This window comes from Actinomadura meyerae, assembly GCF_900188445.1.
Taxonomy (GTDB): Bacteria; Actinomycetota; Actinomycetes; order Streptosporangiales; family Streptosporangiaceae; genus Spirillospora; species Spirillospora meyerae.
This window is the reverse complement of record NZ_FZOR01000001.1, coordinates 452,979-508,842: the sequence shown is the minus strand read 5'-3', so window position 1 is coordinate 508,842 and position 55,864 is coordinate 452,979. Positions and strand designations below refer to the sequence as shown.

Here is a 55,864-nt window from a genome sequence, read left to right as displayed (position 1 = left end):
AGGGCGGCCTTGACGATCCGGCGCTTGTAGTGGACCTGGGGGTTGGTCGAGCGAACCGCGTGAGCGAACTTCGGATCCTCGGCGTACAGAGCCGATTCGATCTGTTCGAGCATGCGCTGCTCGTGCTCAGAGAGCGGCACGGCACCTCCCAACGACAGCTCCGCGACGGGGTATCCGATGCGGGACGCGAACGTCAACGGTGATATGCCCAGAATACGAGCACTGTCGAGCGTACGAAAGCGAACGGCCCGCCGAGGGCCCGGTGCCGGTCACCCCACCGCCTTCTTTCATGGTCTTCCGTCCCGTCCGTCACCGTCCGCCGCGCGCCGCACCAGCGCGGCGGGGCGGACCGCGCCGCGGCCGAACCGGTGCGCGACCTGGTCCATGGCTCGCTCGGCCTCACGCCAACCGCGTTCCGGCTCGTCGAAGGCGAGCTGACGGGGGGCCTCGCCGGCCGGGCCCAGGTTCTCCACCCGGACGCCGACCAGACGGAGTCGTACCCGTTCCAGCCCGGCCGCCTCGTACAGCTCGCATGCTGTGACATAGATCACACGGGCGAGGTCGGTCGGCTCGCTGAGCGTCCGCGCCCGGGTGATGGTCTTGAAGCTCGCCATCCGGAGTTTGACGCTGACCGTCCGGCCCGCGTTCCCGCTCGCGCGCAGCCGCTCACCGGTCCGCTCCGCCAGCCGCAGCAGCGTCCGGCGGATGACCTCCGGGTCGTCGACGTCGGTGTCGAACGTCTCCTCCGCGCCGATGCTCTTGTCCGGCGTCTCCGGGACGACCTCGCGCGGGTCGCGGCCCCACGCCAGCTCGTGCAGGTGGGCGCCGAGCGCGGAGCCGAGCTCGCGCTGGAGCGTCGCGAGCGGCACCTGGGCGAGCTGCCCGACCGTCCGCAGGCCCAGCCGCACGAGCGCCTGCTCCGTCCGCTCGCCGACGCCCCACAGGGACGCGACGGGCAGCGGGTGCAGGAAGTCGACGGCGCCGTCCGCGGGGACGACGAGCAGCCCGTCCGGCTTGCACCGGGTCGAGGCGAGCTTGGCGACGAACTTGGTGCTCGCGACGCCGACCGAGCAGGTGATGCCCTGCTGGTCGCGCACCTGCTCGCGGATGAGCCGCGCGATCCGCGCGGGCCGGCCGAGCCGCCGCCGGGCGCCCGCCACGTCGAGGAACGCCTCGTCCAGCGAGAGCCCCTCGACCAGCGGGGTGACCGACCGGAAGATCTCGAACACCGCGGCGGAGACGCGGGAGTACTTCTCATGGCTCACCGGCAGCACCACCGCCTGCGGGCACAGCCGCCGCGCGCGCGTCATCGGCATCGCCGAGTGCACCCCGAAGGCGCGGGCCTCGTAGGACGCCGCGGACACCACGCCGCGCGGCCCGGCACCGCCCACGATCACCGGCCGCCCCCGCAGCTCCGGCCGCTCGAGCAGCTCGACGCTGACGAAGAACGCGTCCATGTCGACGTGCAGGATGTGGCAGCCGGTGTCGTCGGCGGGCGGCCCCGGCTGCGGCCCGGGGCGGTGCAGCTGCTGCTTGCGGCTCACGGCGCTAGCCGGCCGGCTTGTCGGCCACGAGGTGCAGCTGGGTGGCGAGGTCCCGCAGGACGGGGTGGACGGCCGCGACCGACTCCAGCGCGATCAGCGCCTCGGCGTCGTCGCCGTCCAGCAGGCCGCTCGGCACGAGGTCGGCGAAGATGCGGACGCCGTGCAGCTCGGCGACCCGCAGGCCGGCGCCGCGCACCAGCGCGGACAGGGTCTCCCGGGTGAAGCGCCGGGGCATCCGGTCGCCCTCGCCCCACCGCCCGGCGGGGTCGGTCAGCACCCGCCGCGCGTCGTCGAAATGCCCCGCCACCGCGCGGTGCAGCGCCGCGGCGACCTGCCCGGCGACGAGCACGCTGACCGAGCCGCCCGGCCGGACCGCGCCGGTGAGCGCCGCCATCGCCGCGCCGGGGTCGTCGACGTACTCCAGGACGCTGTGGCACAGCACGAGGTCGGCGGCGTCCGGCCCCAGCAGGTCGGGCAGGTCGACGGCGTCGCCCTGCACGGCGCGGACCCGGACCCCCGACTCGGCGGCGCGGCGCTCCAGCGCGGCGAGCGCGTCCGGATTGGCGTCGACCACCGTGACCCGGTGCCCGAGCTCCGCGAGCGGCACCGCGAACCCGCCGGTGCCGCCGCCGACGTCCACCACATCGCGCGACCCGGCCTCGGGAGTGATCCGGCCGAGGACGGTGCGCAGCGCCTCCCACAGGACCGCACTGCGCACCCGGCCGCCGCCCCGCACCCGCTTCTGCTGCCGGCCGGTCACGGCCACTCCCCTAACGTCACTCATCCCGCCCCAGCCTAGCCGGGTGTGGCCCCCGCAGGGGCGGCTGTTCACCCAGGGGGGCGACCCCCTGGAACCCCCGTCACGGGCGGGAGGCCGTTTCCCCGATCCGCTGGCGCGTCTCGGCGAAACAGCCTCCCGCCCGCCGGGTCGTGCGACCTCCGGGCGCAGAGCGCCCTCCGGCCACCCGACCCGTGCCCCACCTGAGCGCCCAGGGTCCGTAATAAAAAACCGACCAACAACCCCAGCCCGCATCACGGGCAGGCACGCGGAGCGAGCGCTAGCGAGCGCAGCGGGCATGCCCGCCGAGCCGGGCGACCGCAGCGACACGAACACAAACCCGCACGGTCACCGAAACCCGCACCGTGGCGTGAGGATCGACCGGCTCGCAACGGGGGTTCCAGGGGGTCGCCCCCCTGGGCCAACAACGGGCAGGCACGCGGAGCGAGCGCCAGCGAGCGCAGCGGGCATGCCCGCCGAGCCGGGCGACCGCAGCGACACGAACACAAACCCGCACGGTCACCGAAACCCGCACCGTGGCGTGAGGATCGACCGGCTCGCAACGGGGGTTCCAGGGGGTCGCCCCCCCTGGGCCAACAACGGGCAGGCACGCGGAGCGAGCGCCAGCGAGCGCAGCGGGCATGCCCGCCGAGCCGGGCGACCGCAGCGACACGCCACAAACCCGCACGGTCACAACACACCCGCACCGTGGCGCGAGGATCGACCGGCTCGCAACGGGGGTTCCAGGGGGTCGCCCCCCTGGACCAACAGACCTACAGCACCAGCGATGGCTTCAACTGCTGGAGGCGGGAGAGGAGGCCGTTGATGAAGCGGGGGGATTCGTCGGTGGAGAGTTCGGTGGCGAGGCGGACGGCTTCGCTGACGGCGACGCCGTCGGGGACGTCGTCGACCCACAGGAGCTCGTAGGCGCCCATGCGGAGGATGTTGCGGTCGACGGCGGGCATGCGTTCCAGCGTCCACCCGGTCGCGTAGGTGGCGATGAGCTCGTCGATGCGCTCGCGGTGCTCCTGGACGCCCTCGATGAGGCGGACGGCGTGCGGGTACTCGGCCAGTTCGTCCTGGTTGGGGCGGCCCCGGCCGGCGAGGACGGCCGTCGGCTCCTCCTCGCGCAGTTCCGCCGCGAACAGGATGTCCAGGGCGAGTTTGCGTGCCTTGGTGCGCGCCGCCATCTCAGGCGCGGCCGAGGTACTCGCCGGAGCGGGTGTCGACCTTGACCTTCTCGCCGGTGGTGATGAACAGCGGGACCTGGATCTGCGCGCCGGTCTCCACGGTGGCGGGCTTGCTGCCGCCGGTGGAGCGGTCGCCCTGCAGGCCGGGCTCGGTCTCGGTGATCTCCAGCACGACGGCGGCGGGCAGCTCGACGTAGAGCGGGTTCTCGTTGTTGAAGGCGATCACGGCGTTCTGCTCGGGGAGCAGGTAGTTCGCGGCGTCGCCGACGACGGTCGCCGGGATGTGCGGCTGGTCGTAGGTCTCGGTGTCCATGAAGACGAAGTCCTCGCCCTCGCGGTAGAGGTACTGCATCTCCCGCTTGTCGACGCTCGCCACCTCGACCTTGGTGCCGGCGTTGAAGGTCTTGTCGACGACCTTCCCGGACAGCACGTTCTTGAGCTTGGTGCGGACGAACGCGCCGCCCTTGCCTGGCTTGACGTGCTGGAACTCCAGGACGGTCCAGAGCTGGCCGTCGAGGTTCAGCGTCATGCCGTTCTTCAGGTCGTTCGTCGTCGCCACTGGCTGATTCTCCCGGTCGCGGACCCGCGCGCCTACAGGACGAGCAGGTCCTTCGTGGTTGTGGTGAGGAGCTCGGGACCGTCCGCGCGGACCACCAGCGTGTCCTCGATGCGGACCCCGCCCCGGCCCGCGAGGTAGACCCCCGGCTCCGCGGTGATCGGAACCCGGTCCAGCAGTTTACCGGTTTGGTCGTACCCCATGAGCGGGGCTTCGTGGATCTCCAGGCCGACGCCGTGCCCGAGGCCGTGGGAGAACGCCTCGCCGTGGCCCGCGCCGGCGATGACGGCGCGGGCGGCGGCGTCGACGTCCTTGGTGTCCGCGCCGGGGGCGGCGGCGGCGATCCCGGCCCGCTGCGCCCGGTGGACGAGGTCGTAGAGGTCGCGCTGCCAGGCGGCGGGCTCGCCGATGGCGACGGTGCGGGTCATGTCGGCGTGGTAGCCGCCGTACCGGGCGCCGAAGTCCATGGTGACGAGGTCGCCGGGCTGGAGTTCGCGGCCGCCGGGGTGGTGGTGGGGGACGGCGCCGTTCGGCCCGGACGCGATGATCGACTCGAACGCGGGGCCCTCCGCGCCGAGGTCGACCATGGCCCGTTCGAGGGCGATCGCGACGGCGCGCTCGGTGACGCCCGCGCGGATCTCGGGGAGGACGGCCTCGAACGCGCGGTCGGTGACGGCGCACGCCTCGCGCAGCAGGCCGATCTCCTCCTCGTCCTTGACCATGCGCAGTTCCTCGACGAGGCGGCCGAGCGGCGCCAGTTCGACCGGGGCGTCGAGCTTGGCGGCCTCCTCGCGGAGCGCGGTGTGCTGCTCGACGGTGATGTCGTGGGCCTCGAAGCCGAGCCGGCGGCGGCCGTCGTCCGCGGCCTTCCGCACCAGGGCCCAGGCGACCTGCCGGTCCACGACGACGGGCAGTTCCGGGCAGACCTCGGCGGCCATGCCGGCGTACCGGCCGTCGGTCGCGAGGACGGCCGGGCCGTCGGCCGGGACGAGCAGCGCCGCGCGGGAGCTGTCGAGGCCGGTCAGGTAGCGGACGTTGACCAGCCGGGTCACCAGTGCGGCGGCCAGGCCCCGGTCGGCGGCGAGCGCGGCGAGCCGGCGCCGCCGCGCGATGTGCGTCTCCCCCATGGCCAGGACTCTAGATGATCGCCGCGGCGGTGCGGGAGGCCGTCTCGACGCGGTCACGAAACATGAAGAACCCTCGACTTCGGCGCGCGGTCCGGCCTAGCGTGAGCTGCCGTGTGATCTTCCGTCCCCCGCTCTGGTCTTCCCCCCGGGAGGGATCCCCTTGACCCGAGTCAGCCGCCGAAGACTGCTCGGCACCGGCGCCCTCACCGCGGCCGGCGCCGTCGCCTCCGCCGCCGCGGCGCCGGCCGCCGCCGCCCGCACCGCCCCCCTCGGCGCCGACGTTGTGATCGTCGGGGCCGGGCTGTCCGGTCTCACCGCCGCGCGGGACCTCGCCGCCGCCGGCCGGTCCGTCATCGTCCTGGAGGCCCGGGAGCGCCCCGGCGGGCGCGTGTACGGGCTGCCGCTCGGCGACGGCACCACCAGCGAGGGCGGCGCCGAGTTCATCGGCCCGACGCAGGACCGCATCGCCGCGCTCGCCGGGGAGATGGGCGTCGAGACCTTCAAGACCTACAACGAGGGCAAGAACGTCTACTACCGCAACGGCAAGCGGTCGCTGTACGCCACCGACGGGCTCCTCGGCGCGGTCCCGCCGGACTGGGGCGTGATCGACCTGGAGCTGGCGCTGCTGAAGCTCGGCGCCATGATCAAGGAGATCCCGGTCGGTGAGCCGTGGAAGGCGGCGAAGGCCGAGGAGTGGGACGCGCAGACCTTCTACACCTGGTCGCGGTCCAACTCGCTGAGCGGCGGCGCCCGGTTCCTGATGGACGCGTTCGCCTCCTCGACGCTGTCGATGCGCTCGCAGGAGATCTCGCTGCTGTACCTGCTGAACTACGCGGCCGCGGCGGGCAACGAGAGCACCCCGGGCACGATCGACCGGCTGATCAACACCAAGGGCGGCGCGCAGGAGTCGCGGTTCGTCGGCGGGTCGCAGGAGGTGCCCGTCCGGCTGGCGGCGCGGCTCGGCGACATCGTCCGGTACAACGCGCCGGTGCGGTCGATCGCGAGCACCGCGGACGGCGTCACCGTCACCGCCGACGGGGTCACGGTGTCGGCGAAGCGGGTCGTCGTCGCGATGTCACCGGCGATCGCCGGGAAGATCGACTACTCGCCGGGGCTGCCCGCGAGCCGGGCGCAGCTCATGCAGCGCTACCCGATGGGGTCGATCGCCAAGTTCGTCGGCGTCTACGACACGCCGTTCTGGCGGGAGGACGGCCTCACCGGGCAGGCCGTCGCCGACAGCGGCGCCATCGACGCGACCTTCGACAACAGCCCGCCGGACGGGTCGCGCGGCATCCTGATGGGCTTCATCAACCAGGCGAACATCCGCAAGCTGGACGGCGCGTCCGCCGACGAGGTCCGGGCCGCCGGGCTCGCGTCGTTCACCAAGCTGTTCGGCGACAAGGCCGCCGCCCCGCGGATGACGGCGGTCCAGCGCTGGGACAACGAGATGTGGAGCGGCGGCGGGCCGGTGGGCATCGCCCCGCCCGGCGCCCTGACCGCGTTCGGCCCGGCGCTGCGCGAACCGTGCGGGCGGATCCACTGGGCGGGCACCGAGACGTCCGACTACTGGACGGGCTACATGGACGGCGCGGTCCGCTCCGGCGAGCGCGTCGCCCGGGAGGTCCACGCCGCACTGTGAGGGCGCGGGGGCGGGCCGGTCGCGCGGCCCGCCCCGCCGCTCGCGGCTCACACCTCGGCGGCCATCTCCTTGACCTTCTCGATCAGGGCGAGCCGGCCCTTGTGGTCGCCCGCGATCGGCGACACGTTCAGCGTCGTGATCCCGGACTCCTTCATCGCGGCGAGCCGCTCGCGCACGTGGCCCTCGGAGCCGATGAGGGACATCTTCTCCAGCAGCTCCTGCGGGACCTTCGCGGCGGCCTCGTCCTTCTTGCCGTCCAGGTAGAGGTCCTGGATCTCCTCGGCCTCCTTCTCGAAGCCGTACCGGCGGGCGAGGTCGTTGTAGAAGTTCTTGCCCTTGGCGCCCATGCCGCCGATGTAGAGCGCCGCCATCGGGCGGCCGAACTCCAGGTAGCCCTGCACGTCGTCGCCGATGGCGAGCGCGGCCTGGCCGACCACGTCCAGCTCGCCGAGCGCGGGGTCGCGGCGCGCCTTGCCCGCGGCGAGGGACGCGCCCCACACGTCCGCGGCCTTCTCCGGCATGTAGAAGATCGGCTCCCAGCCGTTGGCGATCTCGGCGGTCTGCTCGACGTTCTTCGGGCCGATGGCGGCGACCAGGATCGGGATGTCGGCCCGCACCGGGTGGTTGATCAGCTTCAGCGGCTTGCCGAGGCCGGTGCCCTGGTCGGCGGGCAGCGGCAGCTTGTAGTGCTTGCCCTCGTACTGGAGCCGCTCCCGCCGCCACACCTTGCGGCAGATCTCGATGACCTCGCGGGTGCGGCCGAGCGGCGCGGTGTAGGGGACGCCGTGGAAGCCTTCGATGACCTGGGGGCCGGACGCGCCGATGCCGAGCGTGAACCGGCCGTCGGACACGTAGTCCAGGCCGGCGGCGGTCTGCGCCATGGCCGTCGGCGTCCGGGAGTAGATGTTGAGGATGCCGGAGGCGATCTCCAGGCGCTCGGTCTTGGCGGCGATGTAGCCCATCTGGCTCACCGCGTCGAAGCTGTAGGCCTCCGCGATATAGACGATGTCGAGACCGGCCTTCTCGTAGTCGGCCAGCTCCTCGACGGTCTCCTTGAAACCGCCCGAGTAGCTGAGCGCCATCCCGATGCGCATCAGGCATCCTCCCTAACCGAATCCGATTCCAGTCGAACGTAACCTATCCCCCCGCCCCGGGCTCAGGGCAGGGCGGGACCGTGCAGCGCGTCCAGTACCGGACGGTAGAGGTCGGCGCGGATCCTGGCGACGGTACCGCCCCCGCGGCCCGCCGACGCCGCCGCCAGCTCCACGGCCGCGGGCAGGACCTCGTCCTCGGCGGCGGTCCGCTGGACGATCCCGGCCTCCCGCGCCTGCTCGGCGGTGTAGCGGCGGCCGGTGAGCATGGCCTCGTGCGCGGTGGCCCTCGGCAGCCGCTCCTTCAGCAGCGCGTTCATGCCGGGCGTGAAGCTCATGCCGAGGTCGACCTCGGGCAGGCAGAAGTAGCCGCGGTCGGTGCGCATGACCACGGTGTCGTGGCAGAGCGCCAGCATCGCGCCTCCGGCGAACGCGTGCCCGTTCACCGCCGCGAACGTCGGCATCGGCAGCTCCAGGACGCGGGCGAACATCCCGTGCACGCGCTTCAGGTACTCCTCGAACCTGTCCTGGTTGGCGCCGAGCCACTCCAGGTCGAGGCCGTTGGAGTAGAACTTGCCGGTGCCCACGGTCACCAGGGCGCCCGGCCCGTCGCTCTCGGCCACCGTGTCGAGCGCCTCTTCGACCGCCCCGAGGAAGCCGGGGCTGAACCGGTTCTCCCCCTCGTCGAACCGCAGGACGTACACGTCTCCGTCGCGCTGGAGGTCGATCACGTGGCTCTCCTTCATCCGTGCCTGAGCGAACCCTACTCGCGGGTAGTCGCGGGGAAGACCATGCAGGTCGTCGTCCCGTGCGCGACGAGCCTGCCGTTCGCGTCGGTGATGCGCCCCTCCGCCGTCGCGACCTTCCGCCCGACGTGGACGGTCGTCCCCTCGCACACGAGCCGGCCGCCCTCCAGCGGCACCGCCCGGACGAAGTTCACCTTGAGCTCCAGCGTCGTGTAGCTCGCTCCCTCCGGCAGCGACGTGTGCACCGCGCACGCCATCGCCGAGTCCAGCAGCGTCGACATGACGCCGCCGTGCACCGTGCCGAGGGGGTTGCTGAAGTCGGGGCGGGGCGTGAGGGCGCACACGACCCGGCCGGGCTCCAGGCTCTCGACGGTCATGCCCAGCAGCGCCCCGATGCCCTGCCCCTTCTCCGCGCCCGTGGCGAGCAGTTCCCTGAGCTGCTCCAGTCCCGCCGTACTCTCCATCACCGCTCCCTCGGTAGGACGTCCGTCATAGGAACGATGTTCTATGACGTCCGTCATGGGCAACGCGAGCACCATATGATGAATGTCATAATCGAGCCATGGGGACCGACAGCCGGGAACGCATGGTGCGCAGCGCCGCCTACCTCTTCCGCGAGCGTGGCTACAGCGGCACCGGGTTCCGCGACGTGATCGCGCACAGCGGTGCGCCGCGCGGGTCGATCTACCACCACTTCCCGGACGGCAAGGCGCAGCTCGCCGAGGAGGCCGTCCGCTACGCCGGGGAGTTCCTCAACGCGGGGATCCTCGCCGCCACCGAGGGCGGCGACGCCGCGTCCGCCGTGGACGCGTTCACCGGCTGGTGGCGGCAGGTGCTGATCAAGAGCGAGTTCCGCGCGGGCTGCCCCGTCGTCGCGGTCACCGTGGAGGCCCACGACGACGCCCCGCAGCTCGCCGAGGCCGCCGCCGCGGTGTTCGGCCGCTGGCAGGACACCCTCGCCACCGGCCTCGGCAACGCCGGCGTCCCCGACGACCGCGCCGCCCGGCTCGCCCGGCTGATCGTCGCCGCCGTCGAGGGCGCCACCATCCTCTGCCGCGCCCACCGCGACGTCGCCCCGCTGGACGACGTCGTCGCCGAGCTCAAGGACATGGCCAGGCAGGCCGTCCGGGAGGACTGACGGCGCCCCGCGCTCCGGCCGCCGAACGCGGCCGGGTCAGGGGTGCGGCCGGGTCAGGGGTTCTCGGCGAGGATCGTGGCGATCGCCTGGAGGGCCAGGACGTAGGACATGGGGCCGAACCCGGCGATGGTGCCGGTCGCGACGCCGGCGACGACGGAGTTGTGGCGGAACTCCTCGCGGGCCGCCGGGTTGGTGATGTGGACCTCGATGAGCGGGGCGGTGCGCTGGGCCAGGGCGTCGCGCAGCGAGTAGGAGTAGTGCGTGAACGCGGCCGGGTTCAGCACGATGGGGACGCGCTCGTCGGCGGCCTCGTGCACCCACTGGACCAGCTCCGCCTCGTCGTCGGTCTGCCGGACCTCGACGTTCAGGTCGAGGCGGCGGCCGGTGTCGCGGCACAGCGCGACGAGGTCGTCGAAGCTCGCCGTCCCGTAGGTGTCGGGCTCGCGGACGCCGAGGCGGCGCAGGTTCGGGCCGTTCAGGACGAGCACGCGGGTCATGGGGCGATCTCCCGGTAGGCGGCGGCGAGCAGCTCCTCGTCCGGGCCCTCCAGGCGGCCAGGCCGCCCGATGCCGTCCAGGACGACGAAGCGGAGCGTCCGCCCGCGCGACTTCTTGTCGATGGTCATCGTCTCGCGCAGGCCCGGCCAGTCGGCGGCGTAGGAGACGGGGAGGCCGACGGAGGCGAGCACGTCGCGGTGCCGCCGGACGTCGCCGGCGGGCAGCCGCCCGGCGAGGCGGGCGAGCTCGGCGGCGTACACCATGCCGATCGCGACGGCGTGGCCGTGCCGGAACCGGTACTCCTCGGCCTTCTCGATCGCGTGCGCGAGCGTGTGTCCGTAGTTGAGGATCTCACGGAGCCCGCTCTCGCGCAGGTCGGCCGAGACGACCTCCGCCTTGACCCGGACCGCCCGCTCGACCAGCTCGCGGGTGTGCGGGCCGTCCGGGGACGCGGCGCCCTTCGGGTCGTCCTCGACCAGGCCGAGGATCGCCGGGTCGGCGATGAACCCGGCCTTGACGATCTCGGCGAGGCCGCTGATGTAGTCCTCGTGCGGCATCGTCATCAGCGTGGCGAGGTCGCACAGGACGCCGGCGGGCGGGTGGAACGCGCCGACGAGGTTCTTGCCCTCGGGGATGTTGATGCCGGTCTTGCCGCCGACCGCCGCGTCCACCATGCCGAGCAGCGTGGTGGGGACGAGCACCGCCCGCACCCCGCGCAGCCACGACGCCGCCGCGAACCCGGCGAGGTCGGTGGTGGCGCCGCCGCCGACGCCGACGACCGCGTCGGTGCGGGTCATGCCGAGCCGGGCGAACGACGACCAGAGCCCGGCGAGCACGCCGATCTCCTTCGCGGCCTCGCCGTCGGGGACGGGCAGCGCGTGGACGGCGTACCCGGCCCGTTCGAGCGCCCCGCACACCGGGCGGGCGATCTCCGGCAGGCCCCGCGCGTGCACGACGGCGACGCTGCGGGCGCGGTCGCCGACCATCGCGGGCAGCTCGCCGAGGACGCCCGTCCCGATGACAACGTCGTAGGGGTCGGCCCCGCCGACGTGGACCCGGCCCTCCGTCATGCGTCCTCCGGGCCCGCGTCCAGGGCCTTGGCGATCTCATCGACGATCTCGGCGGGTTCGCGGCCGTCGGTGTCGACGGCGACGGTGCCGAGCCGCTCGTAGATCGGCAGGCGCTCCTCCAGGAGCTTGCGCATCTGGCTGCGCGGGTTCAGCACGAGCAGCGGGCGGGCGGACGCCAGGCCGACCCGCTTGATCGCCTCGGACAGCCCGACCCTCAGGTAGACGACGGTGTGCCCGCCGAGCAGGTCCCGGGTCTCGGCGGCCAGGACGGCGCCGCCGCCGAGCGCGACCACGCCCGGGTGCTCGGCGAGGGCGGCCGCGACGGCGGCGCGCTCCAGCTCGCGGAAGCGCTCCTCGCCGTCGTCGATGAAGATCTCGCCGATCGGCTTGCCCGCCGCGGCCTCGACGTCGGCGTCGGTGTCGCGCAGCGCGACGCCGAGCCGCTCGGCGAGCGCGCCGCCGACGGTGGTCTTGCCCGAGCCGGGCGGCCCGATGATGACTGCCTTCGGTCGCATGGTCCCGCTCACTTGATCGTCAGGGCGGACAGGTAGCCGCGCAGGTTGCGGGCGGTCTCCTCGGCGGAGTCGCCGCCGAACTTCTCCAGCGCCGCGTCGGCGAGGACGAGCGCGGCCATCGCCTCGGCGACGACCCCGGCGGCCGGGACGGCGGTGACGTCGCTGCGCTGGTTGATGGCCTTGGCGGGCTCGCCGGTCCGGACGTCGATGGTGTCCAGCCGCCGGGGGACGGTCGAGATCGGCTTCATCGCGGCGCGGACCCGCAGCACCTCGCCGGTGGTCATGCCGCCCTCGACGCCGCCCGCGCGGTTCGTCCGGCGGCGGACGCCCCCGGGGGTGCCGTCGATCTCGTCGTGCGCGCGGGACCCGGGCCGGCGGGCGGTGGTGAACCCGTCGCCGAGCTCCACACCCTTGATCGCCTGGATGCCCATCAGGATCCCGGCGAGCCGGGAGTCGAGCCGCCGGTCCCAGTGGACGTGGCTGCCGAGGCCGGGCGGCAGCCCGTAGGCGAGGACCTCGACGACGCCGCCGAGGGTGTCGCCCGCCTTCTTCGTCTCGTCGATGTGCGCGACCATCGCCGCGGAGGCGTCGGCGTCGAAGCAGCGGACGGGGCTCTCGTCCACCCGCGCGAGGTCGCCGGGGCCGGGCAGGACGCCGGCCGGCGCCTCGACCTCGCCGAGCGCGATCACGTGGCTGAGGACGTCCACGCCGAGGGCCTGCTTGAGGAACGCCTTGGCGACGGTGCCGAGCGCGACGCGGGCGGCGGTCTCCCGGGCGCTCGCCCGCTCCAGGACGGGACGGGCGTCGTCGAAGCCGTACTTCTGCATCCCGACGAGGTCGGCGTGGCCGGGCCGCGGCTGCGACAGCGGCGCGTTGCGCGCCTGGGCGGCGAGGACGGCGGCGTCGACGGGATCGGCCGACATGACCGTCTCCCACTTGGGCCACTCGGTGTTGCCGACCTGGACGGCGACCGGCCCGCCGAGCGTCACCCCGTGCCGGACGCCGCCGAGGATCGTCACCTCGTCCTGCTCGAACTTCATCCGGGCGCCCCGCCCGTGCCCGAGCCTCCGGCGGCGCAGTTCCTCGGCGATGTCCCCCGAGGTCACGCGCACACCGGCCGGCAGCCCCTCCACGATCGCGGTCAGGGCCGGGCCGTGGGACTCCCCCGCGGTCAACCAGCGCAGCATGGCCACGATCCTATTGACTCCGCGCGCCCGCCCGTGACGGCGTCCACCATCTGAGAGGCTGACCGGGTGAGGAGGCAGCTGCTCGGCCAGGCGCGGGCGTGCGCGGAGCTGGGTTCGCCGATGTACGCGGAGCTGCTGACCCGGGCGGCGGACGACCCGGGCGGCGAGGTCGCGCGCGTGCTGGGCGAGCACCGCGGGTCCGGCTTCATCCTGGGGATGCTCGGGACGGTGCACCGGCTCGTGCTGGAGGGGCGCGCGCCCGAGCTGGCCGCGTACTACCCGACCGCCGGCGGCACGCGGGACCCGCTGCTGGCCTGGCCCGCGTTCCGGGACGTGCTGGCCGAGCACGCGGCGGAGATCCGCGCGGGCCTCACCGATCCGCCGCAGACGAACGAGGTGGGCCGGTCGGCTCCGCTGGTCGGCGGGCTGCTCGCGATCAGCGCGGCCACGGGCGGGCTGCCGGTGCGGCTGCTGGAGATCGGGGCGAGCGCGGGCCTGAACCTGCGCGCCGACCGCTTCCGGTTCCGCTACCGCGACGCGCACGGGGAGTACGACGCGCACGGGGAGTACGAGGGCGGGGAGGACGAGGGCGGGGTGTACGGGCCCGAGTCGCCGGTCGTGCTGCCCGGCGCGTGGCGGGGCGTGCCGCCGGTGGACGCGCCGCTGGCGGTGGCCGAGCGGCGGGGCTGCGACCCGAACCCGCTGGACCCGGCCTCGCCCGAGGCGCGGCGGCGGCTGCTGTCGTACGTGTGGCCCGACCAGGCGGACCGGGTGGCGCGGCTGCTGGCGGCGCTCGAGGTGGCGCGGCGGGTCCCGGCGGAGGTCGTCCGGGCGGGCGCGGCCGAGTTCCTGGACGGCCTCGCCCCCGAGCCGGGCACCGCCACGGTGGTGTGGCACTCGACGATGCGCGCCTACCTGCCTTCGGACGAGGCGGCGCTCGTCGACCGGCACATCGAGGCCGCCGGGGCCGCGGCGACGGAGGACGCGCCCGTGGCGCACCTGTCGTTCGAGGGCCGGGACGCCTCGCGGCTCAGCGTCGGGCACGTCGTGGCGCTGCGGCTGTGGCCGGGCGGGGAGGCGCGGCTGCTCGGCGAGGGCCCGTCGCACGGCCTGCCGACCACCTGGTACCGGCGCGGCGGCCTGGTCTCGGCGTAACGGCCGGGTGCTAGCGCGGGTCCGCCCAGGACTCGCGGCGGACGAGGTCGCCGAAGGGCCTGGCCATCGACCGCAGCCGGGCCGTGTCGGCCGGGGGGACGGCGTCCTCGCGGGGGTGGCCGATCGTGACGACGCCGACCACGGCGACGTCGTCCGGCAGGCCGAGCAGCTCCTTGAGCGCGGCGGTGCGGCGGACGGTCGCGAACCCCGTGGCGAGGCCCTCGTTGATCGCGGCGAGCTGGACCAGCATCAGGAACGCCCCGGAGTCGACCCACCAGTACGGGGCGGGCCACTCCAGCTCCTTGCCGTCGATGAGCTTGTCGGGGCGGGTGTAGCGGTCGTGGTAGTCGTCCTCGCGGACCCCGAGCACCATCAGCACCGGCGCGACCGACAGCCACTTCTCCGGGTAGAGGGACTCCTCCGCGAGTTCGGCGACGCGCTCGCGGGCGGCCCGCTCGGTGACCACGACGAGGCGGTGCCCCTGGCTGAACCCGGCGCTCGGCGCCCTGCGGATGGTGCGGGCGATCTTCTCCACGGTGTCCGGCGGGACCGGGTCGGGGCGGTAGCGGCGGACCATCCGCCGCCGCGCGAGCACCTCGTCGAACTCCACACGCGTCTCCGTTCCCGGCCGGATCCCCCGGCCGTCCTGGGTTCCCCGGCTCCCCGGGTGCTCAGATGCCCTGGTTGAGGCCGCCGTCGACCAGCAGCGTCGTCCCGGTGATGAAGCCCGCCCGCTCGCTCGCGAGGAACGCGGCGACGGCGCCGAAGTCGGCGGGCGAGCCGAGCCGGCCGAGCGGGATGCCCGCCGCGATGCCGGCGAGGCCCGCGTCCCGGTCGGGGCCGAGCAGCGCCTCCACGGCGGGGGTGAGGTGGTAGCCCGGCGCCAGCACGTTGACGGTGATCCCGGCCGCGCCGAGCTCGCGGACGAGCGACTTGGCGAACCCGGCGAGCGCGGGCCGCACGGTGCCGGACAGGGCGAGCTTCGGCGTCGGCTGCCGCATCGTCTCCGAGGCGATCATGAGGACGCGGCCCCAGCCCGCGTCGCGCAGGTGCGGGACGGCGGCCTGGACGAGCGCGATGTGCGACAGCACGCACAGCTCGACGGCGTCGCGGTAGGCGTCGAGGCCGAACCCGAGGGCGGGCCCGGCCGGGGGCCCGCCCGCGTTGGTGACCAGGACGTGCAGCCCGCCGAGCTCGGCGGCGGTGCGCTCGACCCACGCGGCGGCCCCGGCGTGGTCGCGGACGTCGAGCCGGGTCGCGACGGCGCGTCCCGGCCCGGCGGCGTCGATCTCCTTGCGGGCCGCCTCCAGCCGCGCGTCGTCGCGCCCGCAGAACGCGACGTCGGCGCCCGCGGCGGCCAGCTCGCGGGCGGTGGCCAGCCCGAGGCCGCTGGTCGCGGCGGCGACGAGCGCGACCCGGCCGCGCAGTCCGAGGTCCATCAGGTCTCCACGGGGATCGGGGCGGCCGGGGCGGGCCGCAGCGGGTAGCGGTAGCGGGCGAGCAGCGGCAGCGCGAGGGCGGTGGCGGCGGCGCGGGCGGGCGCGGGCTGGGCGCGCACCCACGCGTCGTCCTCCCGGATCCGGACCGGGCCGCGCCGCAGCCGGTCGGGGTTGCCGGTCACGGTGTGGTTGACGCCGAGCACGGCGGTGCCGCCGCCGTCCACGGGCGGGTCGCCGGCGAGCCCGGCGTGCCGCATCACCCGCGCCAGCTCGGCGCGCGGGGCGGCGGTGAAGTCCTCGTAGCGCAGCCGCAGGCAGCGGTCGGGGAACGCGCGGGCGACGCGCTCGGAGGCGAGGTTGAAACCCGTCCAGTAGGCGGTGCTGCGTACGGGGCCCATCGCCGGGATGTACTCCTTCGCGCGCCGCCACGACTCGGCGGTGGCGCGCGGGTCCCGGACGACGTGCAGGACGCGGGCGTCCGCGCCGGGCGCGCCGCACAGCGCGGCGGCCTCGGCGGGGAACTTGCCGGTGTCGACGATCAGCTCGGCGCCGGACTCCGCCGCGATCGCCTCGTACAGCCGAACCAGGTCGCGGACGGCCGGGTGGGCGGCGCGGACGTGCCGCGCCTCGGCGAGGCGGCGCCCGGTGTGCCGGGTCCGCAGCGCGGCCTGCTGCCGCGCGACGGCGCGCTCGGCGTGCCACGCGGGGTCGCCGCCCGCGACCCGGGCGATGACGCCCTTCCACAGCGGGCACGCGGGGACGTCGCGCCCGCAGCCGCACAGGGTGTTGGTGCCGCGGCCGAGGACGCCGTTCGTCCACAGGTAGCGCAGCTCGCCGGCGTGGACGACGCCCGGCAGCTCGCCGAGGAGGTTGCCGAGGAGGGTGGTGCCGCTGCGGCACCAGCCCGTCACGTACAGGACGCGGACCATCAGCGGCGCCCGGCGCCGGAGCCGACGACCTTCCGGACGGCCTCGACGACGTGGTCGCGGTCCCGCGCGGTGAGGTTCGCCGACAGCGGGATGTCGACCGCCTCGTCCAGCCGCGCCGCCGTGGCGGGGTACTCGGCGCGGGCGCGCTCGGGGTCGGGGAACAGGAACCGCCAGTTCCAGAACGCGCGGACGTTGGTGTCGCCGGGGTCGCCGAGGGCGCGGGCGTCGATGCCCTCGGCGCGCAGCGCGGCGGCCGTCCAGGCGGTGCCGCGGGCGCCCGCGCCGGGCAGCCGGAACACCAGCGCCTCGCCGAGGTAGGCGCCGTCGGCGACGGGGCGGCGCAGCGCGAGGCCGGGCACCCCGGCGAGGCGGCCGGCGATGTCGTCGTAGTTGCGGCGGTGGGCGGCGAGCCGCTCGGGCAGGCGGCGCAGCATGGGGCGGGCGAGCGCGGCGCGGATCTCGTCCATCCGCAGCCCGAAGATGGGCAGGGCGAGGTCGTCGACGGGCGGCGGCGCGCCGTCGAAGTGGCGCGCCATCCGGCCCTCGTAGGCGCCGGAGTAGACCACCGCGCGGGCGTGCACGGCCGGGTCGCGGGCGAGCAGGAACCCGCCCTCGCCGGTGTTGAGCGACTTGTCGGACTGGGTGCTGAACGCGCCCGCGTCGCCGAACGTGCCGAGGAGCCGGCCGCCGAGCCGGGCGCCGAGGGCGGGCACCGCGTCCTCGACGACGGGGACGCCGTGCTCGCGGGCGAGCGCGCAGACCGCGTCCATGTCGGAGGCGAACCCGCGCATGTGCACGACGACGATGGCGCGGACGTCTCCGGTGAGGCGGCGGCGCAGGTCGGCGACGTCGAGGTGCAGGTCCTCGTCGCACTCGACGAGGACGGGCCGGTGCCCGGCGAGCAGGATCGCGCTGGGCGTCGCGGCGAAGGTGAAGGCGGGGCAGGCGACGCGGGAGCCGGGCGGCAGGTCCAGGGCAAGCAGCGCGAGCGTGATCGCGGCGGTGCCGCTGGCGCAGGCCAGCGCGTGCGGGACGCCGAAGTAGCCGCACAGGTCGCGTTCGAGCAGCCCGGTGCGGGTCTCGGCGTAGGGGCGGTGGTCGTAGCGGAAGTAGAGCCGGTCGCGGACCGCGTCGAGCGCGTCGCGCAGGTCGTCGTCGCCGATGAAGACGTCGCCCTTGTCGTAGGTCGGCCAGGGTTCGGTGCGCACCGGCGCGGCGCCGTCGATCGCGAGCAGGCCGGGCTGGACGTCCACGGTCATGTTCGTCTCCTCCACGGGGAACGGGAGCATCGCTCAGGAGTGCGGGGGCGCCAGGGCGAGCACCGCGGGCACGCCGTCGGGGCGGGCGCGGCGCAGCAGCCCGTAGCCGATGCCGGACAGGCCGGCGAGCAGGCCGGGGGCGGGGGCGGGCAGGGCGGTGCGCCACGCGCCGCGGGGCGGGCGGGGGACGTCCTCGCCGGCGGCGGCGAGCAGCTCCGCGGTCCCGGAGGTGCCGTGGCAGAGCGAGTCGTCGGGCAGGGGCCCGGCGGAGCGGGCGGTCGCGACCGCGGTGCCGAGCGCGCGCTCCAGCTCCGGAGCGGCGCAGGCGGGCCGGGCGAGGAGGTCGGCGAGGGCGAGGCCGGTGCCGGCGGCGCCCTGGCACCAGCCGGGCTCGGGGTCGTCCGGCGGGACGGCCAGCGCCTTCGCGCGGGCGGCGTGGCGGGGGTCTCCGAGCAGTCCGTGCAGGCGGGCGAGGGCGAGCGCGGCGCCTGGGGCGCCGTAGCCGAGGCCGGGCCCGGCGGGTTCCATGGCCATGAGCCGCTCGCCGGACGCGCGCGCCGCGTCGCGGACCCGCTCGCCGGGCTGGACGGCGTGCAGGGCGAGCGCGGACAGGAGCACGCCCGCCTCGCCGTCGAGGAGGTCCGGGCCGGGCGGGGCGGGGGCGGTGAGCAGCGCGTCGCGGGCCGCTCCGGCCAGGTCGGGGCGGCGGTGGACGGCGGCGGCGTGCGCGAGGTGGTAGACGGGGCCGAGGCCGGGCACGTCCGCGCCCGCGCGGAGGCGCGCGGCGACCTCGTCGGCGACCCGCTCGGCGAGGCGCGCGGCACGCGGATCGTCCGTGACGGCGGACAGGTAGGTCAGGAACAGGCCGATGCCGGGGAGGCCGCCGTAGAGGTCGAGGCCGGCGGCCGCGACGCGGCGGGAGCCGCCGTCGACGACCTCGATGGCCGGCCAGCCGATGCGGTCGCCGTCCCGGACGGCGGTCTCCTCCAGCCACCGGGCGACGGCCAGGGCGCCGCGCACCGGGTCGTCGCCGGGTGCGCGCGCGGGGACGCGGTGCCCGGCGCGGGGGCGGGTGTCGAGCGAGGCCAGGCTCGCGTCGATGATCTCCAGCTGGGCGGCGGACCCCTCCTCGCGCAGCGCGGCGAGGCGGGCCGCGGTCTCCTCCAGCGGCGCGGCGGGCAGGACGCCGGGCAGGCGCGTGCCGTCCTCCAGCCACAGGTCGCGGTGCCCGGGGCGGATCTCGAACACGGGCACCTCGCCGCGCCGCAGCGCCGCCTTCTCCGCCGCGATGAGCGCGGCGCGGTGCGGGACGCCGGGCCAGCCCGCGTCGAGCCGGGCGAGGCCGCGCTCGTGGACGGCGGGGTCGCGCGCCGCCTCCGGCCGCCAGCCCTCCAGCAGCAGCCGGACGTAGAGGAACGTCGACAGCTGGATCAGCCGCACCGGGACGTCCGCGCAGCCGTCCAGGGGGCCGCCGCGCGCGAGCAGGTCCGGCCCGGCGGCGGCCAGGCGCCGGTGGGCGAGGGCGTACCCGGCGGTGAGCGCGTCGCGGTGCGCGCGGGGGTCGGCGGTGCCGCCGTCCGGCAGGCGCAGCCGCCCGGCGGGCGCGGGCACGTCCCGGTAGCCGAGCCGGATGGTCATCCGGTCGGTGCCCGCGTGCTCGACGACCGGCGTCGGGATGAGGGAGCGGCGGCCGGAGGCGGTGCCCAGGGGGCTGATGTCGACGCCGAACGGCAGCTCGGTGCCGGTGTCCGGCATGACGAGCGGGCCGGGGAGCAGGCCGGTGCGCAGCACCGACGCGGCCAGCCGCTCGGCCGCGGGGTCGCCGAGCCGCGCGCGTCGCGCCATCGGCTGCGTCCCCTCGGTGTGGAACAGGGCCTCCAGGTCGATCACCACGGGGTCGGTGCCGGCGGCGATCACGTTGTCGGCGTGCAGGTCGTAGCCGTGCACGGCGTGGGTCAGGGCGAGCAGGGCGCCCATCCGCCAGAAGAAGTCCGGCAGCCGCTCGGGCGGGCAGGGGGCCGGCTCGACGTACTCGCTCCAGCCGTGGTCGCCGCGGTCGAGCAGCCGGATCCGGCGCAGCGGGCGGGACACCTCACCGGAGGCGTTGAACCAGGCGAGGAGGCGGTCGAAGCACCGGTCGACGGCCAGCCCGCGGGGCTTGTAGACGACGGTGCCGCGCTCGAACCGGACGAGCGCGACCGTGCGGCCTCCCCGGTGCGTCTCCTCGGACCCGAAGCGGACGTCGGCGACGCCGCCGAGGGCGCCGAACGCCTCGGTGAGCGCGGGCAGGTCGGCGGCGAGGTCGCGGGCGAACGCCGCGCGGGCGGCGGCCCAGGCGTCCAGCATGCGGGCGGCCTGCCCGGCGAGGACGGGGTACTCCGCCCAGATCTCCCGCGCCCGCGCCGGGTCGCGCAGGCCGGCGGTGAACGCGGCGTAGCGCCGTTCGGGCGTCGCGCCGGGCAGGCCCCGGCGGCGGGCCGCGGCGAGCTCGCGGGCCAGCGCGGGCTGGACGGCCATCGCGAGCCAGCCGAGCGGCGGGTCGCGCAGCAGCAGCGCGGCCAGACCGTCCGGGACGGGCGGGCCCGCGGCGAGCCGGTCCGCCAGGTCGCGCCGGGCGGCGCCGATCAGCGGCCGCGCGATCTCCAGCAGGCCGAGGTCGCCCAGGTCGCCGGGGTCACCGGAACCGCCGGCGGCTCCGGGCCGGCCGGGGGCACCGGGGCGGGACGCGGTCGGGGTGCTCATCCGCCGCCACCCGGCGGATCGCCGTCCTTCTCCCGGGTGGCGCGGGCGGCGCGCAGCGGGCAGCCGGGCGCGGGCCGCGCGGCCGGGCGGGGGCCCGTCCCGCGCCGCGGATCGAGCACCGGATCGGTGAATGCCGCTCCCCCGGCTCCATTATCCGGCTTCGCCATGGCACCTCCCCATGCAATCCGCTACGAAGTTCTACCATGGCCGATTTTTCCGAACAAGATCGAAGGAGACCCTTTTAATTTACCCGCCGCTGTGCTTACTCTCGGGGTTGGCACGGTGCAGGATCGGCGCCGTGCATTTGCCGGCCGGTCCGAGATCCGGACGGCCGCGAAAGGTATGTCTGATGGGAGTGCTCCATGCTGGACTACCTCATCGATGACCCCGGGCTGCGCGAGCGCGGCCCCGGTGAGGAGCTGGCGATCGCGGTCGCCAGGGCCGCCGGGGGCGACGCCGCGGTCCGGATCCGGGCGCCGCTGACGACGCTGTTCCCGCTGGCCTCCACCCGGCCCCGGCCGACCGTCCGCGAGCAGGCCAAGGGCGGCACGGTCACCGACCGGACCCTGCGCTACGTGCGGGAACTCCGCGACACCGGGCCCGGCGAGGACGGCCGCTCCGGCACCCGCTACGGCGCGACGCCCGAGGCGGTGTTCCGCCCTGCGCTCGCCAAGGCCGAGCTGACCGAGATCTCCGTCTCCGTCCCGGTGCCCGCCGAGCTGTGCGCCGACCCCGCGCTGCTGGCGCGGTTCGTCGACCACCGCGTCATCGTCCGCCTGTGCACCGTGGAGAACGAGGTCCTGCTGCGCGGCAGCGACGACGGCGCGATCACCGGGCTGCTGGCCCTGGACGGCCTGCGCCGCCTCGGCGCGCCGGGGGCGGAGGCCGCGGCCGGCGCGGTGCTGGAGGCCCTCATGGCGGGCTGCGCCGAGGTGGAGGAGATGGGCGGCTCCTGCGACGGGATGGTCATGCACCCCGCCCTGTACTGGCGGCTCGTCGGCGGCGGGGCGCTGCCCGCGCTGGACGCCGCCGGGCTGCGCCTCACCCGGACCCGCATGATCGAACCCGGCCGGGTGCTGCTCGGCGACTTCCGCGCCGGCATCACGCTGCTGGACGGCGAGGAGTCGACCCTCGCCCTGCGCCGGCCCGCCGGCGCGGACGGCGGCGAGGCCGTCATCACCGCCTCGATGCGCCTCGGCCTGGCCGTCCACCTCCCCCAGCACTTCCTGCTGCTGTCCCTCTGACCCGCTCGGACGCGGCCGTCCCGGCGCCCTCGCGCGCCCCGGCGGCCGCCCACTCCCCGCGGGCCCGCACGTCCGGGCCCGTGCCCGCCGAGAAGTGGAGGTGCCCCATGCGCACGCCCCCGTGGTGACGTTCCGTGACCGCCCGTCCCGGCGAGTGCAGGAGGTGATCCGCATGCGCACGCCCCCGTGGTGATGTTCCGCGCTCCCGTCCCGCCCCTTCGGACCAGGAGGTGAATCGCATGCGCACGCCCCCGTGGTGATTTACACAGAATTAATGCGCACGACACCGGGGTAAACCGGCGTGCGCGCTCCGTGAAGGGCCGGAAGGCGGCACAACAATGGCCGGTGCCAGTGCCGTAACCTGCATTTGCGCCGAGGTAATTCGGTCGCACAAATTCACGGATGCGGGCGCCGAATCCACCGGTGGCGGCGCTGCGGCGCCCGCGGCGCCCTCCGGGGCCGCGGGCGCCCCCCGTCCCGGGCGGCGGCGCCGGCCAGCGCCGTCGCCGCGAGGCCCGCCGCGAGCCCCGCCCACGCGATCCGGAACGCGGCCCCGGACGGCTCGTGCAGCACCGCGGCGAGCCCGCCGATGCCCGCCGCGGCGCCCGCCGACCGGGCCAGCATGATCAGCGCGCTGCCGCTGCCGAACCGGGCGGGCGGGACGGCCGCCATCGCGATCGTCTCGATCGCCACGGCCGCCGCGGCCGCCCCGGCCGTCCCGACGACGAGCGCGGGCAGCACCACCGCCGCGTAGCCGCGCCCGGCGCCGAGCGCCTCGGCCGCCAGGGGCCAGCACCAGCCCACCGCGCCCACCGCGCCGCCCGCCACCGCGACCGCCCGCGCTCCGGCCCGCCGCACCAGCGGCCCGCTCAGCCACGACACGGCGGCCGAGGTCAGCGGGCCGGGCGTGAGCGCGAGCCCGGCCGCGAGCACCGAGTAGCCCCACCGCTCGGTGAGGAACAGCGCCACGCACAGCGCCACCGCGAACTGGGTGACGCTCAGCAGCACCATCGCCGCGTTGCCCGCCGCCGTCGTCGCGGCGCGCAGCAGCGTGAAGTCGGCGGCCGGGCGGGGGTGCCGCAGCGACCGCCGCACCCCGAGGCAGGCCAGCGCGAGCCCGGCGGCGAGCGCGCCGAGGGTCGGCGCGGCCGTCCAGCCCCAGCCGGGGCCCTCGACGACGCCGAGCACCAGCGCGGCGACCCCGGCGGCGAGCAGCGCGGTGCCGAGCAGGTCGGGCAGGCCGCGCCCGGCGGCGGGCCGGGCCGGGACGCCGGCCGCGGCGCACGCCAGCGCGAGCGCGCCGACCGGCAGGTTGACCAGGAAGATCCAGCGCCAGCCGCCCGCCGCGAGCAGCGCCGCGCCGAGCGCGGGCCCGCTCGCGCCGGCGATCCCGGAGACGGCGCCGAGCAGCCCGAACGCGTGCCCGGCCCGGCCGGGGAACTCGCTCAGCCCGACGGAGATCGACAGCGCGACGACCGCGCCGCCGCCGGCGGCCTGCAGCATCCGCGCGAGCACCAGCGTCACCGGCCCCGCGGCGAGCGCGCAGGCGGCCGAGCCGAGGGTGAACACCGCGAGCCCGGCCAGGAAGATCCGCTTGGGCCCGAGCCGGTCGGCCATCCCGCCCGCGGGCAGCAGGACGGCCGCGAACACCACCGTGTAGGCGGTGATCGTCCAGGACAGCCCGGCGAGGGTGCTGCCGGGGAACGCGCGGAGCAGCTCCGGGATCGCGACGCTGACGATGTTGTAGTCGACCACCGCCATGGCGTTGGCGAGGACGACCGAGGCCAGCGCCAGCGCCCGCCGCCGCGACGGGCCCGCCGGCGCGGCGCGGCGCGGGGCGAGCGGCCCGGCGCTCACCGCGCGGCGGCCGCGCGCGCCCTCCGGGCGAACTCCTCCTCCAGGACCCGTTTGCGGACCTTCCCCGTCGGGGTCTTGGGCAGCTCGGCGACGACCTCCAGCCGGTCGGGCTCGTACCCGGGCGTCATGCCCGCGTCCGCGACGCGTCGGCGCAGCTCCTCCAGCGTCGGCGGCGGGCCGCCCGGCGCGGGCACGACGACGGCCACGACGGTCTCGCCGAGCAGCGGCTCCGGCTCCCCGACGACCGCGACCTCCGCGACGCGCGGGTCGGCGCGCAGGACGCCCTCCACCGCGGCGCCGGGGACGTGCACCCCGCCCTTGTTGATCATGTCCTTGGTGCGCCCGATGACCTTGATGCCGCCGCGGCCGTCCGGCCGGGCCAGGTCGCCGGTGACGAACCAGCCGTCGTGCAGCGCCTCGGCGAACACGTCGTCGGCGCCCTCGTAGCCCAGGCACATGTTCGCGCCGCGGACCTCCAGCCGGCCCGGCCCGTCGCCGGTGACGGCGCCGTCCTCGCCGACGAGCCGCAGCGACATCCACTCGACGGGGCGGCCGTCGCTGCGGGCCGCCCAGTCGGGCGGGTCGTCCGGGCGGCCGATCGTCACGCCGCCGTTCTCGGTCATCCCCCACAGCGGGCGGACCGGGAACCCGAACGTCTCCAGGAACCGCCCCGGCAGGTCCGGCGGGATCGGCGTGGAGCCGGTGACCATGTGCCGCAGCGCGACCTCCCGCGGGTTCGCGCGCTGCTCGGCGACCAGCTCGTCCAGGACCAGCGGGGTGAAGTAGGCCGCGGTGATCCCGTACCGCACGGCGAGGTCGAGGAAGTCGCCGGGCTTGAACGCGTCCGCCCACACGGACGTCGCGCCCGCGACGAGCGGCGCCAGCATCCCGTAGAGCCAGCCGCCCTGCCCGCCGACGATGCACGGCGTGGACAGCACGTCGTCCTCGCCGAGCCCCAGCGGGACGGTGTAGGAGCGCGCCATCGCGTACAGCGTGTTGTGCGAGTGCCGGACGCCCTTCGGCTTCCCCGTGGTGCCCGACGTGTACATGATCTGGAAGAGGTCGTCGCCGGAGGGCCGGTGCCGGGGCGCCGCGCCGTCCGCCGCGAGCAGGCCGCTCTCGAAGCCGATCGCACCGTCCGGCACCCGGCCCCCCACGACGATCTGGTGGCGCAGGGCGGGCAGCCGGTCCCGCATGCCCGCGATGGTCCCGGCGATGTCGAGGCCCCGCACCCCGTCCAGCGACACGACGGCGCGGGCGCCGGACTCGCGCAGGATCCACTCGGTGTCGGCGGCGCCCGTGGCGATGTAGTACGGGACGACGACGGCGCCGGCCCGCCCGCAGCCGAGCGCGAGGACGGTCGCCTGCCACTGGTTGACGAGCTGCATCGCGACGCGGTCGCCGGGCCGGACGCCGAGCGCGGCGAGACCGGCGGCGCAGCGGTCCACCAGCTCGGCGAGCCGCGCGTAGGTGAGGACGGTGTCGGGGCCGTCCCCCGTCTCCCAGACATGGCCGACCACCGCCGGGCGGCCGGGGGCGGTCTCCGCCCACCGGTCGAGATCGTCGAGGAAGGTCCCGTCCCGCCACCAGCCCCGCCGCCGGAACTCGTGCGCGTCGTGGAGGTCCGTCACGATCTGCCCCTTCCCTCACCGGGTGACTTGATCATGACCACGGCGGGGCGGGGGCTTCAACGGCCAGTGTTGACGAAGACCGGCGGGCCCTGTCGGCACCCGGGTCAGGGGCGGCACCCGGGTCAGGCGACCTCGCGCCAGTCGAGGACGGGTGCGGCGGTGTCGCGGACGGCGGCGAGCAGCCCCAGCCGGTTGGCGCGCACGCCGGGGTCGTCGGCCATCACCATCACGCCGTCGAAGTAGGCGTCGATGGGCCCGGCGAGCGCTGACGCGGCGTCCGCGAACTCCGGCAGGGAGGGCCGCGCGGTCAGCTCGGCCTTCACGCGGGTGAGCGCCTCGTGCAGGGCGTGCTCGGCGGGCTCGGTGAACAGGCCGGGGTCGTAGCGGGCCGCGGCGTCGTCGGGGACGATCCGCAGGACGCGCTGCAGCGCGGTCGTGAGCCGCTCGAACCCGGGCGACCCGAGCAGCTCCGCCAGGTCGGCGGCGGCCCGCGCGGCCTGGGCGGGCGCGCCCGCGAGCGGAAGCACGGCCCGGACGACGCGCACCGGGTGCCCCTCGTCCAGCAATTGCTGCTCCAGGCGGCGCGCGATGAACCGCTCGGCGTCGGCGAGCGCGTCCGGCGCGACGGCGACGGGCTGGTGCCGCGCGGCGACGGCGAGGCCGTCCCCGACCGTGACCGGCGCGAGGCGCGGGACCTCACGCAGAACGGCGGTCAGCGCGAGCGCGGCGCGGCGCAGCCCGAACGGGTCGGAGCTGCCCGTCGGCGCCGACCCGACGGCGAACAGCCCGGCGAGCAGGTCGAGCCGGTCGGCGGCGGCGAGCACGGCCCCGGCGGCCGTCGCGGGCGGCGCGTCCCCGGCCGTGCGGGGCAGCTCCATCTCGTAGAGGGCCTCGGCGACGTCGTCGTCCTCGCCGGCTCGGCGGGCGTACTCGCGGGCCATCGTCCCGGCGAGGCTCGGCAGCTCGATGACCATGGACGAGGCCAGGTCGAACTTCGCCAGCGCGGCGGCGCGGGAGAGGACGGCGCGCTCCGCGGCGGTGAGGCCGGCGCGGCCCGCCAGGTCGGCGGCGATCGCGGCGACGCGGGCCGACCGGTCGGCCATCGACCCGAGCCGCTCGGTGAACGTCAGCCTGCCGAGCCCCTCCTTGATCTGCTCGGGCGTGCGGCGCAGGTCCTGCCGGAAGAAGAACGACGCGTCCTCGTACCGGGCGCGGAGGACCGCCTCGTTCCCGGCCCGGACGGCGTCGTGGTCGCAGTCGCCGTTGGCGACGGTGACGAAGTGCGGGAGGAGGCGGCCCCCGGCGTCCCGGACCGGCAGGTAGCGCTGGTGCTTGCGCATGACCGTGGTGAGGATCTCCTCGGGCAGCTCCAGGTACGCCGCGTCGAACGCCCCGAGGACGGCGACGGGCTCCTCGACCAGGTTCACGATCTCCTCGACGAGGCCGTGCTCGGCGGCCAGGTCGACCGTCCCGCCCCGGGCGCTCGCGAGGGCGAGCGCCGCCTCGGCGATCCGGGCCCGGCGGCGGGACGGGTCGGGCTCGATCCCGTGCTCGCGCAGCACCGCGACGAGCGACGCGGCGTCCGGCACCGCGACCCGCGGCGTCGCCGACGTCCGGTGGACCCGGGTCTCGCGCCCGGCGGTCAGGCCGCCCACCGCGGCCGGGACCTCCCGGTCGTCCAGCAGCGCCAGCAGCCAGCGGATCGGGCGGGCGAACGACAGGCCGGGGGCGTTCCACCGCATGTTCTTCCCGGCGCGGAGCCCGGTGACGATCTCCGGGAGCAGCCCGGCGAGGACCTCGGCGGCGGAGCGCCCCGCCACCGTCCGGGTGTATCCGGCGTACTCCCCGCCGGCGACGGTCACCTTCCGGACGGCGGAGACGTCGATGCCGTGGCCGCGGGCGAACCCCGCCAGCGCCCGCGTCGGCTCGCCGGACGCGTCGTAGGCGGCCGCGAACCGCGGCCCCTTCACGACCTGCTCGGTGTCGGGCTCGCGGGCCTCCAGGCCGCGGGCGAGCACGATGATCCGGCGCGGCGTCGCGTACACGGCGAGCGCGGAATCCCCGGTGAGCAGGCCGGCCCCGGCGAGCCCGTCGCGCAGCCGTTCCCCGGCGTACCCCGCCGCCTTCCCGATCTCGCCCGGCGGCAGCTCCTCGACGCCGATCTCCAGCGCGAACGTCCCGGTGGGCACGGCGTCCGGCAGGTCGGCCGGGGCCGCGACGGCGGGCCGCGCCGCGGCGTCGCCGAGCGGGTGCCCCAGTTCGGCGCGGCGCTCCACCCACAGCGCGGCCACCTCGTGGGCCAGGCCGCGCATCCGGGCGAAGGCGCGCGCCCGCTCGGTCGTGCCGATCGCGCCGCGCGCGTCCAGGACGTTGAACGCGTGGGAGCACTTCAGCACGTAGGCGTGGGCCGGGACGGGCAGCCGCGCGTCCAGCATCCGCCGCGCCTCGGCCGCGTACGCCTCGAACAGCTCCCGGTTGGTCGCGATGTCGGCGTCGTCGAGGTAGTAGCGGCTCATCTCGTACTCGGCCTGGCCGAACGCCTCGCCGTAGGTGACCCCCGGGGCGTACAGGATGTCCTTGAAGTGGGAGACGCCCTGGAGCGCCATCATGATGCGCTCCATCCCGTAGGTGATCTCGACCGAGACGGGGTCGAGGGTCAGCCCGCCCGACTGCTGGAAGTAGGTGAACTGGGTGATCTCCAGGCCGTCCAGCCACACCTCCCAGCCGAGCCCCCACGCGCCGAGCGCGGGCGACGCCCAGTCGTCCTCGACGAACCGGACGTCGTGCGCGCGCAGGTCGACGCCGAGCGCGCCGAGGCTGCCGAGGTACTGCTCCTGCGCGTCGCCCGGCTCCGGCTTGAGGACCACCTGGAACTGGGTGTGGGTCTGCAGCCGGTTCGGGTTGTCGCCGTAGCGGGAGTCGTCGGGGCGGACGCTCGGCTCGGTGTAGGCGACGCGCCACGGCTCGGGGCCGAGGACGCGCAGCGCCGTCGCCGGGTTGAGCGTGCCCGCCCCCACCTCGGTGTTCATCGGCTGCGCGACGAGGCAGCCGCGCCCCGACCAGTACTCGGTGAGCCGGATCAGGGCGTCCTGCATGGTCAGCACGGGAGTCTCCAATGGGCGCGGAAGGACAAGCCTAGAAGCGCCCGAGACCTCGCTCGATCGCGACGCGCACGGGAGACGCCGCGGGAAGGGGGCCGGAGGGGAGCAGCGGGGGCTGCGCCATGAACCGGGGGCGCGTCCCGCGGTGCGCCTGCGCGGCGTGGACGAGGAACGGGTGGCACAGGTACACGTCACCGGCCCGCCCCGTCGCGAGCGCGAGCGGGCGGTGCTCCGTCGCGGCCTCGGCCTTGCCCGCCAGCTCCATGAAGGGCACGCCCGCCGCGCCGGCGGGCTCCAGGATCGGCGGGACGTCCAGATGGGAGCCGACCCGGATCCGGGTGGGGCCGTCGTCCTCGGAGACGTCGGAGAACAGGAACAGCATCAGCAGCGCGCGGCCCTTCGACTCGACGTTCACCCGGGCGGCCATGAAGTCGGCGGGGTCGTCGCCGGGGAAGGACGCGTCGATGTGCCAGCCGTCGTCGCCGGGCGGCTCGTCGCTGGGGAAGCGCACCGGGAACGTGCCGAGCCCGCCGCGCGGCAGCCAGGCGCCCTCGCCGACGACCGCGTCGAACGCGGCGCGCAGGCGGGGCGTGCTCGCGGCGGCCCGGAACGGTTCCCCGCCGTACTCGCCGAGGCGGACCACCGGCCGGGTCCAGGTCGCGGGGTCGTCCGGGTCGCAGCCGGTGCCGCGCCACAGGATCGCCCGGCACTCGCCGGCCAGCTCGCGGGGGAACGCCTCCTCGACCCGCACGAACCCGTCGGTGATGAAGGCGTCGACATCGATCATGGCGCCCAGGGTCGCAGGGCGGGCCCGCCCGGGTCGAACGATTTACGGCGGGGCCGGGCGGTCTACCGGCGGATGACGTTCAGCTCCACGCCGCCGACGATGCGGCCGCGCAGCACCTCGGCGAGCCGGTCGGAGACCCGCTGGACGGTGCCCCGCTCGTCGTGCCCCGGGGCGACGGAGAACCGGACCGCGACCTCCGCGGACGTCCCCTCGGTCACCCGGACGCCGGTCACCGCCGGGTCGGAGCCGAACGCGGCGTCGACGGCGGCGAGGACGTCGGGGTCCTCGTGCGGCGGCGGGATCGGGCGGCCCTCGGCGAGCAGGTGCAGGCGCAGCCCCTCCACCGCGAACGGGACCGGGCCCGCGACGTCCACGACCAGCGCGTCGGCGCCCTCGTCGAGGACGGCGCGGCACGCGTCGCCGCCCCGCACCGTCACCGGGCGGGCGTCGGCGCGCCACGCCTTCATCGTCTCGGTGCAGGTGAAGCCGAGCACGCCCCGCCGCCCGTCCTCGCCGATGAGCGTCGGCAGCGCCATCTCGCTGGACTTCTCACGGCGCAGCTCGCCGGGCTCGACCTCTTCCTCCTCGGTGAGGACGGCGACGATCGGCACGAGCAGCCGGGCGCCCTGGAGCCGCCGCAGCACCGTGTGCGCGCCGGTACGGCCCGCGGCGTACCCCGCGAGCGCCTCGCACAGCCGGGGATCGGCGCTGCCGTCGTCCCCGGGGATCAGTGGTTCGGGAATGGTCAGTCCGGACACGCCAGGCAGGCTATAACCTCCGGCGACCCCTGCGGGCGACTAACCGGATACTCTCCGTGCCCCCCGCCCGGGATCGCCGCACGGGATCGCCCGTCCGGCTCCGAGCGCCGGCTCAGCCGAGGTCGGCGATGGCGGCCACGGTGCCGCCGCCGGACGGGCCCTGGTGGACGGCCGCGACCGACACGAACACCGCCGGGTCGCCGGTGACGGACGCCGCGACGCCGCCGACGCACGCCTTGATCTGCCGGTGCCAGTGCACGTCGGAGTCGTCCAGCATGATGTTGCGGCGGCCGCGGACCGCGCCGCGCGGGTCGGCCTCGCACTTGATGAACACGTTGACGAGCCGGTCGCCGAGGTCGGACGCGCGGGGCCGGTCGGGCAGATCGAGGCCGGTCGAGGCGATCGCGTCCCAGATGCCGTCGGCGTCCAGTGCGTCCTTCATCACACCGTGCCCGGCCCGGTACCGGCCGCCGATGCCGCGCACGTTGCCGACGACGACGATCTGCGCCCGGTCGAGCTCCACGCCGGACGAGCAGGACGCCACCGACGAGTACAGCGACAGGTCCCGGTGGATCTGCCCGGCGGACGGCATCTCGATCTCGCCGAGCGCGACGGCGATGCCGAGCGCGGTGGTCGAGTTGGAGATGTCCATCGACTTCAGCGTGTCCTCGGTGACGACGTCGCGGCCCCGCGCCTTGGCGTCGTTGATCGTGTCGAGGGTGAGCAGCGGCGTCTTGGTCTGCACGTAGTGGACGTCGGCGGGGTCGTCGATCCCGGCGGTCTTCATCGCCTCGCGGACCCCGGCGGCGACGGTCTCGACCATCGCGGGGCGGCCGATGTCCTCGGGCAGGATGATCTCGCTCATCGCGACGCCGACCGACAGGCGCGGCTCGTCGGAGGCGGGCGCCGCGGCCGGGTCGGTCGTGGCGAACACGGTGGCGTGCGGGCTGAGGACGCCGTCGGTGCCGCCCGACCACACCAGCGGGACGCGCGCCACCTCCTCCGCCGAGCGGGTGCCCTTGGCGGTGAGGACCTCGCGGAAGGCCCGGTCGGCCAGCAGCCGCGTGTAGTCGTTCACGCCGCCGTTGCCCTCGGTCTTGCCGACGACGGCGAGGACGCGGTCGGCCTCCAGGACGCCGTCGTCGATCAGCCGGGCGAGCCCGGACGCGTCGGTCACGCTCTCGATGGGGATCTTGCGGACTTCGATCGGGTCGGGCACGTCATCGCTCCTCGGCTGCTCTGCTCGGTGTGGTCTCTACCCCGGCCGGCGCCTCCACGACCGTCCCGGCGCGGCCGTGCGCGGCGTCGCCGAGCCGGTCCAGCGACGCGATCGCCGCGCGCCGGCCCCCGGCCGCGACGAACCGCCGCACCGCCTCCACCTTCGGGCCCATGCTGCCGCCGGCGAAGTGCCCGGCGGCGGCGAGCGCGGCCAGCTCGGCGGCGGTGGTGCGGCGCAGCGGCCGGGCGTGCGGCGTGCCGAACCCGGTCATCGCGGACTCCACGTCGGTGGCGATGACGAGGACGGACGCGCCGAGCCGGCGGGCCAGCAGCTGCGCCGCCAGGTCCTTGTCGACGACGGCCTCGACGCCGCGCAGCGCGCCGTGCCCGCCGCCGGGGCGGTCCGCCCGGACCACGGGCACTCCCCCGCCGCCCGCGGCGACGACGACGTGCCCGGCGTCCAGCAGGACCGCGGCGGCCTCCGCGTCCAGGATCTCCAGCGGCTCCGGGCTCGCGACGACGCGCCGCCAGCCCCGCGTGCCGAACCGCCGCCACGTCTCGCCGCGCGCCATGGACCGGCGGGCCTGCTCCTCGGGGAAGTAGCGGCCGATCGGCTTGGCGGGGGCGGCGAAGCCGGGGTCGGCGGCGTCCACCAGCGTGCGCGTCACCACCGCGGACACCGGGCGGGCGGCGCCGCGCGCGGACAGGGCCCGGTCCAGCGCGTTCATGATCATCACGCCGACGGTGGCCTGGGTCTGCGCGCCGCACCAGTCCAGCGGGACGGGCGGCACCACCCCCGCCGCCAGCCGGTTCTTGATCAGCAGGTTGCCGACCTGGGGGCCGTTGCCGTGGGTGAGCGCGACGCGCGCGCCCGCCGCGGCGAGGTCGGCGACGTGCGCCATCGCGGCCTCGATCGCCGCGGCCTGCGCGTCCGGCGCGGCGCTGCCGTCCGGTGCGGTCATGGCGTTGCCGCCGAGCGCGATGAGGATCCGCTCGCCGTCGAGCGGCCCGCCGCCGTTCCAGGTCACGGGACGGACGCTAACCCGCGCGGAGGGCGGCGCTCATGGGCGAAATCCGCCCAACGAGCGCCGCCTCTTCGGCGAACTCCGCCGAACCGTCAGGGACGCGCGTCCAGGGAGTCCACCCAGCCCATCGCCTTGTACGCCATCGACAGGCCGGGCTCGCCGCGCTCGTCGACGAAGGACTCGAAGGCGAGCAGCGCGGCCGTCCGCGGGTCGATGATCAGCCGGATGCGCCCGGCGGGGCCGCCCATCGAGACGCCCACGCCCCGGCGCCTGAGCTGGTCGGTGACCGCGCCGTCGGACCGGACGCCCTCCTGCTCGCTCAGGACGCGGTACAGCGCCGCCCGGGTGCCCGGCGTGAGGGGGCCGGCGAGCAGGTCCTGCGCGACCATCCAGACGTAGTACGGGTAGGGGTCGACGTTCTCCCGCCCGCCCGCCGCGCGCACGTCGGCCGCGTAGCGGCGGCGCAGCTCGGCCGCCAGGCCCGCCGCGTCCGCGGGCAGCCGGCGCAGCTCGGCCATCGACACCTGGCCGCTCCCGATCGTGTACCTGACCGGCTCGTCGTAGTCGTTCACCGACCGGGTCCGGTCCTCCTCGTCGAGCAGCTCGGGCGAGCCGGCGCGGCGCCATGCCGCCTCGTCGCGGGCCGTGGGGAAGCTCGCCTTCACGCCGATCCCGGCGATCGTGCGGGTGCGGTCGCGCGGGGACCGCGCCGTCCAGCTCTCCTGCTCCCCCGTGGTCACGTACGTGTAGGGGAGCTTCTTCGGCTGCTTGGGACGGCCGCCAGGACTCCCCGGCCTCCTGGCCGCCGGGCCCTGCTCGTACTCGTGCACCACCCTCGTCTGAGTGCGCGCGTACCAGTAGCGGCCCACCGTCGCCGGGGTCTTCTCGGCCGCCTTGGCGCTGGCGAGCAGGATGTCGCGCGCACCGGCGGGCCCCTGCTGCACCACGCCCGGCGGCGACGCGCCCCCGTCCCCGTCCGTGATCACGATGGCGCCCGCGGCGGCGCATGCCGCGGCGGTGGCTGCGGCGGCCAGCAGCAGCGGCCGGCGCAGGCGGAGGGCGCGGCGCGGGGCGGGCTCGGCGGCGGCGCCCATCGCGCGGGCGAGGTCGGTGTCGCGGCGCCGGGCGTGGCCCTCGCCGGCCAGCTCGTCCAGCGCGGCGGGCTTGAGGCCCCGGAAGATCGTGTCGGCGTCCTTCATGCTCTCTCCACTGGTCATCGGGCCGCCTCCGGGGCGGCCTGGACGGCGGGACGGGGACCGGCCGGGGCGGCGGCGTCCAGGGCGCGGGCGAGGCGCCTGCGGGCCCGGTGCAGCCGGACGGCGAACGCGGGCACCGAGCAGCCCACGACCTTCGCCGCCTGGCGCGGTTCCAGGCCGTGCCAGTTCACGAGCGCGAGGACCTCCAGGTCGCGCTCGGACAGCCCGGCGATCGCCGCGAGCGCGGTCTCGCGCTCCACCACGTGCTCGGCGACGTCCCAGGCGGCGAGGTCGGCGGGCGTCGCCAGCGCCCGGATCCGGTCGGCCAGGGCGTGGCCGCGCAGCCGCCGGTCGCGCTGCTTGTGCAGCAGGTTGCGGGCGACGCCGAGCAGCCACGGCAGCGGCGGGTCGGCGATGTCGTCCAGCCGCCGCCAGGCGATCAGGAACGTCTCGCCGGCGATGTCCTCGGCGGTGTGCGGTTCGGCGCGGGTGAGCGCGTAGGCGAGGACGCGGCGATGGTTCTCGTCGTACAGGCGGGTGAACCGTGATTCGGGATCATCCACGAGTACCTCCCGTCGGGGTCGGTTGTCGTGAGGTAATCCCGGGCGGGCGGTCCCGTTTACACGCGCGCCGCGCCTTTCTCAGCGGAAGCCGGGTCTCAGCGGAGCCGGGCGAGGCGCTCCACGGCCTCGTCGATGACCTCGTCCTTCTTGCAGAACGCGAACCGGACGAAGTGGGCGCCGGCCTCGGCGTGGTCGTAGAACACCTGCGTCGGGATCGCGACGACGCCCGCCTTCTCCGGCAGGGCGCGGGCCAGCTCCATGCCGTCGGTGAAGCCGAGCGGCCGGATGTCGGCCTGCACGAAGTAGGTGCCCTGCGGCCGGTACGCCGTGAACCCGGCGGCCTCCAGGCCGGTGATGAGCCGGTCGCGCTTGGCCTGCAGCGACTTGCGCAGCTCCTCCACCCACGGGATCTCGTTGCGCAGCGCGTACGCGGCGGCCCGCTGGTAGGGGGCGCTGACCGCGTAGGTGAGGAACTGCTTCACCGTCTGGACGGCCCGGACGTAGCGGGCGGGCGCGGTGACCCAGCCGGTCTTCCAGCCGGTGACGGAGAACGACTTCCCGGCGGACGACACCGACACCGTCCGCTCCCGCATCCCGTCGAGCGCGGCCAGGGGGATGTGCTCGGCGCCGTCGAAGGTGAGGTACTCGTACACCTCGTCGGTGATCGCGACCAGGTCGTGCTCGCGGCACACGGCCGCGATGGCCTCCAGCTCGCCGCGCGTGAAGACGGTGCCCGCCGGGTTGTGCGGCGAGTTCACCAGGATCGCGCGGGTGCGGGGGCCGACCGCCGCCCGCAGCTCGTCGGGGTCGAAGGTGAACCGCCCCTCGACCGGGCGCAGCATGACGGGCCTCCGCACGGCCCCGGCGAGCGCGACGACGGCCGCGTAGGAGTCGTAGTACGGCTCGAAGACGATGACCTCGTCGCCGGGCCCGGCGAGGGCGAGCACCGACGCGGCGATGCCCTCGGTGGCGCCCACGGTCACGTACACCTCGGTCGCCGGGTCGTACTCCAGCCCGTACCGGCCGAGCCGCTGCGCCGCCACCGCCTCCCGCAGCTCCGGCACGCCCGGCCCGGGCGGGTACTGGTTCCCGCCCGAGCGGATGGCCCCGACCGCCGCGTCCAGGACACCGGCCGGGCCGTCCTCGTCCGGGAAGCCCTGGCCGAGATTGATCGCCCCGGTCCGGACGGCCAGGGCCGACATCTCAGCGAAGATCGTTTCGCCGAATCCCTGCATGCGCGCTACGAGAGGCTCACCCACGCCGACCAGGGTAACGGCGGGGCACGCGGCGGCGTCAGATCCAGCCCATGCGCTCGGCGGCGCGGACGGCGGCGAGGCGGTTGGACTCGTCGAGCTTGCTCATGGCGGTGGACAGGTAGTTGCGGACGGTGCCCTCGGACAGGTGCAGGGAGGCGGCGATGCGGGCCGTCCCGGCGCCGGTGCCGGTGAGGCGCAGGACCTCGCGCTCGCGCTCGGTGAGCGGGTTGTCGCCGGCGGCCATGGCGCCGGCGGCGAGCTCGGCGTCCAGGTAGCGGCCGCCGCCGTGGACCTTGCGGATGGCGGCGGCGAGCTCCTGCGTGGGGGCGTCCTTGGCGACGAAGCCGCGGACCCCGGCGGCCATGGCGCGGCGCAGGTAGCCGGGGCGGCCGAAGCTCGTGAGGATGCAGACGGCGCAGCGGGCGCCGGAGGCGTGCAGCTCCTCGGCGACGGCGAGGCCGTCCGCGCCCGGCATCTCGATGTCCAGGACGGCGACGTCCGGGTCGTGCGCGGCGACGGCGGCGGCGACCTCGTCGCCCCGGCCGACCTCGGCGACGACCTCCAGGTCGGCCTCCAGGCCGAGCAGCGCGGCGACGGCGCCGCGGATGAGGTGCTCGTCGTCGGCGAGCAGGACGCGGATCACGCTCCCCTCCCGGCGGGCGCCGCGGCGGGCACGGGGTCGTCGCCGGGCGCGGGCAGCGGTACGGCGGCGCGCAGCAGGAACTCGTCGCGGCCGCGCCGCCCGAAGGCGACCTCGCCGCCGAGCACGGCGGCGCGCTCGGCGAGCCCGGTCAGCCCCGAGCCGCCCGGCCCGCCGGCCGCGCGGGCGCCGTCGTTCACCATCTCCAGCACCACGGACCCGCCGTGGGAGGTGATGGAGATCGCGCAGCGGCGCGCCTCGCTGTGCTTGATGACGTTGGTGGCGCCCTCGCGGATGACCCAGGCGAGCACGGAGCGGACCTCGGGCGGCAGCCCGTCCGGCGGGGCGCCGGCCTCGCAGCGGACCCCGGCGGCCTCCAGCACCGCCCGCACCCCGGCCAGCTCGGCGTCCAGCTCGACCGCGCGGTACCCGCTGACGGCGGCGCGCACCTCGCGCAGCGCCTCCCGGGCGGCGTGCCGGACGTCGGCCATCTCGGCGCCGGCCCGCTCGGGGTCGGTGCCGGCCATCCGCATCGCCAGCTCGCTCTTCACCGCGATCAGCGACAGGCTGTGGCCGAGCAGGTCGTGGAGGTCGCGGGAGAAGCGGAGCCGCTCCTCGGTGACGGCGAGCCGGGCGAGGGCGTCGCGGGCCGCGTGGGTCTCGCGGTGCATGTCCCACATGCGGCGCTGGTAGAGGTTGACGAACGCGACCACCGCGCAGACCGCGGTGTAGAGCACGAACAGGATCGGGAAGACCCCGTACCAGGGCATCCCCCCGTGCGCGCCGAGGCGGTCCGCGGCGACGGTGGAGACCGCGCCGCTGTACGCGCCGGTTGCCGCGCAGAGGGCGGCGAGGCGCCCGCGGCTCATCGGCGTCAGGACGACGGCGGAGAGCCAGAACACCGGGACGATCGTGAACCAGGGGCTGACGAGGAGCATCAGGCTCAGCGCCGCGGCGACGGCGCCGCTCACCGCGATGTCGGCGCGGGACGAGCCGCCCTCCAGGCCCGTCCGGACGAGCCTGCGGTAGGAGAAGGCGAGCGCGCCGAACCCGGCGAGCACGGCGGCGGCGACGGGCGCGCCCACGTCGCCGTCGGCGTAGGCGGCGCCGAGCCCGGCGACGAGCGGCGCGACGAAGCCGACGGCCGCGAACATGAACGACCGGTAGGTGACGCGCCGGTACCGCTCCAGCCTCCGGGTGTCCTGTTCTTCGAGATCCGCCGTGGTGGCGACCGTCATGTGCCGTTCCTCCTCTCAACGCAGGGTAGTACCGCTGGTCAGGCGTGCCGCGGCTCCCAGCGGAACCAGCGGGCGGCGAGGGCGCGGCCGAGGGCGCCCCAGAGGACCAGGTAGAGGAACGGCCGGACGCAGGCGAGCCATCCCTGCACGATGCTCAGCGACGGCTGCGGGGCGCCGTGGTGGACGAAGTCGCGGCCGAAGTACCCGGTCCGGACGATCTCCACGACCGGGTTGAGCGGGACGGCCCGGCACACGTGCTGGAGCCAGCCCGGCAGCTCCTCCAGCGGGAACATCACCCCGCCGCCCAGCAGGCAGCCGAACATGATCGGCAGCACGGTGAGCTGCGCCAGCTCCGCGTTCGGGGTGAGGCCGGAGACGGCGAAGGCCAGCACGGCGAAGACGGCGGCGCCGCCGGCGAGCCCGGCGAGCAGCAGCACCGGGTCGGCGGGGAACCGGCCGCCGAACGCGGCGGCCAGCGCGACCAGCAGCGCGAGGGCCTGCACGGCGTACACGGCGGTCGCGGTCAGCACGCTGCCGCCGGTGATCTCGGCGTCCGAGAGCGCGGTGCCGCGCAGCCGCTTGAGCGTGCGGTCCTCGCGGCGGGCGGTGAAGACGTTGACGAGGTTCATGAACACCGCGAAGACGAGGAAGAACCCGAGGTGCCCGGTGCCCTGGAGGAGGGCGCCGTCGACGCCGCCGATCTCCTGGCCCCGCATCGGGACGAGCATCGCGGCGAACAGGACCGGCAGGCCGGCCACGGTGAACAGCGCCGTCCGGTTGCGCCAGAGCAGGGTGGCGTCGAGGCGGGCGACGCGGAGCACGGCGGAGGGGTTCATCGGGCGGCTCCTTCGGCCGTGCGGAGGAAGACGTCCTCGAGGGACGCGCTGCGCGCCTCCAGGCCGTCCAGGGTGAGGCGCCGGCCGTCGGCCCAGCGCAGCAGGTCGTACAGGCACGCCTGGAGGCCGGCGCCGGTGACCGCGTAGGAGGCGACGGCCCGGCCGCCGTCGACGGAGATGGACGCGCGGGCGCCGCGCAGCTCCGGCAGCTCGGCGACCTGGACGGTGCCGGGGACGCGGAAGCGGATGCGGTCGCCGTGCCCGGCGACGACCTCGCCGACCGTCCCGGACGTCTCGATCCGGCCCCGGTGCATGATCGCGAGCCGGTCGGCGAGGTGCTCGGCCTCCTCCAGGTAGTGCGTGGTGAGCAGGACGGTGGTGCCGTCCGCGACGAGGCCCCGGACGGTCGTCCAGGTGGCCTGCCGGGCCTCGGGGTCCATGCCGGTGGTGGGTTCGTCCAGGAAGATGACCTGCGGGCGGCCGAGCAGCGCGAGGGCGAGGTCGAGGCGGCGCTTCTGGCCGCCGGAGAGCTGCCGCACCCGCACGCCGGCCTTCCCGGCGAGCCCGGCGACGGCGATGGCCTCCTCGGCGCCGCGCGCCGCCGGGGTGAAGCCGCGCCAGTGCTCGACGGTCTCGGCGACGGTGAGGTCGGCGAAGAAGCCGCCGTCCTGGAGCATGATGCCCATGCGCGGGCGGACGGCGCGGCGCTCCCGGTACGGGTCGTGCCCGAGCACCCGGACGGTGCCCGCGTGGGCGGGCCGGTGCCCCTCCAGGGTCTCGAGCGTGGTCGTCTTGCCGGCGCCGTTGGTGCCGAGGAGGGCGAACAGCTCGCCCTCCCCCACCTCGAAGGAGATGCCGGCGACGGCCTCGAAGTCCCCGTACCGCTGGCGGAGACCGGTGACGGTGATGGCCGGATCGTTCATGCGCTCCAGCCTCGCGGCCGCGGGCGGCGGCCGGTAGGAGCCGGTGTCACCGGTTCCGGCGGCGCCTGTCAGGCGATCGGCATGACAGGTGTCATGCCGCTCAGCTCGCGACGCTGACGACGCGGCCGATGGAGGAGTCGTCGGCCATCTGGTCGAGGAGGGCGACGGCCAGGTCGGCGCGGGCGATGGTGGCGCCGCCGAGCACGTTGCGGTCGATCGCCTTGCGGTAGCGGCCGTTGCCGGGGCCGTTGGTGAGGCGGGGCGGGCGGACGATCGTCCAGCGCAGCCCGGACTCGCGGACCAGGGCCTCGGCGGCGCGCATGTCGGCGAACGCGTGCTTGAGGAGCGGCTGCAGGACCAACGGCTTGACGACGAACCGGGTGAGCGGGTCGTCGCCCGGCCCGGCGTGCAGCCCGGCCGCGCTGACCAGCACGAACCGGTCGGCGCCCGCGGCGCCCATGGCGGCGAGGACGCTGCGGGCGCCGTCGGCGCAGACGGTGGTCGGGGCGCGGCCCTCGCGGGTGCCGAGGGCGGACAGGACGGCGTCGCGGCCCTTGACCGCCTCCTCGATCGCGGCCGGGTCCATGGCGTCGGCCTGGACGACCTCGGCGCAGGCGCGCAGCTCGTCCGGCAGCCGCGCGGGGTCGCGGACGACGGCGGTGACGTGGTGCCCGGCGTCCAGCGCCCGCCGGACGGTGAGGACGCCGGTGCCGCCGGTCGCTCCGAAGATCGTGATTCTCATCGTGGCCCCCTGGGTGAGTGAGTGTTTACTAACCCTTAGCATGGTGAGTGTTCACTCACCTGTCAAGGGAGCCCTATTGAGCGCACGGGAGCGGATCCTCGACGCCGCGGCGGACCTCATGCGGCGGCACGGCGTCCCCCGCGCCACCACCAAGGAGATCGCGAAGGCGTCCGGCTACTCCGAGGCACTGCTCTACAAGCACTTCCGCGACAAGGAGGAGCTGATGCTGAGCGTGCTGAAGGAGCGGATGCCGCCGTTCACCGCGATGGCCGTCCCCGGCGAGGGCACCGTGGAGTCGAACCTCGTCGCGGTCGTCCACGGCGCGCTGCGCTTCTACCGGCTGACGTTCCCGATGATGGCCTCTGTGGCGGCGCAGCCGGCGCTGCTGCGCGCCACCCGCGAGGCGCTGCGCAAGTACGGGGCGGGCCCGCGGGAGCCGGTGCAGGCGCTCGCCCGGTACCTGGAGGCCGAGCGCGGGCTCGGCCGGGTCGCCGCCGGCGCGGACGCGCAGGCGGTGGCGGCGCTGCTCATGGGGGCGTCCTTCCAGCAGGGGTTCCTGCACTACTTCGCCGAGGGCGACGACGGCCCCGACCTGCCGGAGTCGTTCGCGCGCGGCCTCGTGCGGCCCGTCCTGGCGGAGGTCCTGCCCTAGAGCTCGCCGAGGCGCGTCTTGACGACCTTGCCCATCGCGTTGCGCGGCAGCGCCTCGACCAGATGGACGGTGCGGGGCCGCTTGTGCGCCGACAGCCGCTCGGCGACGAACCCGATGAGCTGGTCCGCGGCGACGCCGTCGGCGACGACGTAGGCGGTGACCTGCTCGCCGAGGTCGTCGTGCGGGGTGCCGACGACGGCCGCCTCCCGGACCGCCGGATGCGCCAGCAGCGCGTTCTCGATCTCGCCGGCGCCGATCCGGTACCCGCCGCTCTTGATGAGGTCGGTGGACGCCCGCCCGACGATGCGGTGCCAGCCGTCCGGACCGATGGTCGCGATGTCGCCGGTGCGGAACCAGCCGTCCCGCGCGAACGACTCCGCGGTGGCCTCGGGCCGGTTGAGGTAGCCCTTGAACAGCAGCGGCGCACGGACGTGCAGCTCGCCGGGCGTCTCCCCGTCGTGCGGGACGGGAGTGCCGTCCTCGGCGACCAGGCGCGTCTCGACACCGGGCAGCGGCGTGCCGACATAGCCGGGGCGCCGGTCGCCGTCGGCGCGCGCGCTGACCGTGATGAGGGTCTCGGTCATGCCGTACCGCTCGACGGGCCGGTGCCTGGTGAGTCCGGAGAGCCGCTCGAAGACCGGGACGGGCAGGGGCGCGCTGCCGGAGACGAGGAGCCGCGCACCGCGCAGCGCCCCGGCGGACGAGGGGTCGGCCGCCGTCCTCGACCAGACCGTGGGCACGCCGAAGAACAGGCTGCCGCCGTCGTTCCGCGCCGCCGCCGCGTACAGCTCCGGCTTGGGACGTCCCGTGTGAACGAGCGGCGACCCCACACGCAGGGGCCCGAGCACACCGAGCACGAGGCCGTGCACGTGGAACAGGGGCAGGCCGTGCACCAGGACGTCGTCGGGCGTCCACGCCCATGCCTCGGCGAGCGCGTCCAGCCCGGCGGCGATCGCGCTCCGGGAGATGAGCACGCCCTTCGGCGCGCCCGTCGTCCCGCTGGTGTAGAGGATCAGCGCGGTCGCGTCGGCCGGGACGCCGGACGCCCCTCCCCCGCCCCGGCGGGGCAGGGCGTCGACCTTGACCAGGGGCGGCTCGCCGTCCACGGGCTCCGCGCCGCCGGCGGCGAGGATCATGCTCGCGCCGGAGTCGCCGAGGATGTGGGCGCGCTCCGCGGGCCCCGAGTCGGGCGGCAGCGGCACCACCGGGACGCCCGCGAGGAGGCCGCCGACGACCGCCGCGACCGTCTCCGGCGACGCGGTCGCGTGCACGGCCACGGCGTCCGCGCCCCGGATCTCCGCGGCGACGGCGGACGCCCGGTCGAGCAGGTCGTCGCGCGCCAGCTCCCGGCCCGCGACGCGCACCGGGCCGCCGGTCTCGCCGAGCAGGTTCGTCATTCGCCCCTCTCCTTCTCCTCCAGCCAGGCCAGGACCGCGTCGTTGTGCTCGCCGAGCAGCGGCGGCGCGGAGTGCTCGCGCGGCGGCGCGCCGTCGAAGCGCAGCGGCGGGCCGGGCAGCTCGATCCGGCCGAGCCGCGGATGGTCGACCTCGACGACGAGGCCCTGCGACCTCGTCTGCTCCCACTCGTAGACCTCGTCGATCGACCGGATCGCCCCGGCCGGGACGCCCGCCCCGTCCAGCCGCGCGAGCCACGCGCCGCGCGTGTCCCCGGCGAGGACGCGCTCGATGTCGGCGGTCAGCTCCGCGCGCCGGGCCGCGCGGTCGGGGATCGTCGCGTAGCGCGGGTCATCGGGGTCGAGGCCGACGAGCGGCGCGAACCTGCGCCACAGGTTCTGGTTGGCGACGCCGATCTGGATCTGCCCGTCCTTGCAGCGGAACGTCCCGTACGGGGCGATGGACGGGTGGTCGTTGCCCACCGACTCGGGCGCGTCGCGGGCGACGGTCCAGCGCGTGCCCTGGAACATGTGCGCGCCGACCACCGAGGCCAGCAGCGACGTGCGCACGACCGCGCCGCGCCCGGTCCTGGTGCGCTCGTAGAGGGCGGCGAGGACGCCGGTGACGCCGTTGTGCGCCGCGAGGATGTCGGCGATCGACAGGCCGACCTTGCTCGGCGTGCCGGGCGGCCCGGTCACGCTCATGATCCCCGCCTCGCCCTGCACGATCGCGTCGTAGCCGGGCCGGCCGCCCTCCGGGCCGTCGTGCCCGAACCCGGTGATCGACAGGACGACCAGGCCCGGGTTCAGCTCGTGCAGCCGCCCGACCGGGAAGCCGAGCCGGTCGAGCACGCCGGGCCGGAAGTTCTCCACCAGCACGTCGGCGTGCCGGACCAGCCGGGCCAGGACGCCGGCGCCCTCGTCCGACTTCAGGTCGAGGGTGATCGACTCCTTGTTCCGGTTGATCGACAGGTAGTAGGTGCTGACCTGGTCCTCGCCCGCGAACGGCGGCCCCCAGCCGCGGGTCTCGTCCCCGCCGCCGGGGTGCTCGACCTTGATGACGCGGGCGCCGAGGTCGGCGAGCGCCATGGTGGCCTGCGGGCCCGCCACCACGCGGCTGAGGTCGACGATCACGACGCCTTCGAGCGGTCCGGGCAAGGACGTCCTCCTTCGCGGGTGGGGCACCTGGAAGTATGCCGTCCGTGCCGCATCCCGCGATCCCCCGCCCCGCGACCTACCCCGCGCTCGCCGCGCGCCTGCTCGCGCTGCCGCCGTCCTGCGGCCCCGCGCGGCTGGTCGCGGTGGACGGCCCGAGCGGCGCGGGGAAGTCGACGTTCGCCGGGCACCTCGCGGAGGCGCTGGTGGGGGCGCCGATCGTCCGCTCCGACGACTTCCGGGTGCCGTGGGACGCCGACCCGCTCACCTGGTGGGAGCCGCTGCGCGCGTCCGTCCTCGACCCGCTCCGCGCGGGGCGCCCGGCCCGCCTGCGCCGCTACGACTGGCACCGCGACGGCTACGGCCCCGAAGAGGAGATCGCGCCGCCGCCCGTCCTCATCGTCGAGGGCGTCGGCTCGGCCTGGGCCGGCTCGCCCGCGGCGTACCGGATCTGGATCGACGCCCCCTACGGCGTCCGCCAGGCCCGCGCCCTCGCCCGCGACGGCCTGGAGTACGCCGACGCCTGGGAGCGGTGGGCGACCCGCGAGGCGGAGTTCTTCACCGAGGACGGCACCGAGGCCCGCTGCGACCTCCGCGTGGACGGCACGGCCTTCACCCCGCACCGCTTCGCGGTCCTGCCGCCCCGCTGACCGGCGGCGGCCGACGCGGACGGCGCGGCCGGCGCGGGTGAGCGGGGGTCAGGACGGGCACGGGCTGCGCTTCGACGCGGTGCTCAGCCGCACCGGCTCGTCAGGGCGCGCGGGGACGGCGGCGGGTCTCGCGAGCGCGGTCAGCATGAGGGCGGCCGCGGTGGCGGCGGCGGCCACGGCGACGCACGCGACGAAGCCGTCCCCGAGGTCGCCGGTCGCGCCGAGGAGCGGGCCGAAGGCGGCGACGCCGATCGCCGACCCGACCTGCCGGGACGTGTTGAACACCGCGGACGCGGCCCCGTGCAGCGCGGGCTCGACCGCCTCGATCGACTGCGAGGTCATGGTGGGCACGAGGAGGCCCGAGGCGAAACCGGCGGGGACGAGCGCGAGGGTCATGGGCCAGAGCGCGGTGAGCGTCCCGGCCCACGCCACGGCGACGAGGGCGGCGGTCAGGGCCCCCAGGCCGATCGCCAGGACCGCCCGGCGTCCGGTGCGCAGGGCGAGCGGGCCCGCGCTGAGGCCGCCGAGCGAGATGAGGCCGGTCAGCGGCAGGAACAGCAGCCCGCTCTCCAGCGCGCCGAGCCCGCGGCCCTGCTGGAGCATCAGGCTCAGCGCGAACAGCAGCCCGTAGAAGGCGAAGTTGAACAGGGCGCCCTGGCCGGCCGCGGCGAGGAACCGGCGGTCGCGGTGGACGCCCGGCGGCAGGAGCGGCGCCGGGGAGGTGCGCTCGACCCCGGCGAAGGCGGCGAGGCCCGCGGCGGCGAGCGCGGCGGCGGTGACGACCGCCGGGCTCGCCCAGCCGCGCGCGGGGGCCTCGATCAGCGCGAAGACCAGCCCGCCGATCAGCACGGTCGCGGCGGCCATCCCGGCGATGTCGAGCCGCCGGGCGCGGCGCGCGACGGCCGGCATCCGGCGCAGCGCCCACACCAGCGCGGGCACTCCGATGACCACGTTGACGGCGAACACGGCCCGCCAGTCCGCGAGCGCGACCAGCCCTCCGCCGAGCAGGGGCCCGGCGGCCATGCCGGCGCCCCCGGCGGCGGCCCACCAGCCGACGAGCCGGGCCCGCGCCCGCTCGTCGGCGGCCGACGCCGTCGCCAGGACGAGGGCGCTCGGCAGCAGCAGGGCCGAGCCCGCCCCCTGGACCAGCCGGGCGATGTTCAGCACCGCCATCGAGGGGGCCGCCGCGCACACCGCCGAGGACGCGGTGAAGACGACGAGCCCCGCCGCGAAGGCGCGCTTCGCGCCGAGCGTGTCGGTGATCGCGCCGGCGCCGAGCATCACGGCGGCGAAGGACAGCGTGTAGGCGTTCACGGCCCACTCCAGCTCGGAGCGGGTGGCGTCCAGGTGCGCGGCGAGCTGGGCGAGGGTCAGATGCACGATGGTGCCGTCCACGAAGACCATGAACGACGCGACCAGCGCGAGCACCACGACACCCCGGCGGTGTTCGATGGGGCGACGGTGTTCGACGGGCCGACGGTGTTCGATAGGCATAGAACAACTCTAGACACGAGTTTGATCTTCGTCGAACACGTCGCCTACCCTGGAAGCGAGGAGGAACCATGGCACCGCCCCCGGCACCGCCCGAGTCGCTCGAGGTCATCGCCGTCCTGCAGGCCCTCGCCGACCCGGTGCGCCTCGACCTCGTCCGGCAGCTGAGCGAGTCGGACGCGCCGATCGCCTGCGGGCGCTTCGACGCCCCGGTGGCCAAGAGCACGCTCAGCCACCACTTCAAGATCCTGCGGGAGGCGGGCGTCATCGCCACCCACCGCGAACGCGGCCAGGCCCTCAACGTGCTGCGCACCGCGGAGCTGGAGGCCGCGTTCCCCGGCCTCCTCGGCGCCGTCCTTCCCGGCGTCCGCGCGCACGTCGCCTGACGGCCCCCGGCCGCCTTCAGCGGTCCGCCAGGGTCAGAGGAACCGGCGGATGGGGGCGATCGACAGTTCCTTGGCGCGCTGGGCCAGGGAGCGCCGGGCCCAGCGCGCGTGGTCGACCCGCTCGCTGCGGGCCAGGTCCGCGTCGAAGTGGGCGTCGAGCGTCGCGGTCAGGTCCTCGTCGATCACCGCGAGCATGACCTCCTCGTCGTGGTCGAGGGACCGCCGGTTGAAGTTCGTCGAGCCGAGCAGGGAGACCATCCCGTCCATCGTGATGATCTTGGTGTGCAGCATGGACGGCCGGTACTGGTGGACGCGCACGCCGCAGCCGAGCAGCGTCTCGTAGTTGCGCTGGCTCGCCAGTCGGCTCACCCGCTTGTCGGCGTGCGGGCCCGGCAGGAGCAGCTCCACCTCGACGCCGCGGCCGGCCGTCTCGCACAGCAGGTCGATGAAGTAGGAGTCGGGGGCGAAGTAGGCGGTGGCCACCCGCAGCCGCCGCTCCGCCAGCTGGAGGACGACTCTGAAGAGGGTCTGCATGTCCTGCCAGCCGAGACTGGCCGAGCCCCGGACGACCTGCACCACGGCGTCGCCCGCCGGCTTGTGGACGCCGAACCGGTCGCGGTCGTCGAACAGCACGTCGTCGACCTCGGCCCAGTTCTGCGCGAACGCGGCCGCGATGCCGTCGACCGCGGGCCCGCGCACCCGGAAGTGGCTGTCGCGCCATTCGTGCTCGTCGCGGGCGTCACCGCACCACTCCTCCGCGATGCCGACCCCGCCGGTGAACGCCGTGCGCTCGTCCACCACCAGCACCTTGCGATGGCAGCGGTGGTTCTGCTTGAACGGCGAGCGCGTGACGGGCTTGCGGAACCACCTGACCGTGACGCCCGCCCGGTCCATCCTGTCCAGGAGGTCCCTCTCGATCTGGAGGCTGCCGATGCCGTCCAGGAGCAGGCGGACCCGCACCCCGGCGCGCGCACGCTCCGACAGCGCGTCGGCGAACCGGTGGGCGATGTCCCCGCGCCAGTACACGTAGGTCATCATGTCGATGGTGTGCCGCGCTCCCGCGATCTCGTCCAGCATCGCGGGGAAGATCTCATCCCCGTTGACGAGGGGGGTCACAGCGTTGCCCTCCGTCGCCGCCACGCCGATGAGCCGCTCCAGGGACCGGCGGATCCGGTGCGCTCGATCGGCGGCGGCCGAGGCGGCGGCGGTCGAGGGGGTGGCGGCCGAGGGGGTGCCGGTTGCGGTCTCGGGCTCCGCCGGACGTTGCTGGGGGACGGTCATTCCGGCCTCTTCTCCTTGCAGTGCCGTCGGCGACCGGCCGTCCCCGCACGGCACGCCGGGGATCCGCGGCCGGTCGCTCGGCGGGGATTCGTCCCCCGGTCCGCGCATTTCATGCCAAGTACATTCATCTGCCGAAATCCGCATGACGGTGTGATCTCGGTCGGTAGCTTGGCGTCATGAACGCTGACGGCCTTGCACACGGGATCGGTCCTGCCGCGAAGATCGCGCTGAGGCGGGCGGCGGCCGAGGACGACGAGGAGGCCGCGCCCCTGTGGTGCTCGCGCCTGGCGCAGTCGGGGATGGTCGAGGCGGCCAGGCGTCACTTCCGCCCGGCCGCGGAGGAGGGGGACCTCGCCGCGGTCAAGTGCATGGTCTGGCTCGCCTGGGAGGCCGGCGAGGACGGTGACGCCGGGACGTGGCTGGAGCGCGCCGCCGGAACGGGCGACCCGTGGGCGATGTACGGGCTGGGGCGGTCCGTCCCGGACCCGGACGAGGCGGAGCGCTGGTACCGCCGGGCGGCCGAGGCGGGTCACGCGATGGCGATGAACAACCTGGGGTCGCGGCTCAGCCGCGCCGGCCGGCGCGAGGAGGCCATGTCCTGGTACCGGCGCGCCGCCGAAGCCGGAGTCGACCTCGCGATGAACAACCTCGCCGTCCAGCACGTCCTCCAGGGCGAGAACGCGGACGCCGAGCGGTGGTTCCGGCGCGCCGCCGACACCGGCAGCGCCGACGGCATGGCCAACCTGGGGCGCCTGAAGCTGGAGGCGGGCGACGTCCAGGACGGCGAGGCGTGGCTGGCCAAGGCGGCCGCGAAGGGGCACCGGGGCGCCATGGAACGGCTCGCCGAGCTCCGGGCCGGAACCGACCGGTGACGATCGGCGCGGATCGCCTCGCCGCCTCCGGCCGCGCACCCGAACGGTGAGGCGCCCGGCATCGAGGCGGGCGGCGGCCGAGGCGGGGCTGGGGTCCGTCCGGCGCGTCCACCGGCAGCGTCGGGGGTGGCCCGACTGGAGCGACCTCCTCCCGTGGGTTCTCGGCCTCGCCATGGCGGCGGGCGCTGTCGCCGCCTTCGACTGGCGGTACGTCCTCCTGCTGCCCGCGCTGGTGTGGGCGGGCCTGGCCCTCTGGGTCCGCTTCGGGCCGGTGGACGGCTCGCGGCACCGGTTCATCGTGTGCGATGACGGCCTGCTGGTGTGGAACCGGGACTCCTCCACCGCCATACCGTGGGACGCGCTGGCGACGCCCGAACTGGGGCCGAAGCAGTCGGTCATACGGCTGTCCTGGACGGACGGCGCCGAAGAGCGGTCCGTGTTCGTCGGTCCGGTGAGCGCGGCCCGGGACCTGGCCAGGGCCCTGGAGCGCCGGGGGCCGGTGCGGGCGTCGCCGCGTCCACGGCTGGTGTCCGCGGCGGCCTGCCTGGCGGTGCTCGTGCTGGTGGGCTGGATCGTGCAGCCGTGGCTCGTCCGCACCGTCCTCGGGGAACGGCCCGAGCGTCTCAAGGACCTCGCGCGGCTGTGCTGGCGGCAGGACCGCCCGTTCGAGCGTGCCGCGAAGTATGCGGGGGCGGGCCCGCATCCGCTGGTCTTCTTCCGGGAGGGCGCGGGCCGTCCGGAGTTCGCGACCGCGGGCGAGGGTGGGAGGCACCCCGCGCCGGACGAGGTGGAACTGGTGGCGTGCAGCTACCCGGCGGGCCGGGTCTCGGACAAGCCGATCCAGGTGTGCCTGTACAGGGGCGGCCTGCGCACCGAGTCCTACCAGGGCCGCCACCGGCTCGACGTCTACGAGGCCCGCACCGGCCGCCTCGTCGGACGGCGGATGCTGACGGGCCGCGCCAAGGTCGACGAGTGCGCCCCCGCCAAGCTCGTCTACGGCCCGCCGCCCCACAACGACGTACTGCGGGCTGAGACCTACCCCCCGATGACGGATTACCAGACCGCCCTGCAGCCGTTCATCGCCCCTTAGCGAGCGTTCAGTCGAGGGTGTCGACGTCGGCGGAAGCGGCACCGTCGGCGAGGCGCGGGTAGCCGGGGCCTCGGTCGAAGAACGGCACGGGGCCGCGGTCGGCTCGCAGGCGCGCGCGCAGGGCTGCGGTGGCCTCGTCATCGACGGTGGCCTCGTCGTCGACCGTGCCGTCCTGGAGCACGACGCCGTAGTCCTCGCGGGCCCCTTCGAGGGAGACCTTGCCGTCGCGGACGTCGGCGGCCACGCGGGACGGGTCGCGGTTCAGCGGGTCGCCCCAGCCGCCGCCGCCCGTGGTGCGGATGCGGATGGTCTGGCCCGCTTTGACCGGGTGGTCGTCGACGAGGCCGTCCATCTCCTCGCCGTCGATGTCGACGCGGAAGGGGCGTCCGGCCCGGCCGCCGTTGACGCCCCAGCAGGACAGGATCGACCGGTCGGCGATCGACATGTAGCGGGCGTCGCGGAGCATGCGGATGTGCTTGTCGTAGCCGAGGCCGCCCCGGTGCTCCCCCGGGCCGCCGGAGTCGGTGGCGAGGCCGAGGCGCTCGACGACGAACGGCCAGCGGGCCTCGGCGAACTCGGCGGGGATGTTGCGGGAGTCGGGCACCACGTGGATGGTGTCCTCGCCGTCGGCGTAGTAGCGCCCGCCGGAGCCGCCGCCGAGGACCTCGCGCATGAGGTAGGGGCCGCGGTCGTCCTCGCCGTAGACGCCGGTGTAGCGGATCGTCTCCTGGTCGGCGGGCATCCGCCCGTTCGTGGCCTTGGCCAGCACCCCCGCGAGGACGCCCAGCAGCCGCAGGATGACGAACGTGCGGGCGTTGGTCGGGGCCGGGAAGACGGGCGTGAGGAGCGTCCCCTTCCCGGGGAAGCGCATCTCGATGAGGGGGACGACGCCCTCGTTGACGTCCAGCTCGGCGGCGCGCTCGGGCGTGTCGGCCAGGTTCCGCAGGACGGGCGCCAGCCACTTCTTCAGGAAGACGCCGTCGGCGTAGTCGCCCGCGTGGTTGATCGGCCCCTTGGCCTGCGGCGAGGTGCCGGTGAAGTCGATGACCAGCGGGACGGCGGCCGACTTGTCGACGGTGAGCGTGATCCGCTGGGCGTGCAGGCGGGGCGGGTCGACGCCGTCGTGCTCGGCGTAGTCCTCCCAGGTGAACGTGCCGTCCGGGATCTTGGCGAGCAGCTCCCGGCGGAACGTCTCGGTCGTGCGGTCGATGATCGCGTCGAAGCAGTCCTCGACGGCGGCGCGGCCGTAGCGGGCGAACAGCTCGCCGAGGCGGCGGGCGCCCATCAGGCAGGCCGAGCACTCGGCGTCGAGGTCGCCGGCGAGCGAGTCCGGCATCCGCGAGTTGCGGGTCATGATGGCGAGGGCCGCCTCGTTCGGAACGCCCCGGTCCCACAGCCTGATCGGCGGGACCATCAGGCCCTCCTCGAACGCGCTGCGGGCGTGGCTCGGCATCGAGCCGGGGACGGCGCCGCCGATGTCGTCGTGGTGGCCGAACGCCTGGACGAACGCGACCACCTCGCCGTCGTGGAACACCGGCACCGTGACGCACAGGTCCGGGAGGTGGCCGATGCCGCCCTCGGAGAGGTACACGTCGTTGTGGAAGAACACGTCGCCCGGCCGCATGGTGTCGAGCGGGAAGTCGCGCGCGATCGGCTGGACGAGCGCCGAGTACGAGCGGCCGGTGAGCTTGCGGAGGCGGCGGTCGTGGATGCCCGCGCGGAAGTCGTGCGCGTCGCGGATCATCGGGGAGCGCGCGGTGCGCGCGATCGCCGTCTCCACCTCGCGCTCCACCGAGGCGAGGGTGCCCTCGACGATCTCCAGCAGGATCGGGTCGGTCATCGCGTCACCACCAGGTTTCCGTAGCCGTCGAGCCGCGCGGTGAAGCCGGGGTGGAGGGGCAGGGTGGAGCCGAACTCCTCGATGACGGCCGGGCCCTCGATCACGTCGCCCGGTGCGAGGCTCTCGCGGCGGTAGATCGCCGTCTCCTCCCAGGCGTCGAAGTAGACCTTCCGGGTGCCGGTGCGGGCGCGGGACGGGTCGCCGTCGCCCGGCGGGCGCTCGGCCAGGCGCGGCCGCTCGAGCGGGCCGATGCCGGAGACGCGCAGGTTGACCCACTCGACCGGATGGCGGGGGTCGTCGCGGTAGCAGTAGCCGTAGAGGGCCTCGTGCGCGTCGTGGAACCGGCGGACGACCTCCGCGCGGAACGCCTCGCCGGGCGTCCCGGCGGGCGCGGGCACCCGCACCTCGAACGCCTGCCCGCTGTAGCGCAGGTCGGCGGAGCGGGCGAAGCGGCGGCCGCCCTCCGGGAACCCCTCGCGGGCCAGGGCGGCGGACGCCTCGGCCTCCAGCGCGGCGTAGCCGTCGCCGAGGAGCGCGGGGTCGAGCTCGGCGTCCCGGGCGACCCGCGTCCGCACGTAGTCGTTCTTCACGTCCACCGTGAGCAGCCCGAACGCCGACAGGTTGCCGGGGTTCTCCGGGACGACGGCGGCGGGCAGGCCGAGCACGTCCAGCAGGCGGCAGGCGAGCAGCGGCCCCGAGCCGCCGAACGCGACGAGCGGGTAGTCGCGCACGTCCAGGCCCCGCTTCACGGTGATCCGCCGGATCGCGTTCGCCTGGTTCCACGCCGAGATCTCCAGGATGCCCGCGGCGGCGCGCTCGACGGGCAGGCCGAGGTCCGCGGCGAGGGCGCCGAGCCCGGCGCGGGCCGCGTCCGCGTCGAGCGGGACCTCGCCGCCGAGCAGGTGCGGCGGGATGCGGCCGAGGACGGCGTGCGCGTCGGTCACCGTCGCCTCGGTGCCGCCGCGCCCGTAGCAGAGCGGCCCGGGGTCGGCGCCCGCGCTGCGCGGGCCGACCTTCAGCGCGCCCTCGGGCGAGCGCCAGGCGACCGAGCCGCCGCCCGCGCCGACCGTCACGATGTCGATCATCGGGATCTTCACCGGGTGGCGGCCGACCGCGCCCTCGGTGGTGAGGGTCGGCTCGCCGTCCAGGACCACGGCGACGTCGGTGGACGTCCCGCCGCCGTCCAGCGTCACGACCGAGCCGCGACCGCTGTGCGCGACGACGAACGCCGCGCCGAGCGCGCCCGCCGCCGGACCGGACAGCACCGTCGTGACGGGCTGCCGCGCGACCTCCTCCGCCGACAGGACGCCGCCGTTGCTCTTCATCACCAGCAGGCGGGACGCGACGCGCTCGGCGATCCGGGCGAGGTAGCCGCCCATCGCGGGCTTGACGGCGGCGTCCACGAGCGTCGTCACCGACCGCTCGTACTCGCGGTACTCGCGCAGCACCTCGCACGACAGCGACACGACGGCGTCCGGGTGCTCGCGGCGCAGGACCTCCCGCACGGCCAGCTCGTGCGACGGGTCGGCGTAGGAGTGCAGGAGACAGACCCCGATCGCGCGGATCCCCCGGTCGCGGAACCAGCGGGCCGCCGCGACCGCCGACGCCTCGTCGAACGGGCGGATCTCCGCGCCGGTGTGGTCGAGCCGCCCGCCGACCCCGCGCACCCGGTGCGGCGGGACGATCCGGGGCGGCTTCACCCAGAAGTAGCTGTTGCCGTAGCCGTCCGGGACGCTCTGCCGCGCGATCTCCAGGACCGCCTCGAACCCCTCGGTGGTGATGAACCCGAGGTCGTCGATCCGGTCCTCCAGGAGCCGGTTCGTCGCGACCGTGGTGCCGTGCGAGAGCACCGCGACGTCCTCCGGCCCGGCGCCGAGCAGCCCGAGCACCTTGGCGACGCCGGCCGCGAACCCCTCGGCGGGGTCGGCGGGCGTGGACGGGGTCTTGGTGGTGGTGAGCCCGCCGCGCTCGTCCAGTGCGACCACGTCGGTGAACGTCCCGCCCGTGTCGATCCCGATCCGCAGCCGCCTCGCCATGGTGAAGGGTCTACCGGACGGCGGCCACCAGGGAAACCGTCGCAATCTGCCAACGGGCGCGCCGTCCTTTCGTGAACCCGCGCGGGGGCTAGGCTGAGCCTTTTCATTCGGACGATGATGCTGGAGCCCTTTCATGGCGCTTGAACGCCCCGAGATCGACTTCCCCGAGGGACAGCCCCCGCAGTACCTCGACATCACCGACATCACCGAGGGCAACGGGCCCGTGGCGGCCAAGGGGTCGCAGGTGTCGATGCACTACGTGGGCGTGTCCTGGTCCACCGGCGAGGAGTTCGACGCGTCCTGGAACCGCGGCTCGACGCTGGACTTCCAGCTCGGCGCCGGCCGGGTCATCAAGGGCTGGGACATGGGCATCGAGGGCATGAAGGTCGGCGGGCGCCGCAAGCTCGTCATCCCGCCGCACCTGGCCTACGGCGACCGCAGCCCGAGCCCGGCGATCAAGCCGGGCGAGACGCTCATCTTCGTCGTCGACCTGGTCGCCGTCAGCTGACCGCCCCCGGCTCTCAGCGGCGCGAGCGGCGGCCGAGCAGGTAGCCGAGCGCGGCGCCCGCGAGGGCGACCGCCCCGCCGGCGCCGAAGGCCGCCACCATCGGCCACGCCGCGGAGGCGCGCTCCGGCGCGGCCGCGGCGCGTCCCGGGTACACCGCGCCGGTGCCCGCCTGGACCTCGGCGGGCGCCTGCGCGGCGGCCGGAGTGACGGCCGGAGTGACGGCCGGCGCGACGGCCGGCGCGGCTTGGACGGCGGCCGGGGCGGGCGCGGCGAGGTCGCGTTCGACGGCGGCGAAGAACTCGCCCGCGGTGCGCTTGGCGACGCTGCCGAGCATCCGCTGCCCGACGCCGCCGACCATCCCGCCGACGACCGCCTCGGCGTCGTAGTCGATGCGGGTCGCGCCGCCGCCGTCCGAGAGCCGGACGCGGACGGTCGCGTCGACCGTGCCGGGCGCGCCCTGGCCGCGCGCTCTCAGCACGAACGAGCGCGGCGGGTCGGGCTCGGCGAGCTCGACCTGCCCGACGTAGGTGCCCTTGATGGACGCGACGCCCGCGGTGACCGTCATGCGGTAGGTGCCCGGCCCGGTCTCCTCCAGGGAGCTGCACCCGGGGATCGTGCGGGCGAGGACGGCCGGATCCTGCAGGGCGTCCCAGACGCGGTCGAGCGGCGCGGCGACGCCGGCACTGCCGTTGAGCTGCATGTCCCGACTGTAGAGAACGCGGCCGCGGCGCCGAACGGCAACATCTGCCGAGTACACGCCGACGATTGGGCAATGCGCCCCGATGGGCCCGGGAAATGATCGGATATGTCCGGCAGGTTCCGGCCGGGGGCGAACCCCGGCCCCCCGCCGCGCGTCAACCGATGCGACATCTACCGGACCCCCCACCGAACGGAGTACGCGGCCGATGCGAGGGAAGACGCCCGTGATCGCCATGGTGGCCGCCGGAGTGCTCGGCCTGGCCGCGGGCGGATGGCCCGTCGTCACCGCGCAGGCCGGCGACTCCGGACCGTCCACCCGGTCGCAGCTCGCCGCCGTGCTCGGCGACCAGAGCTGGCCCACCCCGAAGCCCGGCAGCTGGACGATGCCGAAGCCGGCCCCCAACGGGCTGCCGCCGGTCATCAGCCGCATCGAGACGCAGGAGCGCGTCGTCTTCCTCACCATCGACGACGGCTACACCTACGACTCGGAGTTCGTGGACCTCGTCCGCAAGGAGAAGGTCCCGATCATGACGTTCCTGACCTCCACCTACATCAAGGGGCAGGGCCAGTACTTCTGGGCGATGCGCAACGCGGGGTCGCCCATGGAGAACCACACGATCAGCCACCCCAACATGGCGACGCTGAGCGCCGAGGCGCAGAAGAAGCAGATCTGCGGCGCGTCCGACGCCATCCAGACGCAGTACGGCCGCAGGCCCGAGGTCTTCCGGCCGCCGTTCGGCAGCTACAACCAGACGACGCTGCAGGTCGCCAAGGAGTGCGGCATCAAGTCGGTGCTGCTGTGGTCGGCGGAGTTCTACAACGGCACGACCGGCCCCGGCGTCGGCTTCAACGGGTTCGCGCGCGGGGACGGCGGCAAGGGCTTCAAGCCCGGCGACATCATCCTGATGCACTACCGCAAGGGCCTCGCCAAGGAGTTCCAGATGATCCTCGGCTGGATCAAGCAGGCCGGGTTCCGGACCGCCGCCGTGGAGAACTACCTGCCCAGATCGCTCGGCGGCACCGTCCCCGACACCCCCGCCCACGGCTGATTACCGACCTTCCCGGAGGAATCCCGGTTACGGCGAGGCCCCAGGTGGTCCTTCACTAGGGTCAACTCGCTGGCGGGGCCGAGGTCCCCCGCTTCCCGAGCCGGTCCCGCCAGCATCGACCGAGCCGGTCCCGTCGGCATCGACCCGCAGCGACGCGTCGGCCTCGGCGCGCCGACGCAGCGTGTAGAGCGCGTCCGGGGAGAGCGGCATCGCGTCCACGCGGACGCCCTCCGCGTCCTCCACCGCCGACGCGATCACCGCCGACACCGGGATCACGCCCGCCTCCCCCGCGCCCTTGATGCCGAGCGGGTTCAGCGGCGACGGCGTCTCCAGGTGGTCGGTCTCGATCCGCGGGACCTCCGTCGCGTACGGCATGAGGAAGTCCATGAACGACGCGTTCAGCAGCTGCCCGGCCTCGTCGTAGACCATCCGCTCGTACAGCGCCCCGCCGATGCCCTGCGCGACGCCGCCGTGGATCTGCCCCTCGACCACCATCGGGTTGATGAGCCGCCCGCAGTCGTGCACGACCGCGTACCGCAGGATCGCGATCTCCGCGGTGTCCGGGTCGACCTCCACCACGGCGGCGTGCGCGCCCGCCGCGAACGTCGACCGCACGGGCGAGTAGTAGTCGCGCCCCTCCAGCCCCGGCTCGTCCCCGGACGCCACCGGCGGCTCGGTGACCGGGCGGCCCACCGCGAACTGCGTCGCCGCCGCGGCCTCCTCGTCGAAGGCGTACCGCAGCGGGTTCGACAGCACCGCGACCGTCCGCAGCGGGACCGACGCCGACCGGTCGCCCCGCACGTGCACGGTCCCGTCGGTGATCTCCAGGTCGCGCGGGTCGGCCTCCAGGGCCTCCCCCGCGATGCGCAGCGCCTTGCCGCGCACCTTCCGGCAGGCCAGCGCGATCGCGTTGCCGCTCATCACGGCCGCGCGGGAGGCGAACGTCCCGACCGCGTACCCGAACCGCCGGGTGTCGCCGGTGGTGACGTGCACGTCCTCGATCGGGACGCCCAGCTCGGCGGCGGCGATCTGCGCGAACACGGTCTCGTGGCCCTGCCCCTGCGAGGTCAGGCCGGTCGACACGTGCACCCGCCCGGCGGTGTCGATCTCGACGTGCCCGCCCTCGTAGGGGCCGACGCCCGTCC

General features: G+C 75.3%; 53 protein-coding genes (2 of these 53 only partly in view). 11 read left to right on the top strand and 42 right to left on the bottom strand.

The features are described from left to right. From CHF16_RS02300 to CHF16_RS02275, 6 genes are all read right to left on the bottom strand, one after another. Positions 1 to 140, bottom strand: partial view of a DUF3040 domain-containing protein gene (locus tag CHF16_RS02300; protein WP_089324175.1) — the 5' portion only. Its footprint begins 256 nt before the window's first position; the window shows 140 of its 396 coding nt (coding positions 1–140); its start codon is at positions 138 to 140; its stop codon lies beyond the left edge, outside the window. A 147-nt stretch (positions 141 to 287) separates the two neighbouring features. Further along, the gene (locus CHF16_RS02295) at positions 288 to 1,544 is read right to left on the bottom strand and encodes a DNA polymerase IV (RefSeq protein ID WP_089324174.1); all 1,257 of its coding nucleotides are present in this window, start codon (positions 1,542 to 1,544) and stop codon (positions 288 to 290) included. A gap of 4 nt (positions 1,545 to 1,548) precedes the next feature. Then, positions 1,549 to 2,328 (bottom strand): methyltransferase domain-containing protein, encoded by a 780-nt coding sequence (locus tag CHF16_RS02290; protein WP_089324173.1) that lies wholly within the window; start codon positions 2,326 to 2,328, stop codon positions 1,549 to 1,551. A 767-nt stretch (positions 2,329 to 3,095) separates the two neighbouring features. Further along, complete coding sequence (gene nusB / locus CHF16_RS02285; RefSeq protein ID WP_089324172.1) at positions 3,096 to 3,512, bottom strand: transcription antitermination factor NusB; 417 nt, start codon at positions 3,510 to 3,512, stop codon at positions 3,096 to 3,098. Between the two features lies 1 nt (position 3,513). Then, positions 3,514 to 4,071, bottom strand: a complete 558-nt coding sequence (efp, locus tag CHF16_RS02280; RefSeq protein WP_089324171.1) for an elongation factor P — start codon at positions 4,069 to 4,071, stop codon at positions 3,514 to 3,516. 32 nt (positions 4,072 to 4,103) lie between these two features. After that, a complete protein-coding gene (locus CHF16_RS02275; protein WP_089324170.1) occupies positions 4,104 to 5,195 on the bottom strand; it encodes a M24 family metallopeptidase in 1,092 nt (363 codons plus the stop codon). 160 nt (positions 5,196 to 5,355) lie between these two features. Here CHF16_RS02275 and CHF16_RS02270 point away from each other — a divergent pair, with 160 nt between their 5' ends. Beyond that, positions 5,356 to 6,834: a flavin monoamine oxidase family protein gene (locus CHF16_RS02270; protein ID WP_218826498.1), complete on the top strand. Its 1,479-nt coding sequence runs from the start codon at positions 5,356 to 5,358 to the stop codon at positions 6,832 to 6,834. A 47-nt stretch (positions 6,835 to 6,881) separates the two neighbouring features. On the opposite strand, the gene CHF16_RS02265 is transcribed toward CHF16_RS02270, so the two are convergent. The 3 genes from CHF16_RS02265 to CHF16_RS02255 form a co-directional block, all read right to left on the bottom strand. Continuing rightward, on the bottom strand, positions 6,882 to 7,928 hold the full coding sequence (locus CHF16_RS02265) for an LLM class F420-dependent oxidoreductase (protein ID WP_089324169.1): 1,047 nt from the start codon (positions 7,926 to 7,928) through the stop codon (positions 6,882 to 6,884). Positions 7,929 to 7,990: 62 nt separating this feature from the next. Next, a complete protein-coding gene (locus CHF16_RS02260; RefSeq protein WP_089324168.1) occupies positions 7,991 to 8,656 on the bottom strand; it encodes an enoyl-CoA hydratase/isomerase family protein in 666 nt (221 codons plus the stop codon). 32 nt (positions 8,657 to 8,688) lie between these two features. After that, on the bottom strand, positions 8,689 to 9,135 hold the full coding sequence (locus CHF16_RS02255; RefSeq protein WP_089324167.1) for a PaaI family thioesterase: 447 nt from the start codon (positions 9,133 to 9,135) through the stop codon (positions 8,689 to 8,691). 98 nt (positions 9,136 to 9,233) lie between these two features. Here CHF16_RS02255 and CHF16_RS02250 point away from each other — a divergent pair, with 98 nt between their 5' ends. After that, the gene (locus CHF16_RS02250; protein ID WP_089324166.1) at positions 9,234 to 9,809 is read left to right on the top strand and encodes a TetR/AcrR family transcriptional regulator; all 576 of its coding nucleotides are present in this window, start codon (positions 9,234 to 9,236) and stop codon (positions 9,807 to 9,809) included. Between the two features lie 53 nt (positions 9,810 to 9,862). On the opposite strand, the gene aroQ is transcribed toward CHF16_RS02250, so the two are convergent. The 4 genes from aroQ to aroC are packed head-to-tail and all read right to left on the bottom strand — an operon-like array spanning position 9,863 to position 13,078. Further along, positions 9,863 to 10,306 carry a type II 3-dehydroquinate dehydratase gene (gene aroQ, locus CHF16_RS02245; RefSeq protein WP_089324165.1) on the bottom strand — a complete coding sequence of 148 codons (444 nt, stop codon included), beginning with the start codon at positions 10,304 to 10,306 and terminating at the stop codon, positions 9,863 to 9,865. Continuing rightward, complete coding sequence (gene aroB / locus CHF16_RS02240) at positions 10,303 to 11,376, bottom strand: 3-dehydroquinate synthase (protein WP_089324164.1); 1,074 nt, start codon at positions 11,374 to 11,376, stop codon at positions 10,303 to 10,305. Before aroB ends, aroQ begins: the two co-directional genes overlap by 4 nt. Further along, positions 11,373 to 11,891 (bottom strand): shikimate kinase, encoded by a 519-nt coding sequence (locus CHF16_RS02235; protein WP_089324290.1) that lies wholly within the window; start codon positions 11,889 to 11,891, stop codon positions 11,373 to 11,375. The genes aroB and CHF16_RS02235 overlap by 4 nt, the downstream gene beginning before the upstream one ends. A gap of 8 nt (positions 11,892 to 11,899) precedes the next feature. Continuing rightward, positions 11,900 to 13,078 (bottom strand): chorismate synthase, encoded by a 1,179-nt coding sequence (aroC, locus tag CHF16_RS02230; RefSeq protein WP_089324163.1) that lies wholly within the window; start codon positions 13,076 to 13,078, stop codon positions 11,900 to 11,902. A 66-nt stretch (positions 13,079 to 13,144) separates the two neighbouring features. On the opposite strand from aroC, the gene CHF16_RS02225 reads away from it, so the two are divergent. Then, positions 13,145 to 14,233: a DUF2332 domain-containing protein gene (locus tag CHF16_RS02225; RefSeq protein WP_089324162.1), complete on the top strand. Its 1,089-nt coding sequence runs from the start codon at positions 13,145 to 13,147 to the stop codon at positions 14,231 to 14,233. Positions 14,234 to 14,243: 10 nt separating this feature from the next. Here the strand turns inward: CHF16_RS02225 and CHF16_RS02220 are convergent, their stop codons facing one another. From CHF16_RS02220 to CHF16_RS40045, 6 genes are all read right to left on the bottom strand, one after another. Continuing rightward, positions 14,244 to 14,843: a nitroreductase family protein gene (locus CHF16_RS02220; protein WP_089324161.1), complete on the bottom strand. Its 600-nt coding sequence runs from the start codon at positions 14,841 to 14,843 to the stop codon at positions 14,244 to 14,246. Between the two features lie 61 nt (positions 14,844 to 14,904). Continuing rightward, complete coding sequence (locus tag CHF16_RS02215; protein WP_089324160.1) at positions 14,905 to 15,672, bottom strand: SDR family NAD(P)-dependent oxidoreductase; 768 nt, start codon at positions 15,670 to 15,672, stop codon at positions 14,905 to 14,907. After that, positions 15,672 to 16,601, bottom strand: a complete 930-nt coding sequence (locus tag CHF16_RS02210) for a sulfotransferase (RefSeq protein ID WP_089324159.1) — start codon at positions 16,599 to 16,601, stop codon at positions 15,672 to 15,674. The genes CHF16_RS02215 and CHF16_RS02210 overlap by 1 nt, the downstream gene beginning before the upstream one ends. Then, positions 16,601 to 17,860, bottom strand: a complete 1,260-nt coding sequence (locus CHF16_RS02205) for a DegT/DnrJ/EryC1/StrS family aminotransferase (RefSeq protein ID WP_218826497.1) — start codon at positions 17,858 to 17,860, stop codon at positions 16,601 to 16,603. Before CHF16_RS02205 ends, CHF16_RS02210 begins: the two co-directional genes overlap by 1 nt. 33 nt (positions 17,861 to 17,893) lie before the next feature. Beyond that, positions 17,894 to 20,602, bottom strand: coding sequence for a type 2 lanthipeptide synthetase LanM family protein (locus CHF16_RS02200; RefSeq protein WP_089324157.1), 2,709 nt, complete (start codon positions 20,600 to 20,602; stop codon positions 17,894 to 17,896). Further along, positions 20,599 to 20,769 carry a hypothetical protein gene (locus CHF16_RS40045; RefSeq protein WP_179271345.1) on the bottom strand — a complete coding sequence of 57 codons (171 nt, stop codon included), beginning with the start codon at positions 20,767 to 20,769 and terminating at the stop codon, positions 20,599 to 20,601. The genes CHF16_RS02200 and CHF16_RS40045 overlap by 4 nt, the downstream gene beginning before the upstream one ends. Before the next feature lie 195 nt (positions 20,770 to 20,964). Here CHF16_RS40045 and CHF16_RS02195 point away from each other — a divergent pair, with 195 nt between their 5' ends. Further along, entirely contained in the window at positions 20,965 to 21,846 is an 882-nt protein-coding gene (locus CHF16_RS02195) for a family 3 encapsulin nanocompartment shell protein (protein WP_089324156.1), read from the top strand. A 396-nt stretch (positions 21,847 to 22,242) separates the two neighbouring features. Here CHF16_RS02195 and CHF16_RS02190 read toward each other — a convergent pair whose 3' ends face one another. From CHF16_RS02190 to CHF16_RS02120, 15 genes are all read right to left on the bottom strand, one after another. Continuing rightward, a complete protein-coding gene (locus CHF16_RS02190) occupies positions 22,243 to 23,703 on the bottom strand; it encodes an MFS transporter (protein ID WP_089324155.1) in 1,461 nt (486 codons plus the stop codon). After that, entirely contained in the window at positions 23,700 to 25,334 is a 1,635-nt protein-coding gene (locus tag CHF16_RS02185) for an AMP-binding protein (RefSeq protein ID WP_089324154.1), read from the bottom strand. Before CHF16_RS02185 ends, CHF16_RS02190 begins: the two co-directional genes overlap by 4 nt. A gap of 122 nt (positions 25,335 to 25,456) precedes the next feature. Continuing rightward, positions 25,457 to 28,429 carry a glycine--tRNA ligase gene (locus CHF16_RS02180; RefSeq protein WP_089324289.1) on the bottom strand — a complete coding sequence of 991 codons (2,973 nt, stop codon included), beginning with the start codon at positions 28,427 to 28,429 and terminating at the stop codon, positions 25,457 to 25,459. Positions 28,430 to 28,469: 40 nt separating this feature from the next. After that, on the bottom strand, positions 28,470 to 29,222 hold the full coding sequence (locus CHF16_RS02175) for a phytanoyl-CoA dioxygenase family protein (RefSeq protein WP_089324153.1): 753 nt from the start codon (positions 29,220 to 29,222) through the stop codon (positions 28,470 to 28,472). A 62-nt stretch (positions 29,223 to 29,284) separates the two neighbouring features. Further along, positions 29,285 to 29,980 (bottom strand): SseB family protein, encoded by a 696-nt coding sequence (locus CHF16_RS02170; protein WP_089324152.1) that lies wholly within the window; start codon positions 29,978 to 29,980, stop codon positions 29,285 to 29,287. 112 nt (positions 29,981 to 30,092) lie between these two features. After that, positions 30,093 to 31,199, bottom strand: coding sequence for a barbiturase (bar, locus tag CHF16_RS02165; RefSeq protein WP_089324151.1), 1,107 nt, complete (start codon positions 31,197 to 31,199; stop codon positions 30,093 to 30,095). A 1-nt stretch (position 31,200) separates the two neighbouring features. After that, positions 31,201 to 32,226 (bottom strand): carbamate kinase, encoded by a 1,026-nt coding sequence (locus tag CHF16_RS02160; protein WP_245868152.1) that lies wholly within the window; start codon positions 32,224 to 32,226, stop codon positions 31,201 to 31,203. A gap of 89 nt (positions 32,227 to 32,315) precedes the next feature. Next, complete coding sequence (locus CHF16_RS02155; RefSeq protein WP_089324150.1) at positions 32,316 to 33,422, bottom strand: CU044_5270 family protein; 1,107 nt, start codon at positions 33,420 to 33,422, stop codon at positions 32,316 to 32,318. Between the two features lie 14 nt (positions 33,423 to 33,436). Next, positions 33,437 to 33,982: an RNA polymerase sigma factor gene (locus tag CHF16_RS02150; protein ID WP_089324149.1), complete on the bottom strand. Its 546-nt coding sequence runs from the start codon at positions 33,980 to 33,982 to the stop codon at positions 33,437 to 33,439. Positions 33,983 to 34,077: 95 nt separating this feature from the next. Next, positions 34,078 to 35,241 (bottom strand): pyridoxal phosphate-dependent aminotransferase, encoded by a 1,164-nt coding sequence (locus CHF16_RS02145; RefSeq protein ID WP_089324148.1) that lies wholly within the window; start codon positions 35,239 to 35,241, stop codon positions 34,078 to 34,080. A gap of 34 nt (positions 35,242 to 35,275) precedes the next feature. Continuing rightward, positions 35,276 to 35,881 (bottom strand): response regulator transcription factor, encoded by a 606-nt coding sequence (locus CHF16_RS02140; RefSeq protein ID WP_089324147.1) that lies wholly within the window; start codon positions 35,879 to 35,881, stop codon positions 35,276 to 35,278. Then, the gene (locus CHF16_RS02135) at positions 35,878 to 37,116 is read right to left on the bottom strand and encodes a sensor histidine kinase (protein ID WP_089324146.1); all 1,239 of its coding nucleotides are present in this window, start codon (positions 37,114 to 37,116) and stop codon (positions 35,878 to 35,880) included. Before CHF16_RS02135 ends, CHF16_RS02140 begins: the two co-directional genes overlap by 4 nt. A gap of 38 nt (positions 37,117 to 37,154) precedes the next feature. After that, entirely contained in the window at positions 37,155 to 37,952 is a 798-nt protein-coding gene (locus tag CHF16_RS02130; RefSeq protein ID WP_089324145.1) for an ABC transporter permease, read from the bottom strand. After that, positions 37,949 to 38,875 carry an ABC transporter ATP-binding protein gene (locus CHF16_RS02125; protein ID WP_089324144.1) on the bottom strand — a complete coding sequence of 309 codons (927 nt, stop codon included), beginning with the start codon at positions 38,873 to 38,875 and terminating at the stop codon, positions 37,949 to 37,951. Before CHF16_RS02125 ends, CHF16_RS02130 begins: the two co-directional genes overlap by 4 nt. A 100-nt stretch (positions 38,876 to 38,975) precedes the next feature. Then, positions 38,976 to 39,617 (bottom strand): NAD(P)-dependent oxidoreductase, encoded by a 642-nt coding sequence (locus CHF16_RS02120; protein ID WP_089324143.1) that lies wholly within the window; start codon positions 39,615 to 39,617, stop codon positions 38,976 to 38,978. A gap of 76 nt (positions 39,618 to 39,693) precedes the next feature. Here CHF16_RS02120 and CHF16_RS02115 point away from each other — a divergent pair, with 76 nt between their 5' ends. Then, positions 39,694 to 40,269: a TetR/AcrR family transcriptional regulator gene (locus CHF16_RS02115; RefSeq protein ID WP_218826495.1), complete on the top strand. Its 576-nt coding sequence runs from the start codon at positions 39,694 to 39,696 to the stop codon at positions 40,267 to 40,269. On the opposite strand, the gene CHF16_RS02110 is transcribed toward CHF16_RS02115, so the two are convergent. Together CHF16_RS02110 and CHF16_RS02105 are read right to left on the bottom strand one after the other, a co-directional pair. Beyond that, positions 40,266 to 41,666, bottom strand: a complete 1,401-nt coding sequence (locus tag CHF16_RS02110; protein WP_089324141.1) for an acyl-CoA synthetase — start codon at positions 41,664 to 41,666, stop codon at positions 40,266 to 40,268. The two genes, CHF16_RS02115 and CHF16_RS02110, sit on opposite strands and share 4 nt — an antisense overlap. Next, the gene (locus tag CHF16_RS02105) at positions 41,663 to 42,820 is read right to left on the bottom strand and encodes a CaiB/BaiF CoA transferase family protein (protein WP_089324140.1); all 1,158 of its coding nucleotides are present in this window, start codon (positions 42,818 to 42,820) and stop codon (positions 41,663 to 41,665) included. The genes CHF16_RS02110 and CHF16_RS02105 overlap by 4 nt, the downstream gene beginning before the upstream one ends. 44 nt (positions 42,821 to 42,864) lie before the next feature. On the opposite strand from CHF16_RS02105, the gene CHF16_RS02100 reads away from it, so the two are divergent. Next, the gene (locus CHF16_RS02100) at positions 42,865 to 43,467 is read left to right on the top strand and encodes a uridine kinase family protein (RefSeq protein ID WP_245868151.1); all 603 of its coding nucleotides are present in this window, start codon (positions 42,865 to 42,867) and stop codon (positions 43,465 to 43,467) included. A 48-nt stretch (positions 43,468 to 43,515) separates the two neighbouring features. Here the strand turns inward: CHF16_RS02100 and CHF16_RS02095 are convergent, their stop codons facing one another. Then, positions 43,516 to 44,895, bottom strand: coding sequence for an MFS transporter (locus CHF16_RS02095; protein WP_179271344.1), 1,380 nt, complete (start codon positions 44,893 to 44,895; stop codon positions 43,516 to 43,518). A 134-nt stretch (positions 44,896 to 45,029) separates the two neighbouring features. Between CHF16_RS02095 and CHF16_RS02090 the strand changes: the two genes are divergently transcribed. After that, a complete protein-coding gene (locus tag CHF16_RS02090) occupies positions 45,030 to 45,344 on the top strand; it encodes an ArsR/SmtB family transcription factor (RefSeq protein WP_089324137.1) in 315 nt (104 codons plus the stop codon). 33 nt (positions 45,345 to 45,377) lie between these two features. On the opposite strand, the gene CHF16_RS02085 is transcribed toward CHF16_RS02090, so the two are convergent. Beyond that, the gene (locus CHF16_RS02085) at positions 45,378 to 46,625 is read right to left on the bottom strand and encodes a phospholipase D-like domain-containing protein (protein ID WP_089324136.1); all 1,248 of its coding nucleotides are present in this window, start codon (positions 46,623 to 46,625) and stop codon (positions 45,378 to 45,380) included. A gap of 176 nt (positions 46,626 to 46,801) precedes the next feature. Between CHF16_RS02085 and CHF16_RS02080 the strand changes: the two genes are divergently transcribed. Continuing rightward, the gene (locus CHF16_RS02080) at positions 46,802 to 47,497 is read left to right on the top strand and encodes a tetratricopeptide repeat protein (protein ID WP_089324135.1); all 696 of its coding nucleotides are present in this window, start codon (positions 46,802 to 46,804) and stop codon (positions 47,495 to 47,497) included. Positions 47,498 to 47,669: 172 nt separating this feature from the next. Next, positions 47,670 to 48,587, top strand: coding sequence for a hypothetical protein (locus CHF16_RS02075; protein WP_089324134.1), 918 nt, complete (start codon positions 47,670 to 47,672; stop codon positions 48,585 to 48,587). A gap of 7 nt (positions 48,588 to 48,594) precedes the next feature. Here CHF16_RS02075 and CHF16_RS02070 read toward each other — a convergent pair whose 3' ends face one another. Continuing rightward, positions 48,595 to 50,427, bottom strand: a complete 1,833-nt coding sequence (locus CHF16_RS02070; RefSeq protein ID WP_089324133.1) for a hydantoinase B/oxoprolinase family protein — start codon at positions 50,425 to 50,427, stop codon at positions 48,595 to 48,597. Further along, positions 50,424 to 52,463: a hydantoinase/oxoprolinase family protein gene (locus CHF16_RS02065; protein WP_089324132.1), complete on the bottom strand. Its 2,040-nt coding sequence runs from the start codon at positions 52,461 to 52,463 to the stop codon at positions 50,424 to 50,426. Before CHF16_RS02065 ends, CHF16_RS02070 begins: the two co-directional genes overlap by 4 nt. Positions 52,464 to 52,596: 133 nt before the next feature. Here CHF16_RS02065 and CHF16_RS02060 point away from each other — a divergent pair, with 133 nt between their 5' ends. After that, on the top strand, positions 52,597 to 52,971 hold the full coding sequence (locus tag CHF16_RS02060; protein WP_089324131.1) for an FKBP-type peptidyl-prolyl cis-trans isomerase: 375 nt from the start codon (positions 52,597 to 52,599) through the stop codon (positions 52,969 to 52,971). Between the two features lie 13 nt (positions 52,972 to 52,984). Here the strand turns inward: CHF16_RS02060 and CHF16_RS02055 are convergent, their stop codons facing one another. Beyond that, a complete protein-coding gene (locus CHF16_RS02055; protein ID WP_089324130.1) occupies positions 52,985 to 53,671 on the bottom strand; it encodes an SRPBCC family protein in 687 nt (228 codons plus the stop codon). A gap of 205 nt (positions 53,672 to 53,876) precedes the next feature. Between CHF16_RS02055 and CHF16_RS02050 the strand changes: the two genes are divergently transcribed. Further along, on the top strand, positions 53,877 to 54,719 hold the full coding sequence (locus CHF16_RS02050) for a polysaccharide deacetylase family protein (protein WP_089324129.1): 843 nt from the start codon (positions 53,877 to 53,879) through the stop codon (positions 54,717 to 54,719). A gap of 27 nt (positions 54,720 to 54,746) precedes the next feature. Here the strand turns inward: CHF16_RS02050 and cutA are convergent, their stop codons facing one another. Beyond that, positions 54,747 to 55,864, bottom strand: partial view of an aerobic carbon-monoxide dehydrogenase large subunit gene (gene cutA, locus CHF16_RS02045; protein ID WP_089324128.1) — the final stretch only. 1,387 nt of this gene lie beyond the right edge of the window; only the last 1,118 of its 2,505 coding nucleotides appear in the window; its start codon lies off the right edge, out of view — the gene reads right to left on this strand; its stop codon occupies positions 54,747 to 54,749.

Bases quoted from the DNA above. Each gene is read 5' to 3' on its own strand.
- CHF16_RS02290 (WP_089324173.1), bottom strand. From the start codon at position 2,328: ATGAGTGACGTTAGGGGAGTGGCCGTGACCGGCCGGCAGCAGAAGCGG.
- nusB (WP_089324172.1), bottom strand. From the start codon at position 3,512: ATGGCGGCGCGCACCAAGGCACGCAAACTCGCCCTGGACATCCTGTTC.
- CHF16_RS02275 (WP_089324170.1), bottom strand. From the start codon at position 5,195: ATGGGGGAGACGCACATCGCGCGGCGGCGCCGGCTCGCCGCGCTCGCC.
- CHF16_RS02265 (WP_089324169.1), bottom strand. From the start codon at position 7,928: ATGCGCATCGGGATGGCGCTCAGCTACTCGGGCGGTTTCAAGGAGACC.
- CHF16_RS02255 (WP_089324167.1), bottom strand. From the start codon at position 9,135: ATGGAGAGTACGGCGGGACTGGAGCAGCTCAGGGAACTGCTCGCCACG.
- CHF16_RS02250 (WP_089324166.1), top strand. From the start codon at position 9,234: ATGGGGACCGACAGCCGGGAACGCATGGTGCGCAGCGCCGCCTACCTC.
- aroQ (WP_089324165.1), bottom strand. From the start codon at position 10,306: ATGACCCGCGTGCTCGTCCTGAACGGCCCGAACCTGCGCCGCCTCGGC.
- aroB (WP_089324164.1), bottom strand. From the start codon at position 11,376: ATGACGGAGGGCCGGGTCCACGTCGGCGGGGCCGACCCCTACGACGTT.
- CHF16_RS02235 (WP_089324290.1), bottom strand. From the start codon at position 11,891: ATGCGACCGAAGGCAGTCATCATCGGGCCGCCCGGCTCGGGCAAGACC.
- aroC (WP_089324163.1), bottom strand. From the start codon at position 13,078: ATGCTGCGCTGGTTGACCGCGGGGGAGTCCCACGGCCCGGCCCTGACC.
- CHF16_RS02215 (WP_089324160.1), bottom strand. From the start codon at position 15,672: ATGGACCTCGGACTGCGCGGCCGGGTCGCGCTCGTCGCCGCCGCGACC.
- CHF16_RS02210 (WP_089324159.1), bottom strand. From the start codon at position 16,601: ATGGTCCGCGTCCTGTACGTGACGGGCTGGTGCCGCAGCGGCACCACC.
- CHF16_RS02205 (WP_218826497.1), bottom strand. From the start codon at position 17,860: ATGACCGTGGACGTCCAGCCCGGCCTGCTCGCGATCGACGGCGCCGCG.
- CHF16_RS02200 (WP_089324157.1), bottom strand. From the start codon at position 20,602: ATGAGCACCCCGACCGCGTCCCGCCCCGGTGCCCCCGGCCGGCCCGGA.
- CHF16_RS40045 (WP_179271345.1), bottom strand. From the start codon at position 20,769: ATGGCGAAGCCGGATAATGGAGCCGGGGGAGCGGCATTCACCGATCCG.
- CHF16_RS02195 (WP_089324156.1), top strand. From the start codon at position 20,965: ATGCTGGACTACCTCATCGATGACCCCGGGCTGCGCGAGCGCGGCCCC.
- CHF16_RS02180 (WP_089324289.1), bottom strand. From the start codon at position 28,429: ATGCAGGACGCCCTGATCCGGCTCACCGAGTACTGGTCGGGGCGCGGC.
- CHF16_RS02175 (WP_089324153.1), bottom strand. From the start codon at position 29,222: ATGATCGATGTCGACGCCTTCATCACCGACGGGTTCGTGCGGGTCGAG.
- CHF16_RS02155 (WP_089324150.1), bottom strand. From the start codon at position 33,422: ATGAAGGACGCCGACACGATCTTCCGGGGCCTCAAGCCCGCCGCGCTG.
- CHF16_RS02135 (WP_089324146.1), bottom strand. From the start codon at position 37,116: ATGACGGTCGCCACCACGGCGGATCTCGAAGAACAGGACACCCGGAGG.
- CHF16_RS02130 (WP_089324145.1), bottom strand. From the start codon at position 37,952: ATGAACCCCTCCGCCGTGCTCCGCGTCGCCCGCCTCGACGCCACCCTG.
- CHF16_RS02125 (WP_089324144.1), bottom strand. From the start codon at position 38,875: ATGAACGATCCGGCCATCACCGTCACCGGTCTCCGCCAGCGGTACGGG.
- CHF16_RS02120 (WP_089324143.1), bottom strand. From the start codon at position 39,617: ATGAGAATCACGATCTTCGGAGCGACCGGCGGCACCGGCGTCCTCACC.
- CHF16_RS02110 (WP_089324141.1), bottom strand. From the start codon at position 41,666: ATGACGAACCTGCTCGGCGAGACCGGCGGCCCGGTGCGCGTCGCGGGC.
- CHF16_RS02090 (WP_089324137.1), top strand. From the start codon at position 45,030: ATGGCACCGCCCCCGGCACCGCCCGAGTCGCTCGAGGTCATCGCCGTC.
- CHF16_RS02085 (WP_089324136.1), bottom strand. From the start codon at position 46,625: ATGACCGTCCCCCAGCAACGTCCGGCGGAGCCCGAGACCGCAACCGGC.
- CHF16_RS02080 (WP_089324135.1), top strand. From the start codon at position 46,802: ATGAACGCTGACGGCCTTGCACACGGGATCGGTCCTGCCGCGAAGATC.
- CHF16_RS02075 (WP_089324134.1), top strand. From the start codon at position 47,670: ATGGCGGCGGGCGCTGTCGCCGCCTTCGACTGGCGGTACGTCCTCCTG.
- CHF16_RS02070 (WP_089324133.1), bottom strand. From the start codon at position 50,427: ATGACCGACCCGATCCTGCTGGAGATCGTCGAGGGCACCCTCGCCTCG.
- CHF16_RS02065 (WP_089324132.1), bottom strand. From the start codon at position 52,463: ATGGCGAGGCGGCTGCGGATCGGGATCGACACGGGCGGGACGTTCACC.
- CHF16_RS02060 (WP_089324131.1), top strand. From the start codon at position 52,597: ATGGCGCTTGAACGCCCCGAGATCGACTTCCCCGAGGGACAGCCCCCG.
- CHF16_RS02055 (WP_089324130.1), bottom strand. From the start codon at position 53,671: ATGCAGCTCAACGGCAGTGCCGGCGTCGCCGCGCCGCTCGACCGCGTC.
- CHF16_RS02050 (WP_089324129.1), top strand. From the start codon at position 53,877: ATGCGAGGGAAGACGCCCGTGATCGCCATGGTGGCCGCCGGAGTGCTC.